The sequence below is a fragment of the Pseudomonas soli genome, assembly GCF_900110655.1.
GTDB classification, from domain to species: Bacteria; Pseudomonadota; Gammaproteobacteria; order Pseudomonadales; family Pseudomonadaceae; genus Aquipseudomonas; species Aquipseudomonas soli.
In genome coordinates this window covers 1-55184 of sequence record NZ_FOEQ01000013.1, presented here as the reverse complement: position 1 = coordinate 55184, position 55184 = coordinate 1, and the positions used below count along the sequence as shown (strand labels likewise).

At 65.1% G+C, this 55184-nt stretch carries 55 protein-coding genes (1 of these 55 running past the window's edge); 30 read left to right on the top strand and 25 right to left on the bottom strand.

Annotated elements, in window-relative coordinates; genetic code table 11:
- Both BMY03_RS22230 and BMY03_RS22225 read right to left on the bottom strand, forming a co-directional pair.
- Window positions 1-492: the start of a bifunctional DedA family/phosphatase PAP2 family protein gene (locus BMY03_RS22230; protein WP_094012291.1), read on the bottom strand. Its footprint begins 825 nt before the window's first position; only the first 492 of its 1317 coding nucleotides appear in the window; its start codon is at window positions 490-492; the stop codon falls past the left edge of the window.
- Between the two features lie 3 nt (window positions 493-495).
- On the bottom strand, window positions 496-1188 hold the full coding sequence (locus BMY03_RS22225) for a DNA-3-methyladenine glycosylase (RefSeq protein WP_094012290.1): 693 nt from the start codon (window positions 1186-1188) through the stop codon (window positions 496-498).
- A gap of 297 nt (window positions 1189-1485) precedes the next feature.
- Here BMY03_RS22225 and BMY03_RS22220 point away from each other — a divergent pair, with 297 nt between their 5' ends.
- From BMY03_RS22220 to BMY03_RS22160, 13 genes are all read left to right on the top strand, one after another.
- Window positions 1486-2757: a glutamate-5-semialdehyde dehydrogenase gene (locus BMY03_RS22220; protein WP_094012289.1), complete on the top strand. Its 1272-nt coding sequence runs from the start codon at window positions 1486-1488 to the stop codon at window positions 2755-2757.
- A complete protein-coding gene (nadD, locus tag BMY03_RS22215) occupies window positions 2726-3418 on the top strand; it encodes a nicotinate-nucleotide adenylyltransferase (protein WP_046857282.1) in 693 nt (230 codons plus the stop codon). The genes BMY03_RS22220 and nadD overlap by 32 nt, the downstream gene beginning before the upstream one ends.
- Before the next feature lie 44 nt (window positions 3419-3462).
- Window positions 3463-3891, top strand: coding sequence for a ribosome silencing factor (rsfS, locus tag BMY03_RS22210; RefSeq protein WP_031315360.1), 429 nt, complete (start codon window positions 3463-3465; stop codon window positions 3889-3891).
- Between the two features lie 9 nt (window positions 3892-3900).
- Window positions 3901-4368: a 23S rRNA (pseudouridine(1915)-N(3))-methyltransferase RlmH gene (gene rlmH / locus BMY03_RS22205; protein WP_023631106.1), complete on the top strand. Its 468-nt coding sequence runs from the start codon at window positions 3901-3903 to the stop codon at window positions 4366-4368.
- Between the two features lie 17 nt (window positions 4369-4385).
- Complete coding sequence (gene mrdA, locus BMY03_RS22200) at window positions 4386-6284, top strand: penicillin-binding protein 2 (RefSeq protein ID WP_094012288.1); 1899 nt, start codon at window positions 4386-4388, stop codon at window positions 6282-6284.
- 38 nt (window positions 6285-6322) lie between these two features.
- Complete coding sequence (gene rodA, locus BMY03_RS22195) at window positions 6323-7426, top strand: rod shape-determining protein RodA (RefSeq protein WP_052062270.1); 1104 nt, start codon at window positions 6323-6325, stop codon at window positions 7424-7426.
- 17 nt (window positions 7427-7443) lie between these two features.
- Complete coding sequence (gene mltB, locus BMY03_RS22190) at window positions 7444-8454, top strand: lytic murein transglycosylase B (RefSeq protein ID WP_094012327.1); 1011 nt, start codon at window positions 7444-7446, stop codon at window positions 8452-8454.
- Window positions 8455-9453, top strand: a complete 999-nt coding sequence (locus BMY03_RS22185; RefSeq protein WP_038707279.1) for a septal ring lytic transglycosylase RlpA family protein — start codon at window positions 8455-8457, stop codon at window positions 9451-9453. It abuts the gene before it with no gap.
- 265 nt (window positions 9454-9718) lie between these two features.
- Window positions 9719-10879, top strand: coding sequence for a D-alanyl-D-alanine carboxypeptidase family protein (locus BMY03_RS22180; protein WP_023630271.1), 1161 nt, complete (start codon window positions 9719-9721; stop codon window positions 10877-10879).
- A gap of 70 nt (window positions 10880-10949) precedes the next feature.
- The gene (locus tag BMY03_RS22175) at window positions 10950-11225 is read left to right on the top strand and encodes a DUF493 domain-containing protein (protein ID WP_023630272.1); all 276 of its coding nucleotides are present in this window, start codon (window positions 10950-10952) and stop codon (window positions 11223-11225) included.
- Window positions 11225-11872 (top strand): lipoyl(octanoyl) transferase LipB, encoded by a 648-nt coding sequence (lipB, locus tag BMY03_RS22170; RefSeq protein WP_023630273.1) that lies wholly within the window; start codon window positions 11225-11227, stop codon window positions 11870-11872. The genes BMY03_RS22175 and lipB overlap by 1 nt, the downstream gene beginning before the upstream one ends.
- Window positions 11873-11874: 2 nt before the next feature.
- Window positions 11875-12891 (top strand): lipoyl synthase, encoded by a 1017-nt coding sequence (gene lipA / locus BMY03_RS22165; RefSeq protein WP_023630274.1) that lies wholly within the window; start codon window positions 11875-11877, stop codon window positions 12889-12891.
- A 98-nt stretch (window positions 12892-12989) separates the two neighbouring features.
- Window positions 12990-13928, top strand: a complete 939-nt coding sequence (locus BMY03_RS22160; RefSeq protein WP_094012287.1) for a S66 peptidase family protein — start codon at window positions 12990-12992, stop codon at window positions 13926-13928.
- 34 nt (window positions 13929-13962) lie between these two features.
- Here the strand turns inward: BMY03_RS22160 and BMY03_RS22155 are convergent, their stop codons facing one another.
- The 5 genes from BMY03_RS22155 to leuS all read right to left on the bottom strand — a co-directional run bounded on the left by BMY03_RS22155 (window position 13963) and on the right by leuS (window position 19969).
- Window positions 13963-15276 carry a lytic murein transglycosylase gene (locus BMY03_RS22155; protein WP_023630276.1) on the bottom strand — a complete coding sequence of 438 codons (1314 nt, stop codon included), beginning with the start codon at window positions 15274-15276 and terminating at the stop codon, window positions 13963-13965.
- A 62-nt stretch (window positions 15277-15338) separates the two neighbouring features.
- Complete coding sequence (gene arfA, locus BMY03_RS22150; protein ID WP_023630277.1) at window positions 15339-15503, bottom strand: alternative ribosome rescue factor ArfA; 165 nt, start codon at window positions 15501-15503, stop codon at window positions 15339-15341.
- A 116-nt stretch (window positions 15504-15619) separates the two neighbouring features.
- Window positions 15620-16657: a DNA polymerase III subunit delta gene (holA, locus tag BMY03_RS22145; protein ID WP_094012286.1), complete on the bottom strand. Its 1038-nt coding sequence runs from the start codon at window positions 16655-16657 to the stop codon at window positions 15620-15622.
- A 37-nt stretch (window positions 16658-16694) separates the two neighbouring features.
- Window positions 16695-17300 carry an LPS-assembly lipoprotein LptE gene (locus tag BMY03_RS22140; RefSeq protein ID WP_094012285.1) on the bottom strand — a complete coding sequence of 202 codons (606 nt, stop codon included), beginning with the start codon at window positions 17298-17300 and terminating at the stop codon, window positions 16695-16697.
- Window positions 17301-17362: 62 nt separating this feature from the next.
- Window positions 17363-19969: a leucine--tRNA ligase gene (gene leuS, locus BMY03_RS22135; protein ID WP_094012284.1), complete on the bottom strand. Its 2607-nt coding sequence runs from the start codon at window positions 19967-19969 to the stop codon at window positions 17363-17365.
- A 237-nt stretch (window positions 19970-20206) separates the two neighbouring features.
- Here leuS and BMY03_RS22130 point away from each other — a divergent pair, with 237 nt between their 5' ends.
- Window positions 20207-20521 carry a hypothetical protein gene (locus BMY03_RS22130; protein WP_023631398.1) on the top strand — a complete coding sequence of 105 codons (315 nt, stop codon included), beginning with the start codon at window positions 20207-20209 and terminating at the stop codon, window positions 20519-20521.
- A gap of 123 nt (window positions 20522-20644) precedes the next feature.
- Window positions 20645-21406 carry a YdcF family protein gene (locus tag BMY03_RS22125; protein ID WP_094012283.1) on the top strand — a complete coding sequence of 254 codons (762 nt, stop codon included), beginning with the start codon at window positions 20645-20647 and terminating at the stop codon, window positions 21404-21406.
- Window positions 21407-21439: 33 nt separating this feature from the next.
- Here the strand turns inward: BMY03_RS22125 and lnt are convergent, their stop codons facing one another.
- From lnt to BMY03_RS22085, 8 genes are all read right to left on the bottom strand, one after another.
- Entirely contained in the window at window positions 21440-22957 is a 1518-nt protein-coding gene (gene lnt, locus BMY03_RS22120) for an apolipoprotein N-acyltransferase (protein WP_094012282.1), read from the bottom strand.
- Window positions 22958-22965: 8 nt separating this feature from the next.
- Window positions 22966-23805: a CorC family transporter gene (locus BMY03_RS22115; RefSeq protein WP_023630352.1), complete on the bottom strand. Its 840-nt coding sequence runs from the start codon at window positions 23803-23805 to the stop codon at window positions 22966-22968.
- Between the two features lie 26 nt (window positions 23806-23831).
- A complete protein-coding gene (ybeY, locus tag BMY03_RS22110; protein ID WP_023630353.1) occupies window positions 23832-24305 on the bottom strand; it encodes an rRNA maturation RNase YbeY in 474 nt (157 codons plus the stop codon).
- Complete coding sequence (locus tag BMY03_RS22105; RefSeq protein WP_023630354.1) at window positions 24298-25296, bottom strand: PhoH family protein; 999 nt, start codon at window positions 25294-25296, stop codon at window positions 24298-24300. Before BMY03_RS22105 ends, ybeY begins: the two co-directional genes overlap by 8 nt.
- 167 nt (window positions 25297-25463) lie before the next feature.
- Complete coding sequence (locus BMY03_RS22100) at window positions 25464-26009, bottom strand: tetratricopeptide repeat protein (RefSeq protein WP_031314991.1); 546 nt, start codon at window positions 26007-26009, stop codon at window positions 25464-25466.
- 187 nt (window positions 26010-26196) lie between these two features.
- Window positions 26197-27480 (bottom strand): glutamate-1-semialdehyde 2,1-aminomutase, encoded by a 1284-nt coding sequence (gene hemL / locus BMY03_RS22095; RefSeq protein WP_038707284.1) that lies wholly within the window; start codon window positions 27478-27480, stop codon window positions 26197-26199.
- Window positions 27481-27497: 17 nt separating this feature from the next.
- A complete protein-coding gene (gene thiE, locus BMY03_RS22090; protein WP_038707285.1) occupies window positions 27498-28121 on the bottom strand; it encodes a thiamine phosphate synthase in 624 nt (207 codons plus the stop codon).
- A gap of 14 nt (window positions 28122-28135) precedes the next feature.
- A complete protein-coding gene (locus BMY03_RS22085; RefSeq protein ID WP_038707286.1) occupies window positions 28136-28933 on the bottom strand; it encodes a hydroxymethylpyrimidine/phosphomethylpyrimidine kinase in 798 nt (265 codons plus the stop codon).
- Between the two features lie 265 nt (window positions 28934-29198).
- Here BMY03_RS22085 and BMY03_RS22080 point away from each other — a divergent pair, with 265 nt between their 5' ends.
- From BMY03_RS22080 to BMY03_RS22065, 4 genes are all read left to right on the top strand, one after another.
- Window positions 29199-31190: a sensor histidine kinase gene (locus tag BMY03_RS22080; RefSeq protein WP_094012281.1), complete on the top strand. Its 1992-nt coding sequence runs from the start codon at window positions 29199-29201 to the stop codon at window positions 31188-31190.
- 100 nt (window positions 31191-31290) lie between these two features.
- Entirely contained in the window at window positions 31291-32943 is a 1653-nt protein-coding gene (locus tag BMY03_RS22075; protein WP_094012280.1) for an acyl-CoA dehydrogenase family protein, read from the top strand.
- A 77-nt stretch (window positions 32944-33020) separates the two neighbouring features.
- Entirely contained in the window at window positions 33021-34484 is a 1464-nt protein-coding gene (gene amn, locus BMY03_RS22070; RefSeq protein WP_023632409.1) for an AMP nucleosidase, read from the top strand.
- A gap of 6 nt (window positions 34485-34490) precedes the next feature.
- Window positions 34491-35120, top strand: coding sequence for a pseudouridine synthase (locus BMY03_RS22065; protein WP_094012279.1), 630 nt, complete (start codon window positions 34491-34493; stop codon window positions 35118-35120).
- 21 nt (window positions 35121-35141) lie between these two features.
- Here the strand turns inward: BMY03_RS22065 and BMY03_RS22060 are convergent, their stop codons facing one another.
- From BMY03_RS22060 to BMY03_RS22050, 3 genes are all read right to left on the bottom strand, one after another.
- Complete coding sequence (locus BMY03_RS22060; RefSeq protein ID WP_023631482.1) at window positions 35142-35345, bottom strand: DUF2788 domain-containing protein; 204 nt, start codon at window positions 35343-35345, stop codon at window positions 35142-35144.
- Window positions 35346-35398: 53 nt separating this feature from the next.
- Window positions 35399-35875, bottom strand: a complete 477-nt coding sequence (locus BMY03_RS22055; protein ID WP_011535815.1) for an Lrp/AsnC family transcriptional regulator — start codon at window positions 35873-35875, stop codon at window positions 35399-35401.
- A gap of 312 nt (window positions 35876-36187) precedes the next feature.
- Window positions 36188-37393 carry an MFS transporter gene (locus tag BMY03_RS22050; RefSeq protein WP_094012278.1) on the bottom strand — a complete coding sequence of 402 codons (1206 nt, stop codon included), beginning with the start codon at window positions 37391-37393 and terminating at the stop codon, window positions 36188-36190.
- A 133-nt stretch (window positions 37394-37526) separates the two neighbouring features.
- Here BMY03_RS22050 and BMY03_RS22045 point away from each other — a divergent pair, with 133 nt between their 5' ends.
- Together BMY03_RS22045 and BMY03_RS22040 are read left to right on the top strand one after the other, a co-directional pair.
- Entirely contained in the window at window positions 37527-38111 is a 585-nt protein-coding gene (locus BMY03_RS22045; RefSeq protein ID WP_094012277.1) for a TetR/AcrR family transcriptional regulator, read from the top strand.
- Between the two features lie 85 nt (window positions 38112-38196).
- A complete protein-coding gene (locus BMY03_RS22040) occupies window positions 38197-39030 on the top strand; it encodes a DUF6515 family protein (RefSeq protein ID WP_046857260.1) in 834 nt (277 codons plus the stop codon).
- Between the two features lie 21 nt (window positions 39031-39051).
- Here BMY03_RS22040 and BMY03_RS22035 read toward each other — a convergent pair whose 3' ends face one another.
- Together BMY03_RS22035 and BMY03_RS22030 are read right to left on the bottom strand one after the other, a co-directional pair.
- Entirely contained in the window at window positions 39052-39921 is an 870-nt protein-coding gene (locus tag BMY03_RS22035; protein ID WP_023631923.1) for a cation diffusion facilitator family transporter, read from the bottom strand.
- A gap of 25 nt (window positions 39922-39946) precedes the next feature.
- Window positions 39947-40366, bottom strand: coding sequence for a polyribonucleotide nucleotidyltransferase (locus tag BMY03_RS22030; protein ID WP_094012276.1), 420 nt, complete (start codon window positions 40364-40366; stop codon window positions 39947-39949).
- 119 nt (window positions 40367-40485) lie between these two features.
- Between BMY03_RS22030 and hrpB the strand changes: the two genes are divergently transcribed.
- Window positions 40486-43014, top strand: coding sequence for an ATP-dependent helicase HrpB (gene hrpB / locus BMY03_RS22025; protein ID WP_094012275.1), 2529 nt, complete (start codon window positions 40486-40488; stop codon window positions 43012-43014).
- A 10-nt stretch (window positions 43015-43024) separates the two neighbouring features.
- Here hrpB and BMY03_RS22020 read toward each other — a convergent pair whose 3' ends face one another.
- Window positions 43025-43687 carry a YciC family protein gene (locus BMY03_RS22020; protein ID WP_023631418.1) on the bottom strand — a complete coding sequence of 221 codons (663 nt, stop codon included), beginning with the start codon at window positions 43685-43687 and terminating at the stop codon, window positions 43025-43027.
- Window positions 43688-43844: 157 nt separating this feature from the next.
- Here BMY03_RS22020 and BMY03_RS22015 point away from each other — a divergent pair, with 157 nt between their 5' ends.
- Both BMY03_RS22015 and BMY03_RS22010 read left to right on the top strand, forming a co-directional pair.
- On the top strand, window positions 43845-44579 hold the full coding sequence (locus tag BMY03_RS22015; RefSeq protein WP_094012274.1) for a DUF2076 domain-containing protein: 735 nt from the start codon (window positions 43845-43847) through the stop codon (window positions 44577-44579).
- A gap of 108 nt (window positions 44580-44687) precedes the next feature.
- Window positions 44688-45167 carry an NYN domain-containing protein gene (locus tag BMY03_RS22010; RefSeq protein WP_023631362.1) on the top strand — a complete coding sequence of 160 codons (480 nt, stop codon included), beginning with the start codon at window positions 44688-44690 and terminating at the stop codon, window positions 45165-45167.
- Window positions 45168-45175: 8 nt separating this feature from the next.
- On the opposite strand, the gene BMY03_RS22005 is transcribed toward BMY03_RS22010, so the two are convergent.
- Window positions 45176-45634: an Lrp/AsnC family transcriptional regulator gene (locus BMY03_RS22005; protein ID WP_023631363.1), complete on the bottom strand. Its 459-nt coding sequence runs from the start codon at window positions 45632-45634 to the stop codon at window positions 45176-45178.
- A gap of 152 nt (window positions 45635-45786) precedes the next feature.
- Here BMY03_RS22005 and yedA point away from each other — a divergent pair, with 152 nt between their 5' ends.
- Window positions 45787-46707, top strand: coding sequence for a drug/metabolite exporter YedA (gene yedA / locus BMY03_RS22000; RefSeq protein ID WP_038707293.1), 921 nt, complete (start codon window positions 45787-45789; stop codon window positions 46705-46707).
- 55 nt (window positions 46708-46762) lie between these two features.
- Window positions 46763-48094 (top strand): RNA helicase RhlE1, encoded by a 1332-nt coding sequence (gene rhlE1, locus BMY03_RS21995; protein ID WP_038707294.1) that lies wholly within the window; start codon window positions 46763-46765, stop codon window positions 48092-48094.
- 34 nt (window positions 48095-48128) lie between these two features.
- On the opposite strand, the gene BMY03_RS21990 is transcribed toward rhlE1, so the two are convergent.
- The 3 genes from BMY03_RS21990 to pmrG form a co-directional block, all read right to left on the bottom strand.
- Window positions 48129-49370, bottom strand: a complete 1242-nt coding sequence (locus BMY03_RS21990) for a TIGR03862 family flavoprotein (protein WP_038707295.1) — start codon at window positions 49368-49370, stop codon at window positions 48129-48131.
- Between the two features lie 149 nt (window positions 49371-49519).
- Complete coding sequence (locus tag BMY03_RS21985; protein WP_094012325.1) at window positions 49520-50434, bottom strand: histone deacetylase family protein; 915 nt, start codon at window positions 50432-50434, stop codon at window positions 49520-49522.
- A 111-nt stretch (window positions 50435-50545) separates the two neighbouring features.
- Window positions 50546-51232 carry a lipopolysaccharide core heptose(II)-phosphate phosphatase PmrG gene (pmrG, locus tag BMY03_RS21980; protein ID WP_094012273.1) on the bottom strand — a complete coding sequence of 229 codons (687 nt, stop codon included), beginning with the start codon at window positions 51230-51232 and terminating at the stop codon, window positions 50546-50548.
- Window positions 51233-51399: 167 nt separating this feature from the next.
- On the opposite strand from pmrG, the gene BMY03_RS21975 reads away from it, so the two are divergent.
- From BMY03_RS21975 to BMY03_RS21960, 4 genes are all read left to right on the top strand, one after another.
- Window positions 51400-51969, top strand: a complete 570-nt coding sequence (locus BMY03_RS21975) for a GNAT family N-acetyltransferase (RefSeq protein ID WP_023632344.1) — start codon at window positions 51400-51402, stop codon at window positions 51967-51969.
- Between the two features lie 90 nt (window positions 51970-52059).
- Entirely contained in the window at window positions 52060-52929 is an 870-nt protein-coding gene (tesB, locus tag BMY03_RS21970; RefSeq protein WP_023632343.1) for an acyl-CoA thioesterase II, read from the top strand.
- Window positions 52926-53516 (top strand): HAD family hydrolase, encoded by a 591-nt coding sequence (locus tag BMY03_RS21965; RefSeq protein WP_094012272.1) that lies wholly within the window; start codon window positions 52926-52928, stop codon window positions 53514-53516. Before tesB ends, BMY03_RS21965 begins: the two co-directional genes overlap by 4 nt.
- Window positions 53517-53638: 122 nt before the next feature.
- Window positions 53639-54649: a zinc-dependent alcohol dehydrogenase family protein gene (locus tag BMY03_RS21960; RefSeq protein ID WP_094012271.1), complete on the top strand. Its 1011-nt coding sequence runs from the start codon at window positions 53639-53641 to the stop codon at window positions 54647-54649.
- Window positions 54650-55184: the final 535 nt, after the last annotated feature.

The window sequence follows — 55184 nt, the reverse complement described above, 5'->3', positions numbered from 1 at the left end:
GGCCCAGCCGGGCAGCAGGTAGGCCACCGACCAGCCGGCGCCGGCCACCAGGCTAACGGCGATGAAGCGCGGCAGGGGCATGTCGAACATGCCGGCGACCATCGGCAGCATGGGCCGCAGCGGGCCGATGAAGCGGCCAACCAGCAGGCTTGCTATACCATAGCGCTGGAAGTACGCCTCGGCGCTGCCGATCCACTCCGGGTGGCTGCGCAGCAACGGCAGGCGGCGGATGTTCTGGTGGAAGTACTTGCCGATGGCGTAGGAGATCGCGTCGCCGAGCATGCCGCCGAGGAAACCCAGCAATAGGGTTTCGCCCAGGCTGAAGGTGCCGCTGCCAGCCAGCACGGCGACCGCGAACAACAGTACGGTGCCGGGCACGATGATACCGGCGATGGCCAGGCATTCGACGCAGGCCACGAGGAAGATTGCCAGGCCCAGCCACTGAGGGTTGGCGCCAAGCCAGGTGGTCAGGCTGTCCAGCCATTGGCCCATGGTTCAGTTTCCTTGTTCAAGCATGAAGAAGTCTTGCCCTTCGACCTGGCCGCGTCGCAGCGGGTTTCGGGTGCAGTGGCGGGCGTAATCGGCATCGACGAAGCGGTAGGGCAAATGTTCGTCGCGGCCATGGGGTATGCCCAGGCGGGTGGTCTGGATCACCCGGGGGACCGCGATGCCGCAATCCTCGACGTACAGGCGCTCGGGGTCGAAACGCCGGGCATCCCAGTGCGGCACCTTCAGGCCCATGGCGCGGCACAGCAGGGTCTGGCCGTTGCACAGGCGTTCGGGCGGGCGCAGGTTGCCGCTGGCGTCGGGGTTGTTCAGTTGCATCCGGGCCAGGCTGTTGGCATCAGAGATGGTGTCGATCCAGGGGTAGGCGGACTTGATCAGCACCGCGTTGCCCGGGCCCTGGGCGCTGAAGTTCAGTGAGTCGCCGCCGCGGGCGTAGTACATGTAGATATGCCCGCCACCGAGGAATAGCGCCTTGCGCTTCTCGGTGAAACCCAGGGACGCATGGCTGCCCTTGTCGGTGAGGTAGTAGGCCTCGGTTTCGATGATGCGCGCCGCCAGCCATAGGTCGCCCTGGCGGTGACGGATGACCTTGCCCAGCAGGTCGCGGGCGAGGGTCTGCGCATCGCGATCGAAGAAACTGTCGGGCAGGGCGCGGGCCGGGCAGGGGGCTGGGGCGGACATACGGGCGGTTCGTGGCTGTGAAGGCGGGGATGATAGCAATGAATGGCTTAATCGAGGCTGAATCAAGTTGACGCTGTCGCGGGGCAAGCCCGCTCCCACGGAAATGGCTGCATGCCCCGTAGGGCGTGGGAGCGGGTTTGCACCGCGATGACGCTGAGGTGTGTTTCGATACGGGTGGTTACATCTTTCCTACGTATTGGCGGCAGCCATTTTCTACCATCCGCCACCCGCCGCTGGGCGTACCCGAGCGCTCCAGTTATAATCAGCCGATTTCCCCTTTGCCAAGACACCGAACCCATGACCGAGTCCGTTCTTGACTACATGACCCGCCTGGGTCGCGCCGCCCGTGAGGCCTCGCGGGTGATCGGCCGTGCCAGCGCCGCGCAGAAGAACCGCGCCCTGCAGGCCGCCGCCGACGCTCTCGACGCGGCCCGCGACGCGCTCACCGCAGCCAACGAACAGGACCTGGCCAATGGCCGCAAGAACGGCCTGGAACCCGCGCTGCTCGAGCGCCTGGCGCTGACCCCGGCACGCATCGACGGCATGATCACTGGCTTGCGCCAGGTGGCCAGCCTGCCGGACCCGGTCGGCGCCATCCGCGACATGAGCCACCGCCCGTCGGGGATCCAGGTCGGCAAGATGCGCGTGCCGCTGGGGGTGATCGGCATCATCTACGAGTCGCGCCCCAACGTGACCATCGACGCCGCAAGCCTGTGCCTGAAGTCGGGGAACGCCACCATCCTGCGCGGCGGCTCCGAAGCCATCCATTCCAACCGTGCCATCGCCACCTGCATCCAGCGCGGCCTGGCCGAGGCCGGCCTGCCGCCGGCAGTGGTGCAGGTGGTCGAGACCACCGACCGTGAAGCCGTGGGCGCGCTGATCAGCATGCCGGAATTCGTCGATGTCATCGTGCCCCGTGGCGGCCGCGGCCTGATCGAACGCATCAGCCGCGATGCCCGTGTACCGGTGATCAAGCACCTGGACGGTATCTGCCACATCTTCGTCGATGCCCACGCCGACCTGGACAAGGCCTGGCGCGTTGCCTTCAATGCCAAGACCTACCGTTACGGTATCTGCGGCGCCATGGAGACGCTGCTGGTGGACCAGTCGGTGGCCGAGCGCTTCCTGCCGGAAATGGCCCGCCGTTTCCAGGACAAGGGCGTCGAACTGCGCGGTTGCGAGCGCACCCGGGCGTTCATCGACGCCAAGCCGGCCAGCGAAGACGACTGGCACACCGAATACCTCGACGCGATCCTGTCGATTCGCGTGGTCGACGGCCTGGAACAGGCCATCGAGCACATCAACCACTATGGCTCGCACCACACCGATTCGATCATCACCGAGCACCAGGGCCAGGCCCGGCGCTTCATGGCCGAGGTCGACTCGGCGTCGGTCATGCTCAACACCCCGACCTGCTTCGCCGACGGCTTTGAATACGGTCTGGGCGCGGAAATCGGTATCTCCACCGACAAGCTGCATGCCCGCGGCCCGGTCGGCCTGGAAGGCCTGACCTGCGAGAAGTACGTGGTGATCGGCGATGGCCAGCTGCGCGGCCAGGAGCCGTGCTGAGTTGAGCAACCCTGTCGCAGTCCGGCGCGTCGGCATTCTCGGCGGCACCTTCGACCCGGTGCATATCGGTCACCTGCGCAGTGCGCTGGAAGTGGCCGAATTCATGTGCCTGGACGAACTGCGCCTGCTGCCCAACGCCCGGCCGCCGCACCGCGACACTCCGCTGGTGGCTGCGCAGGATCGCCTGGCCATGGTGCGCGGCGCCGTGCAGGGCGTCGAGCGCCTGAGCGTGGATGCCCGCGAGCTGGCCCGCGACAAACCGTCGTACACCATCGACACGCTGGAGTCGATCCGCGGCGAACTGAACGCGCACGACCAGTTGTTCCTGGTGCTGGGCTGGGACGCATTCTGCGGCCTGCCCAGCTGGCATCGCTGGGAAGAGCTGCTGCAACACTGTCACATCCTGGTGCTGCAACGCCCGGATGCCGATGTCGAACCCCCTGACGAGCTGCGCAACCTGCTGGCGGCGCGCTCGGAGAGCGATCCCACCGCCATGTCCGGCCCGGCGGGGCACATTTCGTTCGTCTGGCAGACCCCGCTCGCGGTGTCCGCCACGCAGATCCGACAGCTGCTGGCCAGCGGCAAGTCGGTGCGGTTTCTGGTGCCGGACGCAGTACTGGCCTATATCGAGGCGCACGACCTGTATCGTGCGTCCAACTGACGGCGCCCATGGGCGCCTCAATCAATGAGTTGAACGAGTTTTATATGACCAAGCAGAAAATCAACGGCATCAGCGGCGAAGAACTGGTCGAACTGACCAAGGCCGCGCTGGAAGACGTCAAGGCCCAGGACATCCAGGTCATCGACGTGCGTGAAAAGCACAGCCTGACCGACTACATGATCATCGCCACCGGTACTTCCAACCGCCAGATCAACGCGATGCTGGAAAAGGTCCGTGAAGCGGTCAAGGCCAAGGGCGCACAGCCATTGGGCGAAGAAGGCAAGGGCGACAGCGACTGGGTGCTGCTGGACCTGAACGACGTCATCGTGCACATGATGACCGCCGCCGCCCGCCAGTTCTACGACCTGGAACGCCTGTGGCTGGGCGCCGAGCAGAGCCGCGCCAACGACGGCAAGCACCACAGCCCGGAGCACGCTCACGAGTACTCCGACAAGCTCAAGGACCGGGAATAAGGAAGCGTCGTGCGTCTGCGCCTGATCGCGGTCGGCTCGCGCATGCCCAAGTGGGTCGAGGAAGGCTGGCATGAATATGCCAAGCGCCTGCCCCCGGAGCTTGCGCTGGAGCTGGTGGAAATCCCGCTGAACACCCGCGGCAAGAACGCCGATGTCGCCCGCCTGATCCGTCAGGAGGGCGAGGCGATGCTGAGCAAGGTGCAGCCCGGGGAACGCATCGTCACCCTCGAGGTCCATGGCAAGCCCTGGAGTACCGAGCAACTGGCGGGCGAGCTGGACCGTTGGCGCCTGGATGCGCGTACGGTCAACCTGATGGTGGGCGGCCCGGAAGGGCTGGCGCCGGAAGTCTGCGCACGCAGCGAGCAGCGCTGGTCGTTGTCGCCGCTGACATTGCCGCACCCGTTGGTAAGGATACTCATCGGCGAGCAGATCTACCGCGCCTGGACCGTGTTGTCTGGGCATCCCTACCACAAATGAACCTGTAAGCCTGTCCGATGCCGCAGCAGATCCGCCTCAAGGACCACGAGAAAGACGCCCGCCTGGTGCGCAACCGCGTCGTCGTGGGCGCCGTGGCGGTGGTGCTGCTCGTCTGCGTATTGATCGCCCGGCTGTATTACCTGCAGGTCATCCAGTACGACTATCACTCGACGCTGTCGGAGAACAACCGGGTGCATGTGCAGCCGATCCCGCCGACACGCGGGCTGATCTTCGACCGCAACGGCGTGGTGGTGGCCGACAACCGCCCCAGCTTCAGCCTGGTGATGACCCGCGAACGCGCTGGCAACCCGGGCAAATGGCAGGATGTGCTGGACGTGATCGTCGAGGTGCTCGAGCTCACCCCTGACGACCGTGCCCTGTTCGAAAAGCGCATGAAGCAGGGGCGCAGGCCGTTCGAGCCGGTGCCGATCCTGTTCGAGCTCAACGAACAGCAGATCGCCCGCATCGCGGTCAATCAGTTCCGTTTGCCTGGTGTGGAGGTGGCGGCGCAGCTGGTTCGCCACTATCCTCAGGGCGCGCATTTCGCCCATTCGGTGGGCTATGTCGGGCGGATCAACGAGAAGGAACTGAAGACTCTCGACCCGGTGAACTACAGCGGCACCCACCATATCGGCAAGACCGGCATCGAGCGCTTCTACGAAGACGAACTGCATGGCCAGGTGGGCTACGAGGAAGTCGAGACCAACGCTCGCGGGCGGGTTCTGCGGGTGCTCAAACGCACCGATCCGAAGCCGGGCAAGGATATTGTCCTGAGCCTCGACATCAAGCTGCAGGAAGCCGCCGAGCAGGCGTTGGGCGGGCGCCGTGGCGCCATCGTCGCCCTCGACCCGCGCACCGGCGAGGTACTGGCGATGGTCAGCCAGCCGAGTTTCGACCCCAACCTGTTCGTTACCGGCATCGGTTTCAAGGCCTACGCCGAACTGCGCGACTCGATCGACCGGCCGCTGTTCAACCGCGTGCTGCGCGGCCTCTACCCGCCGGGCTCGACCATCAAGCCGGCGGTGGCGATCGCCGGGCTCGACAGTGGCGTGGTGACGGCGGGCAGCCGGGTGTTCGACCCGGGTTACTATCAACTGCCCAACTACGATCACAAATACCGCAACTGGAACCGTACCGGCGATGGTTGGGTTGATCTGGATGTGGCGATCATGCGGTCAAACGACACGTATTTCTACGATCTTGCGCACAAGATGGGTATCGATCGGCTGTCCAGCTACATGAACAAGTTCGGTATCGGGCAGAAGGTCGCCCTGGACATGTTCGAGGAGTCGCCCGGCTTGATGCCTTCCCGTGAGTGGAAGCGCGCGACTCGCCGCCAGGCCTGGTTCCCCGGCGAAACGCTGATTCTCGGCATCGGCCAAGGCTATATGCAGACCACGCCGCTGCAGTTGGCCCAGGCCACCGCGTTGATTGCCAACAAAGGGGTATGGAACCGTCCGCACCTGGCCAAGACCATTGAAGGCCAGCCGCCGGTGGACGAAAACCCAATGGAAAACATCGTACTGCGCGACAAGTCCGACTGGGCCCGGGTCACCCATGGCATGGAGCAGGTGATGCACGGCGCCCGCGGCACCGCCCGCAAGGCCGCAATCGGCTCGCAGTACCGCATCGCTGGCAAGAGCGGTACCGCCCAGGTAGTGGCGATCAAGCAAGGCGAGAAGTACGACCGCAACAAACTCCAGGAACGCCACCGCGACCACGCCCTGTTTGTCGCCTTCGCCCCGGCTGACGCCCCCAGGATCGTGGTCTCGGTGATGGTCGAGAACGGCGAGTCCGGATCCGGCGTCGCTGCCCCCGTGGTACGTCAGGTCATGGATGCCTGGCTGCTTGACGAGAATGGCCGGCTCAAGCCCGAGTTCGCCCCCGCCACAGTCGCCCAGGAATCGGCCCCGTGAAGAACAACTTCGACCGCATGCTCTCCAGCGAGGACGTGATGCGCAGGCGCGCCAGCTTCCTGCAGCGCATCCATATCGATGGTCCCTTGCTGCTTATCCTGCTGACGCTCGCCGCCGGCAGCCTGTTCGTGCTGTATTCGGCCAGCGGCAAGAACTGGGACCTGCTGATGAAGCAGGCCAGCTCATTCGGCATCGGCCTGGTGTCGATGTTCATCATCGCCCAACTCGAGCCGCGCTTCATGGCGCGTTGGGTGCCGCTGGCGTACCTGGCCGGGGTATTCCTGTTGATCGTGGTTGACGTCATGGGCCACAACGCCATGGGCGCCACGCGGTGGATCAACATTCCCGGGGTGATCCGCTTCCAGCCCTCGGAATTCATGAAGATCATCATGCCGGCGACCATCGCCTGGTACCTGTCCAAGCGCACCTTGCCGCCGCACCTCAAGCATGTGGCGATCAGCCTGATCCTGATCGGCGTGCCATTCATCCTCATCGTGCGTCAGCCCGACCTGGGCACGGCGCTGCTGATCCTCGCCTCCGGCGCCTTCGTCCTGTTCATGGGCGGGCTGCGCTGGCGCTGGATCGTCAGCGTGATCGCGGCGGCGGTGCCGGTGGCGGTGGCAATGTGGTTCTTCGTCATGCATGACTACCAGAAACAGCGCGTGCTGACCTTCCTCGATCCGGAAAGCGACCCGCTGGGCACCGGCTGGAACATCATCCAGTCGAAGGCGGCCATCGGTTCGGGCGGCGTGTTCGGCAAGGGCTGGCTGCTGGGCACCCAGTCGCACCTGGACTTCCTGCCCGAGAGCCACACCGACTTTATCATCGCCGTGCTCGGCGAGGAGTTCGGCCTGGTTGGCATCTGCCTGCTGCTGCTGATCTACATCCTGTTGATCGGCCGCGGGCTGATGATCACCGCCCAGGCCCAAACCCTGTTCGGCAAGCTGCTCGCGGGCAGCCTGACCATGACCTTCTTTGTTTATGTGTTCGTCAATATCGGTATGGTCAGCGGCCTTCTGCCCGTGGTGGGCGTGCCGCTGCCCTTTATCAGCTATGGCGGAACTTCGTTGGTGACGCTGCTGTCAGCGTTTGGCGTTCTGATGTCGATCCATACGCACCGCAAATGGATCGCACAGGTTTGAAAAAGGTGAAGAATTTCATGCAAGCAGTGCGTGGCTGGGCTGCCCGCCTGGCGCCGTGGTTCGGCGCGTTGGGTCTGCTCGGCGCAGTCCAGCAGGCCAATGCCGGTGACTATGATGGTTCGCCACAAGTGGCCGAGTTCGTTGGCGAGATGACTCGCGACTACGGCTTTGCCGGCGAGCAACTGATGGATGTGTTCCGTGAGGTGCAGCGCAAGCAGGCGATCCTCGACGCGATCTCGCGGCCGGCCGAACGGGTCAAGCCGTGGAAGGAATACCGCCCGATGTTCATCACCGATGCGCGCATCGCCCGTGGCGTGGACTTCTGGCGCCAGCACGAGGCCGTGCTGGCCCGCGCCGAGCAGGAATACGGCGTGCCGGCGCAGGTGATTGTCTCGATCATCGGGGTGGAAACCTTCTTCGGCCGCAATACCGGCAACTATCGCGTCATCGACGCGCTGTCCACGCTGGGCTTCGATTACCCGCCACGCGCCGAATTCTTCCGCAAGGAGCTGCGCGAATTCCTTCTGCTGGCCCGCGAAGAGCAACTTGACCCGCTCACGCTCAAGGGCTCCTACGCCGGCGCCATGGGCCTGCCGCAGTTCATGCCGAGCAGCTTCCGAGCCTATGCCGTGGACTTCGACGGCGACGGGCACATCAATATCTGGAACAACCCGGACGATGCCATCGGCAGTGTCGCCAGCTACTTCAAGCGCCACGGCTGGGTGGCCGGGGAGCCTGTGGTCAGCCGTGCCACCGTGCGTGGCGAGCGCGCCGACGAAGGCCTGACCAGCGGCATCGAGCCGGTGAAGACGGTCGCGCAGTTGCGGGCGCTGGGCTGGTCGAGTCATGATGCGCTGCGCGATGATCTGCCGGTCACCGCCTTCCGCCTGGAAGGTGAATACGGCCCTGAGTATTGGATGGGCCTGAAGAATTTCTACGCGATCACTCGCTACAACCGCAGCGTGATGTATGCCATGGCGGTGCATCAGCTTTCGGAACAGCTGGTTCTGGCACGGGGCGTCAAGTAAATGCGCGAAATCTTCACTGTAAATACCGCAAAACTGCTGACCTGCGTCGCCGTCGGCCTGGTGCTGGCCAGTTGCTCGTCGAGCCGGCCCTCCACCCCGCAGAGCGGCAACACCGTGCGTGCGCAACCGGGCCTGGACATCAACCGTGCCCACAAGGATGGCGCGCCCTGGTGGGACGTGGACGTCAACAAGATCCCCGACGCCACGCCGACCGTGCACACCGGCAACTACAAGGCCAACCCGTATACGGTGCTGGGCAAGACCTACTACCCGATGCAGGACTCGCGCAACTACCGCGCCGAGGGTACCGCGTCGTGGTATGGCACCAAGTTCCATGGCCAGAACACTGCCAACGGCGAGCTCTATGACCTCTACGGCATGAGCGCGGCGCACAAGACCCTGCCGCTGCCGGCCTACGTGCGGGTGACCAACCTGGCCAACGGGCGTAGTGTGATTCTGCGAGTCAACGACCGTGGTCCGTTCTACTCCGACCGGATCATCGATCTGTCCTACGCGGCGGCGAAGAAGCTTGGCTATGCCGAGATCGGCACCGCCCACGTGCGCGTCGAGGGCATCGACCCGCAACAATGGTGGGCCCAGCGTGGCCAGCAGCCGCCGATGGTGCTCAAGGAGCCGCAGGTCGCTCAGGCCCAGCCGATTCCCGCCAGCACCGGGCGTGTCGAGCAGTGGACCCCGCCGCCGCAGCAACACGCGGCGCCCGTGGTGCCGGTGCAGGTGGGCGGAAACAATGTGCCGAATGCCAGCGGCGGCAGCATCTTGCAAGTGGGCGCGTTCGCCAACCCGGACGCCGCTGAATTGCTCCGCTCGAAGCTGAGCACCATGGTCAGCGCACCAGTATTCATCAGCTCCGTGGTGCGTAACCAGCAGACCCTGCATCGAGTGCGCCTGGGGCCGATCAACAGCCAGGGCGAGATCCAGCAGGCACAGGACAGCATTCGCCTGGCCAATCTAGGCCAGGCGAAAGTCGTGACTGACTGAGCGGCATCGCGCAGCGAACCCGCGCCCATGCCAGGTGGTCCGAACGGCGTGGGAGCGGGTATGCCCCGCAATGAATCAGCACACCGACCTGTCGGTTTGTTCATGAATTGCCGGTCGTAGGTATGTACAATGCCGCTTTTGCCCGCAGCGGCATTACGCCGCACTTTCTGGGCCAGGCCACAGGCCATAAAACTAGACTGACGGGGCGCTGGGCAAATGAACTTGCCCACGGAACATCAGACCATTAGCGATTTACGAGAGACGGATGAACATCACCAACCTTGCCAAACGACTTTGCCTGCCTGTTCTGCTGATGATCACGCCTGCTGCCTTCGCAGCGGAGCAGATGATGCCGGCACCACCGCAACTGGCCGCCAAGTCCTACGTACTCATGGACGCGTCCAGCGGCAACGTGCTGGTCGAGAACAACGGTGACGAGCGCCTGCCGCCAGCCAGCCTGACCAAGCTGATGACCGCCTACATCGCCACCCTGGACATTCGTCGTGGCCAGATTGGCGAGAACGACCCGGTGACCGTCAGTGAGAACGCCTGGCGCACCGGCGGTTCGCGCATGTTCATCAAGGTTGGCAGCCAGGTGACCGTCAGCGACCTGCTGCACGGCATCATCATCCAGTCCGGCAATGACGCATCGGTCGCCCTGTCCGAGCACATCGCCGGCAGCGAAGATGCCTTCGCCGACATGATGAACAAGACCGCCACCGACCTGGGCATGGCCAACAGCCACTTCATGAACCCCACCGGCCTGCCGAACCCGGAGCACTACTCCTCGGCCCACGACATGGCCCTGCTGGCGCGCGCGATCATCAACGAAGATCCGGCGCACTACGCCATCTATTCGCAGAAAGAGTTCTTCTGGAACAACATCAAGCAGCCTAACCGCAACCTGCTGCTGTGGCGCGACAAGACCGTCGACGGCCTGAAGACCGGCCACACCGACGAAGCCGGCTACTGCATGGTCGCCTCGGCTGTGCGTGACGGCCAGCGCCTGATCGCCGTGGTATTTGGCACCAACAGCGAGCAGTCCCGCGCCGCCGAGACCCAGAAGCTGCTGACCTACGGTTTCCGCTTCTTTGAAACCCAGACCTTCTACCAGAAGGGTACCGAGCTGACTCAAGCCCAGGTTTGGAAAGGCGCGACCAACCAGGTCAAGGCCGGCCTGGCCAACGACCTGACCATGACCATGCCTAAAGGCCAATTGAAACGCCTCCAGGCGTCGATGACCATGAACCCGCAACTGACCGCTCCGATTGCCAAAGGTGACGTCATCGGCAAAGTGGAAGTCAAACTGGATGAGAAAGTGGTTCACAGTGCCGACCTCATCGCCCTGGACGGCGTCGAGGAAGCAGGTTTCTTCGGCCGCATGTGGGACAGCATCCGCCTGTTCTTCTACGGTTTGTTCAACTGATACGTGACTTGCACGCCCCCGTGAACCAGGCGGGGGCGCTGCTGCCACGGCTTACGAGGCCGTTTCCGCCATGAGCGAAGAAGACGTCAAGTCGCACAAGATCGAATTCCCCTGCGAGGATTACCCGATCAAGGTGATCGGTGACACCGTTGTCGGTTTCAAGGACACGGTAATCGAAATTCTCAGCAAGTACGCCAAGGTCGACCTCTCGACGCTGGCCGAACGCCAGAGCAAGGAAGGCAAGTACACCACGGTGCAACTGCATATCGTTGCCACCGGTGAGGACCAGTTGCACGACATCAACAGCGCCTTGCGCGCTACCGGCATCGTGAAAATGGTGCTGTGATGCCCGCTTGCCTCGGTTTTCGCGATCTTGGCCTGCAGCCCTATGAACCGGTGCTGGAGGCCATGCGTCGCTTTACCGAGCAGCGCGGCCCGGACAGCCTGGACGAAGTCTGGCTGGTCGAGCATCCTCCGGTGTTCACCCAGGGCCAGGCCGGCAAGGCCGAACACCTACTGGTGCCCGGCGAGATACCGGTGGTGCAGACCGACCGCGGCGGACAGGTCACCTACCATGGCCCCGGCCAGCTGGTGGCCTACCTGCTGCTGGATGTGCGCCGCCTGAGTATCGGCGTACGCGAGCTGGTCAGTCGCATCGAGCAGACCCTCATAGACCTGCTCGCCAGCTATGGCGTGCAAGCGGTGGCCAAACCCGACGCTCCGGGCGTCTATGTCGATGGCGCGAAGATCGCGTCCCTTGGCCTTCGAATCCGCAATGGCCGTTCGTTCCACGGCCTTGCCCTGAACGTGGACATGGACCTTGCGCCATTCCGCCGAATCAACCCCTGTGGGTATGCGGGGCTGGCCATGACCCAGCTGCGCGACCTGGCAGGTCCGATCGAACTCACTGAGGTCAGGACAAGGCTGCGCGGACAGCTGGTCAAGCACCTCGACTATGCTGAGCAGACGACCCTGACGGGCGGAATCGACTGATTATGACAACTGTGCAAGAAACCGTGCCGAACCTGATCTCGACGCAAGACGTCACCCCGCGCCCTGCTCCCAAGAAAGTGGAAGCCGGCGTGAAGCTGCGTGGCGCCGACAAGGTGGCACGTATCCCGGTGAAGATCATCCCCACCGAAGAGCTGCCGAAAAAGCCCGACTGGATCCGCGTGCGCATTCCGGTTTCCCCGGAAGTCGACCGCATCAAGCAACTGCTGCGCAAGCACAAGCTGCACAGCGTATGCGAAGAAGCTTCCTGCCCGAACCTGGGTGAGTGCTTCTCTGGCGGTACCGCCACCTTCATGATCATGGGCGACATCTGCACCCGCCGCTGCCCGTTCTGCGACGTCGGTCACGGCCGGCCGAAGCCGCTGGATGTCGACGAGCCGAAGAACCTTGCCGTGGCCATCGCCGACCTGCGCCTGAAGTACGTGGTGATCACCTCGGTGGACCGCGACGACCTGCGTGATGGCGGTGCCCAGCACTTCGCCGACTGCATCCGCGAGATCCGCGCGCTGTCGCCGGGCGTGCAGCTTGAGACCCTGGTGCCGGACTATCGCGGCCGTATGGACGTGGCGCTGGAAATTACCGCACAGACCCCGCCGGACGTATTCAACCACAACCTCGAGACAGTGCCGCGCCTGTACAAGGCGGCACGCCCGGGCTCGGACTACGACTGGTCGCTGGACCTGCTGCAGAAGTTCAAGCAAATGGTCCCGCACGTACCGACCAAGTCCGGCCTGATGCTGGGGCTGGGCGAGACCGACGAGGAGGTCATCGAGGTGATGCACCGCATGCGCGAGCACGATATCGACATGCTCACCCTCGGCCAGTACCTGCAGCCGTCGCGCAACCACTTGCCAGTACAGCGCTTCGTGCACCCGGACACCTTCGCCTGGTTCGCCGAGGAAGGTTACAAGATGGGCTTCAAGAACGTCGCCTCCGGTCCTCTGGTACGCTCGTCGTACCACGCCGACCAGCAGGCTCACGAAGCCAAGATCAAGCTCTGAGTCGGGCTTGAGCGGGATATGCCGATGCGCGCCGGAAGGCGGCATCGGCATTTTTTTGAGCTGCATGTTTCAAGCGACGAGCTGCAAGGAGTGGCGCGATGAATTGCCTGGAGACCGCTGACCCCCTGTTGCCCAAGGCACTGCCTGGCAACGCCCGTTTCGCCATCATCGCCCCGGCTGGCCCGGCGCGGCTCGATACCGACAAGGCTCGCCAATGGTTCGAGAAGCGTGGGCACCAGTGCCGGATCTACCCCGGGGTGCTGCAGGCGGACGGCTACCTGGCGGGCAGCGATGAGCAGCGCCTGCGAGACCTGCATGACGCGTTCCGTGACCCGGACATCGACGCGATCCTGTGCATGCGCGGGGGCTACGGCAGCATGCGCCTGCTGGACCGTATCGACTTCGACCTGATCCGCCGTCACCCCAAGCCACTGGTGGGCTACAGCGATATCACCGCCTTGCATACGGCGATCAACCGGCATGCGGGGTTGGTGACCTTCCATGGGGCGATGCTCAATGCCGACTTGCTGGGAGCGAAGCTGGAGCCGACCGTACGCTCATTGTTCGACCAGCTTGGCGGGCAGGTAGTGGCGGGGGACGAGATTGCCCATCCGGCGGCTTTTGCGCTGACCGGAATCATTCCCGGAGTGGCCAGTGGCAGGTTGGTTGGCGGCAACCTGTCGGTGCTTGGGGCAACATTGGCGACCTTGGGCGAAGTCGACACTCAGGGCAGCATCCTGTTCATCGAGGACGTCAACGAGCCGCTCTATCGTGTCGACCGCCTGCTGACCCAATTGCGCCTGGCCGGCAAGCTCGCGGGCGTGCGTGGTGTACTGGTGGGGGATTTTGCCGGGATCACGGTCGCGGCCATGACGCCCTTGCTGCTGGATATCTTCGGCCCGCTCGGGGTGCCGGTGCTGGCGGGGTGGCGTAGCGGGCATTGTGACCCGAATGTGTGCCTGCCGTTGGGGGCGAGGGTCAGGCTTGAAGCGGGAGAAAAGCGGCTGGTGCTCGAACAGGCCTTGTTCAAAGCCTGAAACAGTTGGGGCCGCTTTGCGGCCCCGATACGTTCTAGCGACGCAGGCTGTCGAGCAGCTTGTGCGTCGGATAACCATCCGCCGGCCAGCCCTGCGCCTGCTGCGCATTGCGAATGGCCTTGCGGGTATTGGCACCGATGATCCCGTCGGGATTGCCTGCCTCATGGCCACTGGCGTTGAGCAAGGTCTGCAGCTCGATACGTTCGCTGCGGCTTAGCGGCAGGTCTTCTTTCGGCCAGCTGCCGGCAATGAACCCCCAACCGTAGAAGCGATCCCCCAGCAGGCTCACCGCCAGCGCGTAGGAGGACGAGTTGTTGTACTTGAGGATCGCGCGGAAGTTGTCCAGCACCAGGAACGCCGGCCCACGGGCACCAGCGGGAAGCAGCAGGGCAGCGGACAGCTGGTTGCTGCCAGCGGGCAATGCGGTGCCGGCGGGCAGTTTCACGCCCAGCTGCAACCATTCGCTGACGCTCTTGCGCTGGCTGCCATCGGCCAGCCACCAGTCGAAACCGGCAGGTACCTGTACCTCGAAGCCCCAAGGTTGGCCACGCTTCCAGCCGGAGGCCTGCAGGTAGTGCGCGGTGGATGCCAGGGCGTCAGCGGTGCTGTTCCAGATGTCACGGCGACCATCACCGTCGAAATCCACCGCGTGAGTGAGGTAGGTGGTCGGGATGAACTGGGTCTGGCCCATGGCGCCGGCCCAGGAACCGCGCATCGCGTCAGGCTGGATGTCGCCGTTTTGCAGGATCTGCAGGGCGGCGATCAGCTGGTCCTGGGCGAACTGTGGGCGGCGGCCTTCATAGGCCAGGGTGGCCAGCGAACGGATCACCGACTTGCTGCCCTGAAACTGGCCGAAGTTGCTCTCCATGCCCCACACCGAAACCAGCACCTGGCGGTCGACGCCGTAGCGTTGCTCGATGCGGGTCAACAGCTCGGCATTCTGTTCGAGCAGTTTCTTGCCGTTGCGTACGCGCAGCGGCGACAGGGCACCGTCCAGGTATTCCCAGACCGGGCGGCTGAACTCCGGTTGGCTGCGGTCGGCCTTGATCACGTCCATGTCCGGAGTGACGCCGAGGAAGGCGCGGTCGAACAGGCTGACGCTGATCCCGGCTTGCAGGGCTTGCTCGCGGAAACCGGCCTGCCATTGGGCGAAGGTCTGCAGGGGCTGGATTTCGCTGCTGCTATCGGGCGTGGCGCCGGGTAGCGTAACGACGGGTGCAGGCTGGGCGGGTGCCAGCGGCAGGGCATCGGCGGCGGTGGGTTTCTCGGCGCAGGCGACGAGCAGGATGAAGCTTGTGGCCGCGATCAGCTGGCGGGGTTGCCAGCGGAGAGTGAGACGAGAGGGCATGCACAGATCCAGAATTGCAGGTCAGGTGCCGACCATACCATGCCTGCGCATTTCATGCCTTTTCAGGCGGCCATAAAGCAGGAAGCCTCCCAATCTCTCGATTGGAAGGCTTCGCGGCGGTAGCTGCCTTTGCCTTTTCCTGCCTGTTCCTGGCGGCAGCGGAACAGTGGTTGGGCGATGATCGACTTGGCCTTGTTGGGGCCGTGCTTCTTCGGCTTCTTGCTCATGGTGGATCCCCGATCTGTGTGGATTGCGGGCGCACTCTAGGCCTGTAGCGCTATGTGAGCCAATTGATTGTGTTTATGGCGTCAGGGCTCATCGCGGGCGTGACCCACGATGAGCCTTACTCGGCGGGCAGCGCCAGGCGCTGCCCGGCCATGAGCAGCGACAAGCGCGCCAGACTGGTCCATGGCGAGCCCTCGGCCTGGCCCTTGATCTGTGCATCGATACGCTGGGCATCCTGCAGGAGCATGGCCCAGCGCTGCGCAGAGAGGCGCTGCAAGGCTTTGCTCACCAGCGGACGGCGCTTGTCCCACACCGGCGGTCGGGCCTGGCTGAACGCCTTGTCCAGTGGCACGCCCTGGCTGAACTGCTGCGCGAGGCCGGCCAGCAGGCGCAGTTCGCGGGCAAGGGCCCAGAGAATGACCGGCGGCTCGACACCTTCGCCGCGTAGCCCCTCGAGCATGCGCAGGGCATGGGCCGCTTCGCCATTGAGAATGGCATCGACCAACCCGAACACATCGAAGCGGGCGCTGTCGGCAACAGCGGCCTGGACGGTCTCGACGGTGATCTGGTTGCCCTCGGCGAGCAACTTGAGCTTCTCGATCTCCTGGGCGGCGGCCAGCAGGTTGCCCTCGACCCGAGCGGCGATCAGGTCGATGGCGTCACGCTGGGCCGACAGCCCGGCCTGGGACAGGCGCTGGTTGATCCACTGCGGCAATTGCTGGGCGTCCACTGGCCAGATCTGGATGAACTGGCAGTGCGCGCCTTCGATCAAGGCCTTGCCCCACTTGGTTTTCTGCGCGCTGCCATCGAGCTTGGGCAGGCTGATCAGCAGTAGCGTGTCCTCGGCCGGGTTGGCGCAGTATTCCATCAGCGCGGCAGCGCCTTTGTCGCCGGGCTTGCCCGAGGGCAGGCGCAGCTCCAGCAGCCGGCGCTGGGCGAACAACGACAGGCTTGCCCCGGCCAGCAGCAGATTGCCCCAGTCGAAGTTGGCATCGGCGCTGAACACCTGGCGTTCGTCGTAGCCCTGCTGGCGCGCGGCGCTGCGGATGGCGTCGGCGGCCTCCTGGCACAGCAGCGGGTCGTCACCGCTGACGATGTAGACGGGCGCCAGCTGGCCTTGCAGGTGCTTGTTGAGTTGAGCGGGGGAGAGCTTCATGGCGAAGGGCGGGGCACCTCAGGTGCCCCGTTCAGGCTCAGGGAGCCGGGACTTCCAGCGGCGACTGCTGGGGCGTCTCGTCCTGGATACGCTGTGCCTCCTGGAGGGCGCGGGCTTCAGCCTTGGCGCGTTCGTCGGCCTTGTGCTGAAGGTCTTGCAGGCGCACCGGAGTCAGTTGCTGAAGGCGGACCATCATGCCTTGGACCAGGTCACGGCGCATTTCCTGACGGACCTGGACGGCTTCCTGGCCCGAGCCGTTGATGTTGTTGCCATCGTAGACGTAGTACTTCTGTACCTGCAGCTTGTCTTCCAGCAGTACCGTGTCGTTCTGGCCCTCGACTGTGTAATTCAGCACAGTGGTCAGCTCGTACTCGGCTGAGCGGCTGCCACCTGTATAGGTCGCGGCGCGCTGGCTCTCCTGCTCATTGGTGAGCACGAGCTTGTAGGGGGCGCCGTTGTACACTTTGACACCACTGTTCTGCAGCGTACGGCGCAGTTGGGTAATGGTCTCGCCATAGGCGTTGCGGGCGCTGAGGTCCAGCTCCTTGATGGTCAGTTCGGTAGTGCCGGTTCCGCGCAGCTGGAAACCGCAGGCGCTGAGCAGCACAGCCAGGCCCATTACCAGCAGATTGCGTTTGATCATGTGTGTTGCTCCCTCGTGGACCGATTACGCCCGCCGGCAGGATATGCAGGCGGGCGTTGCCATCAGTTGGCGACGATGTTGACCAGTTTGCCCGGAACGACGATGACCTTGCGGATGGTCAGGCCGTCGGTGAAGCGCAGGACATTCTCGTTGTTGCGAGCGGCGGCTTCGACTTCCTCGCGACTGGCAGCGGCCGGCATCTCTACCTGGCCACGCAGCTTGCCGTTGACCTGAACCACCAGCGTCACGGTGTCCTGCACCAGTGCGTTCTCGTCGACCGTCGGCCAGGCCGCGTCGATCGCCGCCTGGTCGTGGCCCAGTGCTTTCCACAGCTCATGGGAGATGTGCGGGGTGATCGGTGCCAGCAGCAGGGTCACGGCCTCGAGGCCCTCCTGCAGCAGGGCGCGGTCCTGGGCGGTGGCCTGTGGCGCCTTCTCCAGCACGTTCATCACGGTCATCACCTGGGCGATGGCGGTGTTGAACTTGTGGTACTGGCCCACGTCGGTGCTGGCCTGCTTGATCGCAGCATGGATGGCGCGACGGATGACCTTCTGCTCGTCGCTCAGGGCGGCGATGTCCAGCGTGCCCGGCAGGCCCTGGGCCACGTGGGCCTGGGCCAGGCGCCAAACGCGGCGCAGGAAACGGCTGGCGCCTTCGACGCCGGAGTCGGACCACTCCAGGCTCATGTCGGGTGGCGAGGCAAACATCATGAACAGGCGGCAGGTATCGGCGCCGTACTGCTCGATCATCGACTGTGGGTCGACGCCGTTGTTCTTCGACTTGGACATCTTTTCGGTGCCGCCGATTTCCACCGGCAGGCCGTCGGTCTTCAAGCGAGCGCCGATAATCTTGGCCTTGGCATCACGCTCGATCTCGACGTCGGCCGGGTTGAACCAGTCCTTGCCGCCGTTGCTGGCTACGCGGTAATAGGTTTCGGCGACGACCATGCCCTGGGTCAGCAGGTTCTTGAACGGCTCGTTGGAGGTGACCAGGCCTTCGTCGCGCATCAGCTTGTGGAAGAAGCGCGCATACAGCAGGTGCAGGATGGCGTGCTCGATGCCGCCGATGTATTGGTCAACCGGCAGCCAGTGGTTGGCGGCTTTCGGATCGACCAGGCCCTTGTCGTAGTTCGGCGAAGCGTAGCGGGCGAAGTACCAGGACGACTCGACGAAGGTGTCCATGGTGTCGGTTTCGCGCTTGGCCGCGGTGCCGCATTTCGGGCAGGTGCACTCGTAGAACTCGGGCATGCGTGCCAGGGGCGAACCGGCACCGTCCGGAACCACGTTTTCCGGCAGGGTGACCGGCAGCTGGTCTTCCGGCACCGGCACGTCGCCGCAGGATGGGCAGTGGATGATCGGGATCGGGCAGCCCCAGTAGCGCTGACGGCTGATGCCCCAGTCGCGCAGGCGGAACTGGGTGCGCGACTTGCCGAGGTCCTTGCGGATCAGCGCGGCCTCGATGGCGTCGAAGGCACCCTGGAAATCCAGGCCGTCGAATTCGCCGGAGTTGATCAGCTGGCCATGCTCGCCGTAGGCGGCCAGCCACTCGCTGCCGACTTCGTCGCCGACGCTGGTGCGTACCACCGCCTTGACCGGCAGGTTGTACTTGTGGGCGAATTCGAAGTCGCGCTCGTCGTGCGCCGGCACGGCCATGACCGCGCCATCGCCGTAGTGCATCAGCACGTAGTTGGCGACCCATACCGGCAGCTTCTCGCCGGTCAGCGGGTGCTCGACGAACAGGGAAGTGGCCATGCCCTTCTTCTCCTGCGTGGCCATGTCGGCCTCGGCGACGCTGCCGCTCTTGCACTCGTCGATGAACGCCTGCAGCGCCGGATTGCCCTGGGCGGCCTGGGTGGCCAGCGGGTGTTCGGCGGCGACGGCCACGTAGGTCGCGCCCATCAGGGTGTCCGGACGGGTGGTGAAGACTTTCAGGGTGCCCTCATGACCGATGCTCGCCTGGTCATAGGGGAACTGCACCTCCATGCCGCGGGACTTGCCGATCCAGTTGCGCTGCATGGTCTTGACCTGCTCGGGCCAGCCCGGCAGCTCGTCGAGGCTTTCCAGCAGCTCGTCGGCATAGTCGGTGATGCGGAAGTAGTACATCGGGATTTCGCGCTTTTCGATCAGCGCGCCCGAGCGCCAGCCGCGGCCGTCGATGACTTGCTCATTGGCCAGTACGGTCTGGTCCGCCGGGTCCCAGTTCACGGTGCCGTTCTTGCGGTAGATGATGCCTTTTTCGAACAGGCGGGTGAACAGCCACTGCTCCCAACGGTAGTAGTCCGGTTTGCAGGTGGTGACTTCACGCGACCAGTCGATGGCCAGACCCAGGCTCTTGAGCTGGGTCTTCATGTAGTCGATGTTCTCGTAGGTCCACTTGGCCGGGGCGACGTTGTTTTTCATCGCGGCGTTTTCCGCCGGCATGCCGAAGGCGTCCCAGCCCATCGGTTGCAGGACGTTCTTGCCCAGCATGCGCTGGTAGCGGGCGATCACGTCACCGATGGTGTAGTTGCGCACGTGGCCCATGTGTAGCTTGCCGCTCGGGTACGGGAACATCGATAGGCAATAGTAGGTGTCTTTGCCTGGCTGTTCGGTGACAGCGAACGATTGTTGCTCGTCCCAGGCATTCTGGGCGGCGGCTTCTACATCACGGGGCGTGTATTGTTCGTGCATGGCTACTTTGTATTGAGAGATAAGAGACATGTTCCAGGCAGCTCGGGCTTGCTGCGTCCGGCACTCCGGGATCTGCAAGAGTGAACGCCGTAGCATACATGAGCGCCGCGCATCGTGGGAAACCCTGATTGCATCGCCCGCCGCGCGGGCCGTTGGTCGCGGCGCCCGGCCGCTTTTACGAGTGACGCTAAGCTCATTTGTGGGGGGAGATATTCTTACCTTCAATGAGGTGAACGGATGGGAGAGTCGCAACTAACCGCAAGCAAACCGGAGCTATACGAACGCCTGATCGACCGGCTGGGCCTGGCATTGGAAGTGGCCAGGACCTCGGTGCGATTGCGCGACGAGATGCCTGCCGAACTGGAGTTGCGTGGCCTGAGCCATGCCGAGTTCGAAGTCATCAAGGCCTACCTGGAATCCCTCCCGGACGGCCGCTTTGCCAGTGCCGGTGCCTACCCGCAACCGGAGCCGTCCTCGGCCAGGATCGTCTGGCTCAAGGACCGCAGGCGCCCCGGCGCCCCAGCCAGCTCCAGGACATTGCCGTCCCGATAGCCGTTCAGGGTTGCAGGCGCGGCGACGCGCCGGTTTTCGCAATGCACGCATCGATCGGCGCCGGTTGCCCTTGAGGCCCGGCGCCGATCCTCTTAGGCTGCACGCCTTCCATGGAGGTGTGTGATGCCGCTGCGCTTTTTCATCAAACAATGGTTGATGCCGCCCGGCGTCCTGTTCCTGTTGCTGCTTGCCGCTTGGTGGTGGCGCCGTCGCCGTCCACGCCTGGCCGCGGCCTGTTTCACCCTGGGGTTGGGTGGCTTGTGGCTGATGAGCTTGCCACTGACGGTCGAGCAAGTTGCCCGAACCCTTGAAACAGAGCCTGCGTTGGCGCTCGAGGGGTGGGCAGGCCTGGCCTCCAGGGCCGACGCCATCGTGGTCCTGGGTGCCGGGCGGGAGCGCGGCGATCCGGCCTGGGGTGGTCTTGATCAGCCAACCTACGTCGCCCTCGAGCGCATGCGCTACGCCGCGCAACTGGCCAAGGCCTCAGGGCTGCCGGTGCTGACCAGCGGTGGCTTGCACTATGGCACGCCGCCCAGTGAGGCCCAGCTGATGGCTGACCGCCTGGAGGCGGATTTTGCGGTAAAGGTTTCCTGGAAGGAGGAAGCCAGCCGCACCACCTGGGAAAACGCCGAGTTCAGCGCCAAGGTGTTGCAGCCGCTGGGTATCAAGCGGGTAGTGGTGGTGACACAGGCCTGGCACATGCAGCGCTCGCGCTGGAGTTTCGAGCGGGCCGGGTTCGAAGTGGTACCGGCACCGGTGGGGTTCCTGGGGAGGGATCATGCGCGGCCGTTCGCGGGATTGCTGCCGGAAACCCGGGCAATGTGGCAGAGCGGGCAGTTGCTCAACGAGGCGGCGGGCTTGGTGGGGTATCGCCTGTTCTACTAAGGACTGGGGCTGCGTAGCAGCCCCAGGGGTGCCTCAGACGGTTCGCGCGATGCGTCCGGCCAGCAAGGCCCAGCCCAGTAGCAGCACGCAGACGATCGCCAGCGGCCACGAGCGCCATTGCAGGTACGGCGTCAGTTGCTGCATCGGTACCACCTCGCCATACAGGACCGCCCGCTGGAACTGCGGGACCTGCGCGGTGATCCTGCCGAACGGGTCGATCAGCGCGGTCACACCGTTGTTGGTGGCGCGGATCATCCAGCGGCCGGCCTCCAGCGCGCGCATCTGGGCCATCTGCAGGTGCTGCAGCGGGCCGATCGAGGTGCCGAACCAAGTGTCGTTGCTGATGGTCAGCAGCAGGTCGCTGCGTGCGGCCAGGCTCGCAGCGAACTCGGGATAGACCACTTCGTAGCAGATGTACGGGGCGACCTGGTACCCCTTGGCCTGCAGCAGTGGCTGGTCCGCGGGGCCACGGGCGAAATCCGACATCGGCAAGTTGAAGAACTCGATCAGGCCGCGCAGCATGTCCTGCAAGGGCACATACTCACCGAAGGGCACCAGCTTCTGCTTGAGGTAGGTGCCGTCGCCTTCGCCGGCCACAGTGATGCCGTTGAAGTAGCGGCGTTGGTGGTGAACCATCTGCCGCACCGGCAACCCGGTGATCAACGCCGAATGCCGTTCGGCGGCGAAGGTGCCCATCATGTCGATGTAGCCCTGGGCCTGGTCCTTGAGTACCGGCACGGCGGTTTCCGGCCAGATCAGCAGATCGACGGGCTTCGAGCTGAAGCTCATGTCACGGTACAGCGCCAGTTGCGCATTCACGTGTGCCGGGTCCCACTTCAGATCCTGTTCGACGTTGCCTTGCAGGGCAGCGACCTTCAGTGGATCGCCCGCCGGTTGCGTCCAGGCATGATCCTTCAGAGCCAGGCCAATAATCCAAGGCGCCACCAACAGTGCTACACCAACGGCCAAGAACGAGCGGCGCTCGCGAAGGCGATGGAGGTTGCACAGCAGGGCCGCGGTCAACGCCAGAGCGAACGAGATCAGCCACACACCGCCCAGCGGCGCCAGGCCCGCGAGGGGGCCGTCGAGCTGGCTGTAACCTGCGTAGAGCCACGGGAAACCGGTGAGGAACCAGCCTCGGAAAGCTTCTTGCAGCAACCACAGGGCGGCAAAGCACAAGGCGTCGGCCAGTGGCGCCTCGTCACGCCGCAACCAGCGTGCCCAAAGCCAGGCGGGCAGGGCGAAGAAGAAGGCCAGGCAGGCGAAAAACGCCAGCAGCAGCAGGATTGCCAGCAGCGGCGAGGCGCCGCCATAGGTGTTCATGCTGACGTAGATCCACCAGGTGCCGGCACCGTAGAGGCCGAAGCCGAAGCACCAGCCCCGGCCCAGCGCCTGGCGCGGGCTCAGTTCGCGCAGCCCTGCATAGAACAGCGCGAGGGACAGCAGGGCCAGCGGCCAGATGTCGAAGGGGGCCAGGGCCAGCAGGGTGGAAGCGCCGGCCGCCATGGCCAGCAGGTTACCGGGCCAGCCGGGGCGGGTGATCCAGCGCATGTTCGTCCTTAACGGTTGATCGGTGTCAGGCGCAGCAAGTGTATCCGGCGGCTGTCGGCATTGAGAATGCGGAAGCGGTAGCCGCCGATCTCGGTGGTTTCGTTACGTTTGGGCAAATGGCCGAACGCACTCATCACCAGGCCGCCGACCGTATCGAACTCGTCATCGGAGAACTCGCTGTCGAAGAACTCGTTGAAGTTCTCGATCGGGGTCAGGGCCTTGACCAGGAAGTCGCCGCTGGGCAGCGGCTTGATGTAGCTGTCTTCCTCGACGTCATGCTCGTCCTCGATATCGCCGACGATCTGCTCGAGCACGTCTTCGATGGTCACCAGCCCCGCCACGCCGCCGTACTCGTCGATGACGATGGCCATGTGATTGTGGTTGGCGCGGAACTCGCGCAGCAGCACGTTCAGGCGCTTGGACTCGGGCACGAAGGTGGCCGGGCGCAGCAGATCCTTGATGTTGAAGCTGTCGCCATTCTCCTTGAGGATCAGCGGCAGCAGGTCCTTGGCGAGCAGGATGCCGAGCACATCGTCGTGGCTCTCGCCAATCACCGGGTAGCGCGAGTGCGCGGCATCGATAACTGCCGGCAGGAACTCGCGGGGCGACTGGTTGGCCTTGATGCTGATCATCTGCGAACGCGGCACCATGATGTCGCGCACCTGCAGGTCGGCGACCTGGATGGCGCCTTCGACGATGGTCAGCGCTTCGCTGTCGAGCAGCTTGTTCTGATGGGCTTCGCGCAGCAGCTCGAGGAGCTCCTGGCGGTTTTTCGGCTCATGGGCAAAAGCCTGGGTCAGCTTACCCAACCAGGACTTTTGCCCGTTGCTCGATCGGTCTTCGCTCATGGCGGTTACTCGTGATCCTTGCAGTATCAGTGTGTGATTGTTTCGGTTTCGTCGTCGGCGTAAGGGTCCGGATGACCCAGTTCCGCCAGCAATTGCCGTTCCAACGCTTCCATTTCCTCGGCCTCATCGTCTTCGATGTGGTCGTAGCCGAGCAGGTGCAGGCAGCCGTGGATGACCAGGTGCGCCCAGTGCGCCTCCAGGGATTTGCCCTGTTCGGCGGCCTCGCGCTCGACCACTGGCACGCAGATCACCAGGTCACCCAACAGCGGGATATCGAGCAACTCGTCCGGGACGTCGGCGGGGAATGACAGCACGTTGGTGGCGTAGTCCTTGTGCCGGTAGGTGTGGTTCAGCTCGCGGCCTTCGGCGGCGTCGACCAGGCGAATGGTCATTTCCGAGTCGGCGCTGCGCTGGCGCAGGGCAAGTTCGCACCATCGGCGGAAGGCGGCGTCATCCGGGGCAGCGGCGTCCGTGGCCCGTTGCAGGTCGAGTTCAAGCATCTTTGCCGGGTGCCTCGGGCTTGGACTGACGGGCTTCGAAGCGGTCGTAGGCTTCGACGATACGCTGCACCAACGGGTGGCGTACCACGTCCTTTGGCTGGAAATGGGTGAAGCTGATGCCTGGCACGTCCTTGAGCACCTCGATCACATGGGCCAGGCCCGACTTGGTGCCGCGGGGCAGGTCGACCTGGGTGATGTCACCGGTGATCACCGCGGTCGAGCCAAAGCCGATGCGGGTGAGGAACATCTTCATCTGTTCGAGCGTGGTGTTCTGACTCTCGTCGAGGATGATGAAGCTGTTGTTCAGGGTGCGGCCGCGCATGTAGGCCAGCGGAGCGATCTCGATCACCTGGCGCTCGATCAGTTTGGCCACGTGCTCGAAGCCAAGCATCTCGTAAAGTGCGTCGTAGAGCGGGCGTAGGTACGGGTCGATCTTTTGGGCCAGGTCGCCGGGCAGGAAACCGAGCTTTTCGCCGGCCTCGACCGCCGGGCGCACCAGCAAGATGCGGCGCACCTGCTCGCGCTCCAGCGCATCGACCGCGCAGGCTACGGCCAGGTAGGTCTTGCCGGTACCGGCCGGGCCGATGCCGAAGTTGATGTCGTTGGCCAGGATTTCCTTGACGTAGCGCTGCTGGTTGACGCCGCGTGGGCGAATGTTGCCCTTGCGCGTGCGCAGCGAGACGCTGACCTCGTTGACAGCCGGATTCTCGAGGCTCTCAACCGCCGATTCCTGAAGATAAAGGTGGACCGTTTCCGGCGACAGGTCGGTTGCCTTGGTCTCGCGATAGAGGCGGCGCAGCAGCTGTTCGGCGGCAGAAGTGGTCTTGGGTTCTCCAATCAGTTCGAACTGATTGCCGCGGTTGCGGATCTCGATGGCCAGGCGTTGTTCGATCAGGCGCAGGTGCTCGTCGAACTGGCCGCACAGGTTGGCGAAACGGTGGGCCTCGAAGGGTTCGAGGATGAAGCGATGGGGTTGTATGGGTGCGTTCAAGGTCGTTTTTAGCCGCTCGACGGCAATGAATGTGAACTCAAGAATAACCCTAGAGTGGCAGTGGCGAAAGCACTGAAACGATCAAGGGTCGGTGCGAAGCGTCCTCGAGCATGGCGGGGCAAGCTGACGAATTGATGATAGGGGCCAGCTACAGGCAGGGCAATGGTTCAGGGAAGGGGAGAGAAAGGGGTGCGCCCTTCGGCATTCTGCAGTTCCAGCAGGTATTTGCGGAAGATCTGGCCGAGTACCTGGGTAGCGTGCTCGAGTTCGTCGCGGGGCATTTGCTCGGTGACTTCGTCAGCCATGTCCAGCGCGTCCTCGGCACCGTTGACCGCGGCGATCTTGAGCAGTATGTAGGCTTGGACGTTGTTCGCCTTGACCCCTTCACCGTGGAAGAACATCGATCCGAGGCGGTACTGTGCCTGCGCCTGGCCTTGCAGCGAGGCTTTCTCGAACCATTTGAGCGCGTTGTCGAGTTGACGCGGTGTGCCGCTGTAGTAGAACTCGCCCAGCTCGTACTGCGCTTCGGCATCCCCTGACTGCGCGATTTGCTCACAGGCCTTGAGGGCATTTTGCAGGTCTTCGGGCGCGGTATCGAGGGCGCAGCGGCCCGTCGCCGGAATCAGCAACGAATTACCGCCCTCTGCCAGTGCCAGCAGGGGCTGAAGAAGCAACAGGCAGCCCAGGGTCAGGGCGCGGCCGGTGCGGTTCATGGGGATCGACTTACCTCTGCAAAGCTGCGGCCAATGTCTCTGGTGGCACATTATGGGATAAGCAGCGCCTACCTTACAAAGATTTACGCGAATTTCTACAGCACAATGGGACGCGTCGGGTTGTGATGGGTGTCACAGGCTTGCCTGGCTCTGCCTGATCGCAATCAGGCAGAGCCAGGCACATCCTTTACTTCAGCTTGGCAAATGCCCGCTCGGCAGCATCCAGGGTGATCTGCAGCTCCTTGTCACCATGGGCGATTGAGGTGAAGCCCGCCTCGAATGCGCTTGGCGCCAGGTAAACGCCGCCTTCGAGCATCAGATGGAAGAAGCGCTTGAAGCGTTCGGCATCGCTGGCCATCACGTCGTCGAAGGTGACGATATCGTCGGCGCCGCTGAAGTACAGGCCAAACATGGCGCCCGCCTGGGTGGTTACGAACGGGATACCGGCAGCGTCGGCACGCTGTTGCAGGCCATCGAGCATGCGGCTGGTGAAGGCACTCAGCTCGTCATGGAAGCCCGGGCGGCTGATCAGCTTCAGGGTGGTCAGGCCGGCGGCCATGGCCAACGGATTGCCCGACAGGGTACCGGCCTGGTAGACCGGGCCCAGCGGGGCGATGCAGCCCATGATCTCGCGCTTGCCTCCGAAGCAGCCGACCGGCATGCCGCCGCCGACGATCTTGCCGAAGGTCGACAGGTCGGGGGTGATGCCGTAGTGGCCTTGGGCACCGCCAAGGGAGACGCGGAAGCCGGTCATCACCTCGTCGAAGATCAGTACCACGCCGTGTTTGTCGCACAATGCGCGCAGGCCTTCGAGGAAGCCCGGCGCCGGCGGCACGCAGTTCATGTTGCCGGCCACCGGCTCGACGATGATGCAGGCCACGGTCTGGCCGACGTCGGCCAGGGTCTTCTCGACCGCGGCGATGTCGTTGAACGGTAGGGTCAGGGTGTGCTTGGCGAAGTCCGCCGGCACCCCGGCCGAGCTTGGCACACCCTGGGTCAGCAGGCCGGAGCCGGCCTTGACCAGCAGGCTGTCGGAGTGACCGTGGTAGCAGCCTTCGAACTTGATGATGGCGTCACGGCCGGTGTAGCCACGGGCCAGGCGGATGGCGCTCATGGTCGCTTCGGTGCCGGAGCTGACCATGCGCACCATCTCCATCGACGGCACGATCGAGCAGACCAGGTCGGCCATCTCGGTTTCCATGGCGGTCGGCGCGCCGTAGGACAAACCGTGCTCCAACTGCTTGCGTACGGAGTCCAGCACGTCCGGATGGGCATGGCCGAGGATCATCGGGCCCCAGGAACCGACATAGTCGACGTAGCGCTTGTCGTCTTCATCGATGACGTAGGCGCCTTCGGCGTGCTTGAAGAACAGTGGGGTGCCGCCGACGCTCTTGAAGGCGCGCACCGGCGAGTTGACGCCACCGGGGATGTGTTTCTGGGCTTGGGCGAACAGGGCTTCGGAACGGGACATGGGATCTTCTCTCGAAATCAGCAAGCGAACAGGGCATTGAAGGCGCGGGCGCGGCGGGTGACTTCCTGCGCGCTGTCGGCACCGAACAGGCCGTGGATCACCGCCAGCAGGTCGGCGCCATGGGCGACTAGCGGGGCGGCGTTGTCGAGGGTGATGCCGCCGATCACCGCGATCGGCAGCTTGACCTGGGCGCGGGCCTGCTCCAGCAGATCGACGCTGGCGGCGGGCGCACCCGGTTTGGTGACGGAATTGAAGAAGCGACCGAAGGCGACATAGCTGGCGCCCTCGTTGGCGGCCTGCTGCGCGAGGTCGAGGCTGGCGTGGCAGGTCGAGCCGATGATCGCCTGGCGGCCGAGCAGGGCGCGGGCCGGCGTGAGCGGGCCATCGGTCTGGCCGAGGTGCACGCCAACGCCCAGGCGGGCAGCCAGTTCGGCGTCGTCGTTGATGATCAGCTCGGTGCCGTAACGCTCACAGAGCGTCTTCAGCGCTTCGGCCTCGCGCAGTCTGGGGGCGGTGTCGTCGCTCTTGTCGCGGTATTGCAGCAGACGAACGCCACCTTCCAGTGCCGCTTCAACGTGGGAGAGGAAACGGCCGGCCAGCAGCTGGCTGTCGGTGATCGCGTACAGACCGCGGAGCTTCATCGGATGGCCTCGAGTCAGGAACAGAAATCCAGGGGCAGGCGGCGCGGCACGTACTGGCCCTTGCCCAGCTGCTCTGCGTCGCGCAGGGTGCGCCAGGTGTAGTCCAGGGCGCTGCGCACGGCGCTGGTCAATGCTTCGCCCAGGGCCAGGCGGCCGGCAAGGGCACTGGCCAGGGTGCAGCCCGAGCCGTGGTAGCTGCCCGGCAGGCGTTGGCAGGTCCAGGTGTGCTGTTGACCGTCGCGGCTATACAGGCGGTTGTGGATTTCCACCTCGTCGCCGTGACCGCCGGTTATCAACAGGTGTCTACAGAACGGCAGCAATTTCTCGGCGCACTCGTCTGCGGTGCCTTCGGGCAGTTCCGCCAGAATGCGTGCTTCCGGCAGGTTCGGCGTGGCGATGGTGGCCAGCGGCAGCAGGCGTTCGCGCAGCGCGTAGCCGACCTCGTCCTTGCCCAGGCGGCCACCGCCACCGGCGCGCAGCACCGGGTCGCAGACCAGTGGCAGGTGCGGGTGGGCGGCCAGCAGTTCGGCGACGGTGTCGACCATCTCGATCGAGCCGAGCATCCCCAGCTTCACCGCGGCCACCGTGGAGTCGGCCAGCACGGCGTTGGCCTGGGCCAGCACCCACTCGCGGTCGAGCACGCGGAAGTCGGAAACGTTGACGGTATCCTGCACGGTCAGGGCGGTCACGGCGGGTGCGGCGTGACAACCCTGGGCGATCAGGGCTTCGATATCTGCCTGCAGCCCGGCGCCACCACTGGGGTCGTGGCCGGAGAGACAGAGGACAACGGGGCGGGAGCTGTAGGTATTCATGGTCGGCGAGCTTATCACCAAACCTTTTTGTGCGGTTCGGTCGCGGTGAGAGATTTGCTGATCAAGTGGTCAGATTGGTTTTATTGGATATTCTGAAACGTGCGTTCTAGAGCCTCTGCTTTGAAATTGACAGTAGCTGCTGAGCAATGCTGGAGGCTATGCTAGAGTGCTCGGATAACTCGATGAACGGGTTCTGCCGGATCACGTCGTCTCAAAGGGAAGGGAGGCAACCGCGACGCGACCGGACAGGCCATGCTGGGGCTGTATGCGCTATTTGCTGATTGTGCTTCTGGGCTGCTTGCCCCTGCTGGCCGGAGCGGTCGAATTCGACGACGCCACCGGACGCTTGCCGCTGGGCCGCTACATGCAGGTCTATGAAGACCACGAAGGCAGCGCCAGCATCGCCCAGGTCAGTGCCGGTGCATTCGCCAAACGCTTCCATGCCCATCACGACGAGGTGCTCAACGCCGGCTATTCGACCTCCGTTTTCTGGCTCCGGGTCGATCTCGCCTATGCAGCCACACCTTCGCCAGCACCACGCCAGTGGTTGCTGGAGCTTGCCTACCCGCCGCTGGATCATCTGGAACTCTATCTGCCCGACGCCCAGGGCACTTATCGGCTGGCCCAGCGCACGGGTGATGCCCTGCCCTATGCCAGCCGGCAGATCCGCCAGAACAACTACCTGTTCGAGCTGCCACTGCGTCCCGGTCAGGCGACGACCGCCTACTTGCGTCTGCAGAGCGAGGGTTCGATCCAGGCGCCGCTGACCTTGTGGTCGGCTCAGGCTTATCTGGAAGACCAGCCCACGCGTCTTTATGTGCTGGGGATGATCTATGGCGTGCTGCTGGTGATGCTGGTGTACAACCTGTTTCTCTACCTCAGTGTGCGTGATGTCAGCTACCTGTACTACATCCTCTACATCGCTTCGTTCGGCCTTTATCAGGTCTCGGTCAATGGTGCCGGCATCGCCTACTTCTGGCCCGACAGTCCCTGGTGGGCCAACGCCGCCACGCCATTTTTCATCGGCGCCGCCGGGCTGTTCGGCTGCCAGTTCGCCCGGCACTTCCTGCAACTGGGCAACCTCAGCCGTGGCCTCGACCGCCTGCTGAAGGGGTTGATGGCTGGCGGCGCGCTGGTGATGGTGCTGGCGGTGACCCTGCGTTACGGCGTGGCGCTGCGCATGGCCACGCTGCTGGCGCTGTTGTTCACCGTGAGCGTCTTCAGTGCGGGGTTGTATGCCTGGTGGCGCGGCTTGCGCGTGGCGCGCTGGTTCATCATCGCCTGGACGGCCTTCCTCGTCGGCGGGCTGGTCAACACCTTGATGGTGCTGGGGTACCTGCCCAACCTGTTCATCACCATGTACGCCAGTCAGTTGGGCGCTGCGCTGGAAGTGGCGCTGTTGTCGCTGGCCCTGGCCGACCGCATCAACAGTTTGCGTGAGCAGCAGGCCCAGGCCCTGCGCGAAACCGGACGCACCCTGGAGCAGATGAACCTGCAACTGGCCCGCAGCAACCGGCTCAAGGACGAGTTCCTCGCCACCGTGACCCACGAGCTGCGCACGCCGATGAACGGCGTGATCGGTTCGCTGGAGCTGCTGCACACACTGCCCATGAGCGCCGAGCAGGCTCAGTACCATCGCACCGCCACCGGTTCGGCCCAGGACATGATGGCGATGGTCGACGATATCCTCATCCTCACCGAACTGCAGGCCGGGCGCCTGCGCAACCATGGCATGGCGTTCAGCCTACGGCGCCTGCTCCAGGAACTGCGGGCCGGTTATGCGAGCCAGGCGCTGGCCAAGGGCCTGTACCTGAGCCTGGACATCCCCGCCGACCTGCCCGACAGCCTGGTCGGCGATGCGCAGAAGCTCGCCCGCTGCCTGGCGTGCCTGGTGGACAACGGGCTGAAGTTCACCCACCAGGGCGGCGTTACCGTGCAGGCCCGTGGCCGGCGTACCGGACCTGACAGCCTGGCCCTGAGCCTCACGGTCAGCGACAGTGGCATCGGTTTCGACGACCTGGACCAGGCGGTGCTGTACCAGCGCTTCTTCCAGGTGGACGGTTCGATGACCCGGCGCTATGGCGGATTGGGGATCGGCCTGTCCATCTGCCGCCAGTTGAGCGAGTTGATCGGCGCCACGTTGTCCCATGAGTCCACGCAGGGGCTGGGCAGTCGGTTCGAGCTGACGCTGCCCCTGGCGGTGGCACAGGTGCAGGCTCCACCGGCGCGTGCCGCCTCGAGGCTGGACCGCTTCTGAACAGAGGTGCCCCCGATGTAGTCCGTTTTGTCACTTTGACTGACCGGCCCGCGGTGCTTCACTGGGTTATCCAGGCATGAACGGATCCAGGAGGCCCACGATGAACCTGCACCAGTTCGCGGAAACCCACGAAGTCACCAACCAGCCGCCGTCCCTCGACGGTGCCAACCTCTACCGCCTCGACCAGCCCTTGCAGGAGTGGTCGCGGCGCTTCGGTGCCGGCTGGGCCGAGTCGCGGATCGACGCCTACGGCGCCCTGGCCGGTGGCCCGCTGATGGCGGCGGGTTTCCTGGCCAATGCCCACAAGCCCGAGTTCAGCAGCCATGACCGCTATGGTCACCGCATCGACCTGGTGGAATTCCATCCCGCGTATCACCAGTTGATGCGTACTGCCGTCGAGCATGGCCTGCCCTCGTTGCCGTGGGCGGAGCCACGAGACGGTGCCCACGTGGCCCGGGCCTCGATGACCTATCTGCACAGCCAGGCCGAAGCCGGTACCGGCTGCCCGCTGACCATGACCTTCGCCGCCGTGCCGGCCCTGCGCCTGCAGCCCGAGCTGGCTGGCTACTGGCTGCCCAAGGTCCTTGCCCGCGAGTACGACCCGCGCAATGTCGGCGACCGGCACAAGGCCGGCGTCACGATCGGCATGGCCATGACCGAGAAGCAGGGCGGTACCGATGTGCGCGCCAACACCACCCGCGCTTACCCGGTCGGCGCGCCCGGGCCGGGCCAGCCCTATGAACTGGTGGGGCACAAATGGTTCTGCTCGGCGCCGATGTGCGATGCCTTCCTTACCCTGGCGCAGACCGACAAGGGCCTGAGCTGCTTCCTGTTGCCGCGCCACCGCCCTGACGACAACCGCAACCAGTTCTATATCCAGCGCCTGAAGAACAAGCTCGGCAACTGTTCCAACGCATCCAGCGAAGTGGAGTTCCGTGGCGCCCTGGCCTGGATGGTGGGCGAGGAGGGGCGCGGCGTGCCGACCATCATCGAGATGGTGGCCATGACCCGCTTCGATTGCATGGTCGGCTCCAGCGCCTTGATGCGCCAGGCCTTGACCCAGGCCGCGCATCATTGCGCCCATCGCAAGGTCGGTGGGCGCGTGCTGGCCGAACAGCCCTTGATGCAGAACGTGCTCGCCGACCTGGCCCTGGAAAGCGAGGCCGCATTGGCCCTGAGCCTGCGCATGGGCCAGGCGCTTGATCGGCTCGACGACCCGCAGCAGGCACATTTCGCCCGCCTGGTGACAGCCGTGGGCAAGTACTGGATCTGCAAGCGCGCCCCCGGGATGATCAACGAGGCCGCCGAGTGCCTGGGCGGCGCCGGCTACGTCGAGGACAGCATCCTCCCGCGGCTGTACCGCGAGGCGCCGGTCAACTCGACCTGGGAGGGCTCGGGCAATGTGCAGTGTCTGGACGTGCTGCGCGCCTTGTCGAAGGAGCCAGGTGTACTGGAGGCACTTTTCACTGAGCTCGGGGATGGTCATGGCGACCCACGCCTGGCGGCGTTCATCGGCAACCTCAAGGGCGCCTTCGCCGATACCGGCGATATCCAGTACCGCGCCCGGCAACTGACCGAGGACATCGCCGTGGCGTTGCAGGCCAAGCTGTTGCTGGAGGCGGGCAACGCCACGGTGAGCGATGCGTTCATTGGCAGCCGGCTGGGCGCTGGCGGGCGGGTGTATGGTGCGTTGCCGCGCGGGGTGGATGCTGCGGCGTTGGTGGCCAGGGCCACGCCGGCGTGGACTGGGTAACGCCATCGCGGGGGTGTTTTTACCCTGCAACGCAGGCAAGATGGTGGTCATGCATTCCATAAGACAGGAAGCCCAGCGTGAGCCAAGCGTTTGTAGTCGTTGATACCCCCGAACAGGCCGTCGACCGTCTGGCGGCCTTGCATGAACAGGCCACCGGTGCCCTGAGCCAGGCCCTCAAGCGCTACCTGAAAGACCGCACCGAGCCCGGTGACGAAGAACGCGCGCTGTTTCGCTACCCGGCCCTGCGCCTCATCTATTCCAGCCAGGGCGAAGTCGCCGCGACCACCCGCGCTTACGCCAAGGTCCAGGTGGATGGTACCTACAGCGTCACCGTCACCCAGCCCGCGGCGTTCCGTGGCTACCTGCTCGAACAGCTGCGCCCCTTGATGCACGACTACACCGTGACCGTGGAAGTTGGTGTCAGCGAACAGAACATCCCTTACCCCTACGTGGTAGACCAGGGCGATGAGCTGGCGGGCAGCGGCATCACCGCGGCCCAGCTGGCACGCGTTTTCCCCAGCACCGACCTGTCGGCGGCCACCGACAACACCGCCGATGGCCTGTACGACTGGGAAAGCGCCGAGACCCTGCCGCTGGCGCTGTTCGACGCCGCCCGCGTGGACTTCTCCCTGCGCCGCCTGGTGCACTACACCGGCAGCGACTGGCGGCACATGCAGCCATGGATCCTGCTGACCAACTACCACCGCTACGTCGACCAGTTCATCGCCCATGGCCTTGAGCAACTGCGCGAGGATCCACGCTTCGTGCGCATGGTCCTGCCGGGCAACGTGGTCATCGAGAAGGGCATGGACAACGGCGAGGCCCAGGCGCTGGTTGCCAGCGTGGTCTGGCACCGCTACCAGATGCCGGCCTACCACCTGATCGCCGCCGACGGCGATGGCGTGACCCTGGTCAACATCGGCGTCGGCCCGTCCAACGCCAAGAACATCACCGACCACCTGGCGGTGCTGCGTCCGCACTGCTGGCTGATGATTGGTCACTGCGGCGGCCTGCGCCAGTCGCAGACCATCGGCGACTATGTGCTGGCCCACGCCTACATGCGCCGCGACGGCATCCTCGACCGGGTTGTGCCGCCGAACATCCCGATCCCGGCCCTGGCCGAGGTGCAGCTGGCGTTGCAGGAGGCGGCGGCGCAGGTCACTGGTGAGCGTGGCGAGCAGCTCAAGAAGCGCCTGCGCACCGGCACCGTGCTCACCTACGACGACCGTAACTGGGAGCTGCGCTGGGCCCAGGAGCGCCCGCTTATCAACCTGTCCCGTGCCGTGGCGGTAGACATGGAAAGCGGCACCATCGCTGCCCAGGGCTACCGACTGCGCGTTCCCTACGGCACCTTGCTGTGTGTCTCCGACAAGCCGCTGCACAGCGAGATCAAGCTACCGGGGTCGGCCAACGCCTTCTACAACCGCGCGGTCAGCCAGCACCTGAAGATCGGCATCGCCGCCCTCGACCTGCTGCGCACCGAGCTCAACTCGCTGCACTCGCGTAAACTGCGCAGCTTCGATGAGCCGCCGTTCCGCTGAGGATCCATGCCCCTGCCACCCCGTAGCAACCCGCGTCGCCCTGCGGCGCGACCCACCGGCCCGCGTCGCCAGCCCAAGGCGCCGCCGGCCGAGCCGCGCCTGATCCTGTTCAACAAACCGTTCGATGTGCTCACCCAGTTCAGCGACGGAGAAGGGCGCGCCACGCTCAAGGATTTCATCGACATTCCCGGCATCTACCCGGCCGGGCGCCTGGACCGCGACAGCGAAGGCCTGCTGCTGCTGACCAACGACGGGCGCCTGCAGGCGCGGATCGCCGACCCCAAGCACAAGCTGGCCAAGACCTACTGGGTGCAGGTGGAGGGCGAGCCGAGCGAGGAGCAGCTACAGCGCCTGCGCGAGGGCGTCGAACTCAACGACGGGCCCACGCTACCGGCGCAGGCACGCCTGCTCGAGGAACCCGAGCTGTGGCCGCGCAATCCGCCGGTCCGCTTTCGCAAGAGCGTGCCGACTGCCTGGCTGGAGCTGGTGATCCGTGAAGGGCGCAACCGCCAGGTGCGGCGGATGACGGCGGCGGTGGGGCTGCCGACCTTGCGTCTGGTGCGGGTGCGTATCGGTGACTGGACGATCGAAGGGCTGCAGCAGGGATGTTGGCGGGAAGTGGCGGCGAAGCTGTAGTCGCCGCCCAGGGTGGGGTTGTCAGACCCCTTCCAGGAACCCCACCACCACGCTCTTGATGATGAACGCCAGCACGCCAAGGCCCAGCACGAAGAACAGGATCAGCGTGCCGAAGCGGCCAGCCTTGGACTTCTTCGCCAGGTCCCAGACGATGAAGCCCATGAAGGCGATCAGCACGGTGACGAGGATGATCATCATCCATTCTTCGAATACGGCGGGATCCATCGGTTTACTCCAGGCAAGCACAAAGCCCGATCATACGCCGGGCGCGCAGGGATTCAACGCAGGTGGGTCAATGGCAGCTCAGTGCTGGCCAGTACCTGGTTGAGCACGAAGCTGGAGCGCACACTGGTCACCCCTTCGATACGAGTCAGGCTGCCCAGCAGCAGTTTCTGGTAATGATCCATGTCCGGCACCACCACCTTGAGCTGGTAGTCGGCGTCCATTCCGGTAACCAGGCTGCATTCGAGGACCTGGGGCAGGCTGCGGATCGCCGCCTCGAAGGTTTCGAAACGTTCGGGGGTGTGCCGGTCCATGCCAATCAGCACATAGGCCGTAAGGCTCAGGCCGAGTTTCTTGCGATCCAGCAGCGCTACCTGGCGCGAGATATAACCGTCGTCTTCGAGCTGCTTGACCCGACGTGAGCAGGGTGACGGCGACAAGCCGATGCGTTCGGCCAGTTCCTGGTTGGAGATGCGCGCATCGCGCTGCAATTCGGCGAGGATGCTCAGGTCGTAGCGGTCGAGCTTGCTCATGAAAAGGGCCTTTTCTGTTCAGATTGCGGCGAATTATCGATCCTGAGTGAAAAATTGCGCAAGCCCTATTTAACAGAGCAATCTTCGCAATCCTCTGCCCCGGCGTCTGCCCTATCTTTATCAACAGAATCACTGCCCGGACATCAGTCCACGGCGACGCGCCCTAGGCGGGCGGTCGCGGCCAGCGATCCAACAGGATCCGCCAGGCCCCCGGGCTACGCACTGTCCAGAAGACGGCGCGAGGTGAGCCGGTGCCACAAGTGCCGAGCACGGACGACAATTCCCGAAGGGAGGCCGCAAGGCCTCCCTTTTTTATTGTGCTGAAGATTGCACAGGCCTGGCCTGGCGGCGACTCGCCACGGCGAGCGCCGCCAGCAGCACCAGCAAGCCGCCGATCACGGCAATCATGAAGCCGCTGCGCGCTGTCGTGGCGTCCACCCATTGGCCGGCACCTGCCGCGCCGATGGCCACGCCGACATTCAACCCGGCGAGCAGCCAGGTCAGGCCCTCGGTCAGCTGGCGCTCTGGCACGCTGCGCTCGACCAGGGCCATGGCCACGATCATGGTCGGGGCGAAGAACACCCCGGCCATTAACACTGCCGCCGCGAGCTGGGCGATATTGCCGACCAGGAGCAGCGGCAGGGTGCTGAGGGTGGTAGCCAGCGCGCCGACCAGCAACTGACGGGGCAGCGACATCCGCCAGCGCAGGGTGCCGAACAGCAGCCCGGAAACGCAGGAGCCCACGGCATAGGCCGACAATACCAGGCTGGCGGCAGCCGGTTGCCCTTGTTCGCTGGCGAAGGCGACGCTGACGATGTCCACGGTGCCGACGATCATGCCCATTGCCGCCATCAGCAGCGTCAGCTGAGGCACCCCGTCGCATCGCCAGGCCGGCAGGTCACGTCTGGACGAGGTTTCGGCAGGGGCCACCGGTGGTTCGCTGCCGGTCTGCAGGGTCAACGCCAGGGTACCCAGCAGCAGTAACGCGGCAGCCGCCAGCAACCCGGTCTGGGGCCACAGCGCCACGCTGAGCCCGACGGCCAGCGGTGGGCCAGCAATGAAGCTGGCTTCATCGAGTACGGTTTCCAGCGAGTAGGCAGTCTGCAGTTGCGGCTGGCCACGGTACAGATGGGTCCAGCGCGCCCGGACCATAGCCGACATGCTCGGCATGCAGCCGGCCAGCAGGGCGGCGACGAACAGCAGCCAGTCGGCGCTACGCCACCAGGCGCAGGCAGCCATCAGCAGCAGCCCGAGCACGCTCAGCAGGCTGGCCCGCGGCAGCACGCGGCGCTGGCCCAGGCGATCCACCAGGCGTGATACCTGTGGCGACAACAGGGCATAGGTAAGCACGAAGCAGGCCGACACCGCCCCGGCCAAGGCATAGCTGCCGCGCCATTGCGCCACCAGCGTAATGATGCCGATACCGGTCATGGGCAACGGCAGGCGGGCCAGCAGGCCGGCCAAGGTGAACCCGAGGGTGCCGGTCGGGACGAACAAGTGTGCATAAGGGTTGGGCATGTCGCTTCCTCCGTGAGACGGCCCGCTTGCTGGCGGCAAGGCAGGACGTGGATAATACGTACAGTGCGTATGATTAAATATTCATACGAGTTGAATGTAAATATTCATACGGATTGTACGTAAAGGAGAGGCCATGGTTCGTCGCACCCGCGCCGAGATGGAAGAAACCCGCGCCGCCTTGCTGGCAATGGCCCGCCAGGTCTTCAGCGAACAAGGTTACGCACAGGCGTCCATGGATGACCTGACCGCTCGCGCCGGGCTTACCCGTGGCGCGCTCTACCACCATTTCGGCGACAAGCAGGGCCTGCTGGCGGCCGTGGTGGCACAGATCGATGGTGAGATGGATGCACGTCTGCTGGCCATCTCCGCATCCTGCGATGACCCCTGGCAAGGCTTCTGCCAGCGTTGCGAGGCCTACCTGCGCATGGCCCGCGAGCCGGAAATCCAGCGCATTGTCCTGCGTGATGCGCGCGCCGTCCTGGGTGCGGCCTCGCCTGAGGCGCAGCAGCATTGCATCGCATCACTGCAGCGGATGCTCAGCGGGCTGGTCCAGCAAAGTGTGGTTGCCGAGGCCGATCCCTGGGCGTTGGCGGCCCTGGTACATGGCAGCCTGTCGGAGGCGGCGGTCTGGATCGCCCAGGTGGAGGACGGCGATTCCCGCCTCGGCCAGGCTCTGGTTGCCCTGGAATTAATTCTGCGTGGCCTGCTGGCGCGCTAGGCTGTCGGCTATTTCATCTGCCGGTCGCGGTCTGCGCAGTAGACTGCGAACGGTAAAGGCGAGCGTTTTCATCGAGAGGAACAACATGAGTTCGCGCATCTGGCGGTTGGCAGGCGTTGGTTTGCTGGGCCTGGGCATCAGCCTGGGCGCCATGGCCGAGGGCCCCGGAGACGGGCATGACGGTCATGGCGGCCAGCAGGAGCAGGGCGGTGGTGAACGGCGCGGATCACCGCTCAATTCACGGGACGAAGTGCGCCAGACGCAACCGCCGCGCCAGGGCTACTACCAGGACATTCCCCGGCGTTACGGTGACAACCGTCACTGGGAGGCGGGAGGTCCGGGTCAGCGCCCCGGCGGCGATTGGTCGGGACGGCCCGATGGTCATGGCAATGGCTGGGGGCCAGGACCGCAGTATCACCCAGGGCACACCGTCGATCGCTTCCCGGACCGCTACTGGAAGGTGCCTTATCGTGGGCAGGACTACTTCTACTCGGGCGGGTATTGGTACCGGCCCCATGGCGGCGGCTACGTGGTGGTCACGCCGCCTTACGGTGTGCGGGTCGGCTATCTGCCGCCCTATGCCCGCGAGGTGTGGTTGAGCGGTGCGTTGTTCTTCCTGGTGGCCGACACCTACTACCAGTACCTCGCCGACAGCCGCGAGTACGTGGTGGTCAACCCGCCCAGCGTTGCGCCTGCACCGCAGCAGCAGGGCAGTGGCTATGATGTGATCGCCTACCCGATGTACGGCCAGGGGCCGGAGCAGCAGGAGCAGGACCGCTACCAGTGCCACCGCTGGGCGGTGAGCCAGTCGGGGTTCGATCCGGCGACGGCGACCTATGCGCCGCCGGCCAATGTGGCGGACAACTATAGGCGGGCATTGGGGGCCTGCCTGAGCGGCCGCGGCTACAGCGTCAATTGACAAGTCAGTTGCGATAGCCGGCTACACCGGGTCGGCATGAACCATCACATCGGCCCGCGGATAGTGTTGGCGAATGACCTGAGATGCCTGCACGCACAATTCATGGGCGGCGTGCAGCGGCATTTCGCCGGGCAACTCAAGATGCAGCTGCACAAACCACTGGTTGCCTGACACCCGTGTGCGCAGGTCGTGTACGCCCTTCACGCCTGGTATCGCCAGCACTATTTCATGCATGCGCTCGCCGACATCGGCCGGCAGTTCCTTGTCCATCAGGATTGCCGTGCTTTCGCGAGCGATATGCAGCGCGCTCCACAGGATATACAAGGCGATCCCGAGGCCGAACAGGGCATCGAGCTGCGGCCAGCCGAAGCGGGCCAGCAGCAGCGCCAGGAGGATGCTGGCGTTGAGCAGCAGGTCCGAGCGGTAATGCAGCGAGTCGGCTCGCACGGCCGTGGAGCCAGTCGCCCGGATGACTTTGCGCTGGAATGCCAGCAACGCGAAAGTGAGCACCAGCGACAGCAGCATCACGGCGATACCGGCAGCGGTATCGCCCAAAGGCTCTGGCGACGACAACCGATCAACCGCCTGGACCCCGATCAGAACCGCGCTGACCCCGATGAACAGCGCCTGGGCCATGCCGGCCAGGGCTTCGGCCTTGCCATGTCCGAAGCGGTGGTCGTCGTCGGCGGGGCGCAGAGCGTAGTGAACGGCCAGCAGGTTAAGGAACGAGGCGGCGGCATCCAGCGCCGAATCGGTCAGCCCGGCCAGCAGGCTGACCGAGCCGCTCAGCCACCAGGCCACGGCCTTGCTCAGCACCAGGATGCAGGCAACGCTCAGCGACGCACGGGTGGCCAGGCGCAGCAGGCGTTGGTGTTCGGCGTTGGCGGTCATGCGCTATGAATCGTCCGTGGTCAGATCAGGCGGCGGGCACCAGGCCGTAGCTGGCCAGTTGTTCGACACTGCCACGGTGCTGGATCAGCCGTGGGTCGTTCAGCGGCAGGCGCTGGCCCAGTTCGCTCTCCAGGATAGCCTGCAACTTGGTCCTGTCGACGTGGCCATCTGCATTGATCGCCGGCTTGAGCTTGGCCGGGTCGACCTGAGCGCTCTTGCCGCCAGGGTAGTAGATGGCACCGGTGGCAAAATCGATGCCGAAGGCGATCAGGCCGGGGAGCACGTAGAAGAGAATACCTATGGCATCCATGGCCGCCACCACAGGGTCGATCTTGCCTTCGATCTGGCCGCGACGGTCAGGGTAGAACAGGGTGCCGCAGGCCGTCAGCTGGGTCAGCAAGGTGGCGATGAGGGTGCCACCGATGACGCGGGAGGGGATGCGCATGTGAATCTCCGAAAGGTAACGACGATCAAGGGCGCGGCAATCGCCGGCGCCTGAGGTTAAGACCATGATAGGGCAGCCTCGGTTCGCCGTTATACTCGGACGATTGTTCGAGGACCACCATGATTTCATTACCGATCGATGCCGTACTGTCCGACCTGCGCCAGGCCCTGGCCGAACGTGACGAAGCGGTGCTCGAGGCGCCACCCGGCGCCGGCAAGACCACCCGCGTACCACTGGCGCTGCTCGACGAACCCTGGCTGGCCGGGCAGACCATCCTCATGCTCGAGCCCCGGCGCCTGGCCGCCCGCGCCGCTGCCGAACGCCTGGCCAGCGAGCTGGGCGAGAAGGTCGGCGAAACCGTGGGTTATCGCATCCGCCTCGACAGCAAGATCGGCCCGAACACGCGCATCGAAGTGGTCACCGAAGGCATCCTCACCCGCCGCCTGCAAAGCGATCCTGCGCTTGAAGGCGTGGGCCTGGTGATCTTCGACGAGTTCCACGAGCGCAGCCTGGATGCCGACCTGGCCCTGGCCCTGAGCCTCAACGGCCGGGCGCTGCTGCGTGACGAGCCGCCGCTGAAGATTCTGCTCATGTCGGCGACCTTGGAGGGTGAGCGCCTGTCGCGCCTGCTCGACGATGCACCGATCATCAGCAGTCAGGGGCGCATGCACCCGGTGGATATTCGCTGGAGCCGGCCGTTCCAGCCTGGCGAGTTCGTCGAGCCGCGCGTGGTCGACTGCGTGCTCCAGGCCCTGGCCGACGAATCCGGCAGCCTGTTGGTGTTCCTCCCCGGGCAGGCCGAGATCCGCCGCGTGCACCAGGCTCTGCAGGAGGCCGTGGGCGAGCGTCCGCAGATCCTGCTCTGCCCGCTGCACGGCGAGCTTGAGCTGAGTGCCCAGCGCGCCGCCATCGAGCCGGCGCCCAAGGGCCAGCGCAAGGTGGTGCTAGCCACCAACATCGCCGAGACCAGCCTGACCATTGAAGGTGTGCGCGTGGTGATCGACGCAGGGCTTGCGCGGGTGCAACGCTTCGACCCCGGTAGCGGCATGACCCGCCTGGACACCCAGCGCATCTCCCGGGCCAGCGCCACCCAGCGCGCCGGTCGGGCCGGGCGCCTCGAGCCTGGCGTGTGCTATCGGCTGTGGTCCGAGGCGCAACACGACCAGTTGGCGGCCCATGGCAGCGCCGAGATCCTCCAGGCCGACCTGGCCGGGCTCGCCCTGCAGCTGGCGCGCTGGGGCGTACCACCGGAGCAGCTCAGCTGGCTCGACCAGCCACCTACGGCCGCCTATGGCCAAGCCCTGGACCTGCTGACCCGACTCGGCGCCTTCAAGCCAGGTTGCCGCGACGTTCTGAGCGCCCATGGCCAAGCCATGGCCGAGCTGCCTGCGCATCCACGCATCGCCCATTTGCTGCTGCGCGGTCAGGATCTCGGGTTGGCCGACCTGGCGTGCGATGTCGCAGCGTTGCTGGGCGAGCGCGACATCCTGCGTGGCGGTGGTGCTGACCTGCATAGCCGGCTGGCTTTGCTCAGCGGTGAAAGCCGCGCCGCGCGAGGTGGGCAGGGCGGTGTGCAGCGTGCGCGGCAGCTGGCCCGGCAATACCGCGGCCAGCTGCGTGGCAAACCGCGCAACCCGGTCGCCGACCCCGACCATCCACGCTGGCTGGGCGCGGTGCTGGCGCTGGCCTACCCCGACCGGGTGGCGCAACAGCGCCGCGAAGGCGGCGGCGAATACCGCCTGGCCAATGGCCGGGCGGCACTGTTCGCCGAAGCCGATGTGCTGATGAAGAGCCCGTGGCTGGTGATTGCCGATCTGGGCAGCCGGCAGGGGCAGCGCGAGGAACGTATCTACCTGGGTGCAGAGTTCGACCCGGTATTGTTCGACGCAGTGCTGGCCGAGCAGGTCGAGCAAATCGACCTGCTCGACTGGGACGAACGCGAGCAGGTGTTGCGCGCCGAGCGCCAGCGCAAGGTCGGCGAGCTGGTCCTCAGCCGTGAACCGTTGCCTGGGCTGGACGACGAGGCGCGGGCCAAGGCGTTGCTCGGCCTGGTTCGGCGCAAAGGCTTGAACCTGCTGGCCTGGACCCCGGAACTGCGCCAGTGGCAGGCCCGCGTCGCGCTGCTGCGTCAGCTGGATCTGGAAAAGGACGGCCACAGCGAGTGGCCCGATCTGGGCGATGACGCCTTGCTGGCCAGCCTGGAATACTGGCTGCAACCCTACCTGGGCAAGGTGTCGCGGCTGAGCCATTTCTCTAACCTGGACCTGGCCTCGATCCTGCGCAACCTGCTGCCCTGGCCGCTGCCCCAGCGCCTGGACGAGCTCGCACCGTCGCACCTGGCCGTGCCTTCGGGCTCAAGCATACGCCTGGACTACAGTGAGCAACCACCGATCCTGGCCGTGCGCCTGCAGGAGCTGTTCGGCCTGGCCGATACTCCACGCATCGCCAATGGGCGGCAGCAGGTCAAGCTGCACCTGCTGTCGCCAGCACGTCGGCCTGTGCAAGTGACCCAGGACCTGGCCAACTTCTGGCGCACCACCTACGCCGAGGTGAAGAAGGACCTGAAAGGGCGTTATCCCAAGCATTACTGGCCGGACGACCCGCTGGTGGCGCAAGCCACGGCCAGGGCCAAGCCGAGGAAACCCTGAACGCGCGCGATCAGTTGGCTGCGCCCGCCTCACTCTCCAGCAGCATGAACAACCTGTACAGCACCACGGTGCTGAACAGCTGCAGGAAGCCGCTGAGGCTGTCCAAAGCCAGTTGCACACCGGCCTGCGGTTCGGGGAACAGCTGCAGCAGCAGGCCGTCAATCAGCCACAGCGGCGCCAGCACCGAGAGCATGCACACCATGATGCGCAGGAAGTGCCCGGTGGTCATGCGCGCGCTGGTGCGCATCGCCTCGATCACCGGCAGGCCGCGCAGCACCAGCAGGTACTCGGCGAACACCAGGTTCACCATGATCCACACGCCGGGGAAGATGAACAGCGCCAGGCCGGCCATGATCAGCAGCGAGCTGATCACGATCAGCAGGGCCAGCATCGGCCACAGCTGCAGGGCGCGGGCGAACAGGTCGCGCTTGGCGGTGTCCTGGCCATTGCTGCGGGTGTCGAGGTAGAGGATCAGCGCGGCGCTGTACAGCGGATAGAACAGCAGGCTGACCAGCATGCCGTAGGCAGGCGAGGCCTGTTCGCCGAGATGGTTGTAGAGCAACTGGGTGCCGAGGGCCTCAAGTACCACCAACGGCAGGCACAGCTGGAGGATGCTCGTCAGGTGACGGCGGAAGAAGTACAGGGAGTCGCGCAGAACGCTCAACGGATTCATCGGTCAACATCGCATGGCGGAAAAAGCAGGGCGTAACTTTAGCCCAGACCGCCCGCTTGCTGAAAAAAGTTTCATGGCCGGGGCAATTGAATCACCGCGCCCGGCCCCCCATCTTTGACGCTGTCCGATGCCCTGTTCAGCGCACGAGGTTGCCCCGATGAACACTGAAGAACAAACCCTGATCGATGGCCTGTTCGGCCGTCTCAAGCACGCCGAAGACCCGGCCCAGCCGCGCGATGCCCAGGCCCAGGCACGCATCGAGGAGCACCTGCGCCAGCAGCCGGCGGCGCCGTACTACATGGCCCAGGCGATCCTGGTGCAGGAAGCGGCGATCAAGCGCCTGGACGAACAGAACAAGCAGCTCGAGGCCGAGCTCAAGCAAGTGCGGGCGCAACTGGAGGCAAGTCGCCCCAGTGGCAGCGGCGGCGGTTTTCTTTCCAGCATCTTCGGCGCCGGAGCGCGCAGCCCGGAGCCGCAGCGGCCGGTGGCACCGGCTTCGAGTTCCTCAGGAGGCTGGCGTGAGCCATCGCCACAGGCTTATTCCCCGCCGCAACCACAACAGGGTTTCGGTGCGGCGCCTGCTCCGGCGCGCAGCGGTGCCAGCAGCTTCCTCGGCGGGGCAATGCAGACTGCTGCGGGGGTGGCTGGTGGCGTGCTGCTGGCTCAAGGTATCAGCAGCCTGTTCAACCACAACTCGCAGCCTGAAGAAATCGTCGAGGTGATCAAGGAAGAGCCGGCGCCGGCCAGCGATGCTGGAGGCTGGAACGATCAGGACAGTCAGCGCCAGGTGGCCGACAACGGTGGCTGGGGCAATGACCAGGGCGGGTTCGCCGATACCGACTACAGCGGCGGCGACGATGGCGGCTTCTTCTCGGACGACGACTACGTCTGAGGGCTCTGGCATACTGCAGCGTCTGATTGCGGGGCAAGTCCGCTCCTGCCGAAGCGTGGGGGCGGGCATGCCCCGCGATTGTCTGCCACCGCCAGAGAGAGGCTCCCGGTGAAGAAAATCGCGCTGTTCGCCGATGTACAGAACCTCTACTACACGGTTCGCCAAGGCCATGGCTGCCATTTCAACTACGCCGCGCTGTGGGCCGACGTCAGCCGCGAGGGCCAGATCGTCGAAGCGGTGGCCTATGCCATCGACCGCGGCGACAGCAAGCAGCAGCAGTTCCAGCAGATCCTGCGCAACCTCGGTTTTGAGGTGCGCCTCAAGCCGTTCATCCAGCGTGCCGACGGTTCGGCCAAGGGCGACTGGGACGTTGGCATCACCCTCGATGTGATCGAGGCGGCAGCTCGGGTCGACCAGGTAGTGCTGGCCTCCGGCGACGGTGATTTCGACCTGTTGCTGGAGCGGGCAATGCAACGCCATGGCGTGGAAACCGTCGTGTACGGCGTGCCGGGGTTGACGGCGTTGTCGGTAATCCGCGCCGCAAGCCGCTACGTGCCGATCGAGGGCAGGCTGCTGCTGCGTCACTGAACCCAGGCTCAGGTTTTTTTGCCGTTGCCCCCCAGATGCCCCAGCGGCACCCTTCGTGCCACCGCGCTGGACAGGATGATCGAGGTCTTGGTGAAGCCCAGCTGCGACACGCGGTTGATCAGCGCCTCCAACTCGCCCATGGACGTGACGGCCGCTTGCATGATCACGCACGGGTCACCGGTCACTCGGTGGCACTCGGTGAGTTCAGGGATCTTCTCCAAGGCCTCGTAGGCCTGCTGGTTGCCATGGCTGGCCAGGCGCAGTTCCATCACGCACTGGATCGGCAGGCCGATTTTTTCCAGGTCGACCTTGGCCGTGTAGCCGCTGATAACACCGCTGGCCTCCAGCTTGGCCACCCGCTCGGCCACCGCCGGGGCGGAGAGATTGACCTGGCGCGCCAGCTGCGCGTAGGTGGCCCGGCCGTTTTCCAGCAGCGCGGCGAGAAGCATGCGATCGTACTTGTCCATGGCGATTCCAGGTGACCTTGCAATCGACGGTGAAGCGTCTGCATAACCGTGTATTGCAAAGTGTTTTGGTGTTTTAAACGTGTTTTGTAACTTAAGTTTGCGCGAGGGCCTTTCTAAACTAATCCACCCGTAAACGGATTTCGAGCCCTGCCATGTCCACCGCCCGCCGCTTCCCGCTGTTGCTCATCGGAGCCTTCCTTGCCTTGTACCTGGTGTGGGGCTCGACCTACCTGTTCATTCGTATCGGCGTGGAGTCCTGGCCGCCGATGCTGATGGCCGGGGTGCGTTTCGTGATTGCCGGCAGCCTGCTGTATGGCTTCCTGCGCTGGCGTGGCGCGCCGGCGCCGACCTGGCCGCAGTGGCGCGCCGCCGGCGCCATCGGCTTTCTCCTGCTCAGTTGCGGCAACGGTGGCGTGACCCTGGCCGAGCATGCCGGAGTCGCCTCGGGCGTGGCGGCGCTGGCGGTAGCCACGGTGCCGCTGTTCACCCTGGTGTTCGGGCTGTTCTTCGGCCATCGCAACTCGCGCCTGGAATGGGCGGGGATTGTTTTGGGGCTGGTCGGCATCGGCATGCTCAACCTGGGCTCGAACCTGCAGGCCAGCCCCATGGGCGCGGCGCTGATCCTGTTCGCCGCGGCGGCCTGGGCCTTCGGCTCGGTGTGGAGCAAGAGCCTGCCGCTGCCCCAGGGCGCCATGGCCAGTGCCGCGGAAATGCTGGTGGGCGGCGCCGCCTTGCTGATCGGCAGTGCCGTGAGCGGCGAGCGCCTGACCGAGATGCCCACGGCGGCCGGTTGGGGGGCGCTGGCCTACCTGGTGTTCTTCGGCTCGATCCTGGCGTTCAGTTCCTACATGTACCTGCTCAAGCACGTGCGTCCGGCGGCTGCGACCAGCTACGCCTACGTCAACCCGGCGGTGGCGGTGCTGTTGGGGATCGTTTTCGCCGGCGAGCAGATCGGCGCCGAGGAGTGCGTGGCCATGGCGGTGATCATTGGCGCGGTGGTGCTGATCGGCCTGCCGCAATGGCGCAAGGCGCCGCAGCAGCCGGTGCCGCTGAAAGGCGAAATGTGCAAGTAGGGCAGGGCGTTGCGGTAAACTTGCCGCCTTCGCTGAACCCCCTGACGGTATTGCCATGAATTTCGCCCAACTCGGCCTGATCGAACCGCTGCTGCGCACCTTGCAGACGCTGGACTACACCACGCCCACCCCGATCCAGGCCAAGGCCATCCCCGCCGTGCTCGCTGGCCGTGACCTGATGGCCGCCGCCCAGACCGGCACCGGCAAGACCGCCGGCTTCGCCCTGCCGGTGCTGCAGCGCCTGGCCCTGGAAGGGGAGAAGGTCGCCAGCAACTCGATCCGCGCGCTGGTGCTGGTGCCGACTCGCGAGCTGGCGGAGCAGGTGCACAACAACGTGCGCGAGTATGCCGAAAACCTGCCGTTGAGCACCTACGCGGTGTATGGCGGGGTCAGCATCAACCCGCAGATGATGCGCCTGCGTCGTGGCGTTGACCTGCTGGTGGCGACCCCAGGCCGCTTGCTCGACCTCTTCCGCCAAAACGCGGTGAAGTTCAATCAGGTGCAGACCCTGGTGCTCGACGAAGCCGATCGCATGCTCGACCTGGGCTTTGCCGAGGAGCTGCAATCGGTGTACGCGGCGTTGCCGCGCAAGCGCCAGACACTGTTGTTCTCCGCCACCTTCTCCGAGCAGATCCGCCTGCTCGCGGGCCTGGCGCTGAACGATCCGCTGAGCATCGAAGTGAGCCCGCGCAACGCCGCCGCGACTACGGTCAAGCAGTGGCTGGTGCCTGTGGATAAAAAGCGCAAGGCCGATCTTTTCATCCATCTGATGCGCAAGCAGCGCTGGAAGCAGGTGCTGGTGTTCGCCAAGACTCGCAACGGTGTCGATCAACTGGTCGAGCGCCTGTTGGCCGAGGGCGTGAATGCCGACGGCATCCACGGCGACCGTCCGCAGGCCACCCGCCAGCGTGCCCTGGACAGCTTCAAGGCCCGTGAGATCCAGGTACTGGTGGCCACCGATGTGGCCGCTCGCGGCCTGGACATCGACGACCTGCCGCTGGTGGTCAACCTCGACCTGCCAATCGTCGCCGAAGACTACGTGCACCGCATCGGCCGTACCGGCCGCGCGGGGAACAAGGGCGAGGCGATTTCGCTGGTGTGCGCCGACGAGGTGCAATTGCTGGCCACGATCGAGACCCTGATCCGCCAGGTGTTGCCACGGCACGAGGAGCCGGATTTCATCCCCGATCACCGGGTGCCGGTGACCGATGCCAGTGGCCAGGTGCTGAAGAAACCGAAGAAGCCCAAGAAGCCGAAGGAGAACAGCGCCAAGCGCGGCCTGGGGCGCTGGATGGACAGCGAGGGCGCGGGGGCTGCGGCACCGGCGGTCAAGGCGGTGCGCAAGGTGCCGGCGTTCGGTGGCAAGCCGCGCAAGCCCAAGCCTTGAGATCCTCGGGGCTGCGTAGCAGCCCCGGCATTCATCAGGTCAGGCGCGTCAGCCAATCAGCCGCCGCATTTCCCGCCCGCAACCCACTAGCGAAGCACGCCGTCAGCAGGTACCCACCCGTCGGCGCTTCCCAATCCAGCATCTCCCCCGCGCAGAACACCCCGGGCAGGTTGCGCACCATCAGTCCGTCGTCCAACCCTTCGAACCGTACCCCGCCGGCGCTGCTGATCGCCTCGTCCAGCGGCCGGGTCCGCACCAGCACGATCGGCAGCGCCTTGATCGCCGCCGCCAGGCACCCGGGGTCGGCAAAGGTCGCCTGGTCGGTCAGTTCGCGCAGCAACGCCGCTTTCACCCCGTCGATGCCGAGCTGACCGTGCAGATGCTTGGCCATCGAGCGCGATCCACGCGGCTTGGCCAGGGCTTGGGCAATCTTCTCCACAGGCCGGTCCGGCAGCAGGTCCAGCAGCAGGGTTGCTCGACCGTCGCGGTTGATCGCCTCGCGCAGCGCCGCCGACCAGGCATACACCAGGCTGCCCTCCACTCCCTGGGCGGTGAGGATGAACTCGCCCTTGCGCGGTGCGGCGCCGGGGACGCTCAAGGCAATGTTCTTCAGCGGGGCACCGGCGAACTTGTCCTTGAGCAGCGTGCTCCAGCCTTCGACTTCGAAGCCGCAATTGCTCGGTTGCAGCGCTGAGATATCCACACCCCGCTCGACCAGCAGCGGCACCCAGGCGCCGTCCGAACCCAGGCGCGCCCAACTACCGCCACCCAGCGCCAGCACCACGGCGTCTGCCTGCACGTGTCGTTCGCCCTGTGGATAACTGATCCGCAAGGCACCAGCGTCGGTCCAGCCCAGCCAACGGTGGCGGGTGTGGATAACCACCCCGGCCTCGCGCAGGCGCTTGAGCCAGGCACGCAGCAGCGGCGCGGCCTTCATGTCGCGGGGAAATACGCGACCCGAGGTGCCGACGAAGGTTTCGATGCCCAGGCTGTGAATCCACTGGCGCAGGGCATCGGCGTCGAAGTCGTGCAGCAGCGTGTCGATCTCGCCGTGGCGTTTACCGTAGCGGCCGACGAAGGCCGGGTAGGGCTCGGAATGGGTGATGTTCATGCCACCGACACCGGCCAGCAGGAACTTGCGGCCCACCGAAGGCATGGCGTCGAACACTTCAACCGCCATCCCGCGCCTGGCCAGGGCTTCGGCGGCCATCAGGCCAGCAGGGCCGCCACCGATCACGGCGACAAGGGGGCGGGAGGCGGGGCGAGGATCGTTCATGGCGGGCGGCAGGCTGTGGAAAAGAGCGCGCATTCTACCCCAGCGGGACGGCTCGCGGCACTGCTCAAAAAACAACCAACTCTTTGCAGCTCAGGCAGTTAAAGGGCTGGAGCGGCTTTCTCGCAGGTTATCCACAGGTGGTTCCACAGTCATTGTGCACAACCGAGCACCCGCGCCGCGCTGTGGTGGAGGATGCCGTGGCGCCGGGCCAGGGCCTGGCGGTCCTTGCTGTAGCCGCCACCGATCACCCCTACCACCGGGATGTCGCGGCCCAGGCATTGGCGCAGCACATGCTCGTCGCGGGCAGCGAGGCCTGCGTCGGTCAGTTGCAGGTAGCCCAGGGCGTCGTCCTTGTGCACATCGACGCCGGCGTCATACAGCACCAGGTCTGGCTGGTACAACGGCAGCAGGTAGTTCAGCGCATCCTCGACCACCTTGAGGTATGCGCTGTCGTGCATGCCGCGGGGCAGGGGGATATCCCAGTCGCTCTGGGCCTTGCGCGCCGGGAAGTTCTGCTCGCAGTGCAGGGACACGGTGATCGCCTCCGGCGTGTCGTGGAGAATGCGCGCCGTACCGTCGCCCTGGTGCACGTCGCAGTCGAAGATCAGCACCCGGTGTACGCGTCCGGCTTCCAGCAGGTAACGGCTGATCACTGCCAGGTCGTTGAAGATGCAGAAGCCGGCCGGGTGATCGTAGTGGGCATGATGGGTGCCGCCGGCCAGGTGGCAGGCGATGCCATGCTGCAGCGCTTGCTCGGCGGCCAGCAGTGAACCACCTACTGCACGCACGGTGCGTCGGGCCAGGGCTTCGCTCCAGGGCAGGCCCAGGCGGCGCTGGTCCTCGCGGGACAGTTCGCCGTTCATGTAGCGCTCGATGTAGGCGCGGTCATGGGCCAGGGCGAGGATCTCGTTGGGGCAGATTTCAGGGCGCAGCAGGGCCGCGTCGGTGGTCAGGCCGCTGTCTACCAGGTGATCGCGCAGCAGGCGGAACTTGTCCATCGGGAAGCGATGGTCCGGCGGGAATTCGGGGCTGTAGTCGTCGTGGTAGATCAGCGGCAGGGGCATGGTGTCGGCGCGTTGGGGGCGAACACCGATCTTGCCAGTATTGGTGGCGCCGGCGCCAACGCAATCGCGGGGCAAGCCCGCTCCCACGCAGCTGCGGTCATCTTGTGGCGCTCATTGGCCTGCCGATGCCAGCACCCTTTGCCAGTCTGGCTCGTTCATCCGCCCCAGAATCCGCGCCTTGCCATTGCCATCCACCGACACGAACAGCGCACTGGCGTAGCCGCTTTCACGCTCACCGCCCGGCACATGCTGCTGGCGGGCGAAGTGATCGATGCAACCATTGTGGGTCACCAGTATCAGGTTGTGCCCGGGCCGCTTGCGGGCCATGGCCTCGGCGGGGAAAGGACGGTCGCAGCGCTCCAGCCAGTCTTCGCTGGAGACGGCCTGGCCAAGGATGAAATGCGCGGTCTGGCGGGTTCGCAGCTTTGGGCTACTGAGCAGATCGGCACCGCTCAGCCCCAGTTGCCGCAGGCCCTGGCCGACCCGCTGCGCCGCCTGGCTGCCGGCCACGGTGATGCCGGTCGCATCGTCCAGGCAGGGGCCTGGGGCACTGTCACAGCGTTCGGCGTGGCGGATCATCACGATCACCGCGCCGTCCTTCCAGTCCTGCAGCAGGCCGCTTTCGCTCAGTTGTTGCTCGTTGCCAAGATTCACGATGTGCGTCCTCGTCGCTAGCCAGGTGCTGGCCCCGGCCAGTGCCAGGAGCAGGCCGAAGGCGGCGCCGAGCGCGGTGCGAGAACGGCGGCGTTCGGGGCGGGCCAGCAGGGCCGGGTTGTGCAGGGTGTTGCTGGGGTGCATGCGTCACTCCGATGGCAGTGCGGCGTCGACAAAGGCCGCGGTAGTGTCCGGCATTGTGCAAAGAGGCCTGTCGGGGGGCGGTGAAGCCGATGTGAAAAAAGCATCGGCTGGCCGATGTGCGCGGCCTACGCTGTACACTGGCAGACTGTGATTTCGGAGCCGCGCCGATGACCCCCATCCTCGAACTGGAAAGCCCGCGCCTGGTGCTGCGCCAATGGCAGGACGACGACCTGCGCGAGTTCGCCGCCTTGTGCGCCGACCCACAGGTGATGCGTTATTTCCCCGCACCGATGACCCGGGTCGAGGCAGCCGCGCTGATCGGCCGGGTGCGCGGTCATTTCAACGAATACGGTTTCGGCCTCTGGGCCCTGGAGCGCAAGGACAGCGGCGCCTTCATCGGCATGACCGGCCTGCTCAACGTCAATTTTGACGCGCCCTTCGGCCCGGCGGTGGAAATTGGCTGGCGCCTTGCCCGCCGGCATTGGGGGCTGGGCTTCGCCAGCGAGGCCGCCTGGGCCTGCCTGCGCTGTGCCTTCGCCCAGCTGCATCTGGACGAGGTGGTGTCGTTCACCACCGAGGGCAATTTGCCGTCGCAGAAGGTGATGCAGGCCATCGGCATGGTCCAGGACCTCGAGGCCAGCTTCGAGCACCCGCGCCTGCCACCGGGCGATCCGCTGCGCCCTCATGTGCTCTACCGCATCGACCGCGCCCGCTGGCAACAGAACCTGCGCGGCTGAATAGGTGGCCATTCGTACGGCGGGACTACAGACAAACCCTGTATCATTTGCCGCCATAACAGCGCCGTATTGCCTTGCCAGGAGAACCCCATGAGCCACGTACTCGACGATCTGGTCGACTTGCTGAGCCTCGAGTCCATCGAGGAGAACCTGTTCCGCGGACGCAGCCAGGACCTGGGCTTCCGCCAGCTGTACGGCGGCCAGGTGCTCGGCCAGTCGTTGTCGGCGGCCAGCCAGACGGTCGAGGACGCGCGCCATGTGCATTCGCTGCATGGCTACTTCCTGCGCCCGGGTGACGCCAGCATGCCGGTGGTGTACTCGGTGGACCGCGTGCGTGACGGCGGCAGTTTCAGCACCCGGCGGGTCACGGCGATCCAGAAGGGCCAGCCGATCTTCACCTGCAGCGCTTCGTTCCAGTACGACGAGGAAGGCTTCGAGCACCAGGCGCCGATGCCCGACGTGGTCGGCCCGGAGAACCTGCCCAGCGAGGTCGAGCTGGCCAGTGCCATGGCTGAAAGGCTGCCCGAGCGCATCCGCGAGAAGGTGCTGTGCGCCAAGCCCATCGAGATCCGCCCGGTCACCGAGCGCGACCCGTTCAATCCCAAGCCCGGCGATCCGGTCAAGTACGCCTGGTTCCGTGCCGACGGCAACCTTCCGGACATTCCGGCGCTGCACAAGTACCTGCTGGCGTACGCCTCGGACTTCGGCCTGCTGACCACGGCCTTGCTGCCCCATGGCAAGTCGGTGTGGCAGAAGGACATGCAGATCGCCAGCCTCGACCACTCGCTGTGGTTCCACCGTGACCTGCGCGCCGACGACTGGCTGCTGTACGCCACCGACAGCCCCTGGGCCGGCAACGCCCGTGGCTTCTGCCGGGGCAGCATCTTCAACCGCGCCGGGCAACTGGTGGCCTCGTCGACCCAGGAAGGCCTGATCCGCCATCGCAAGGACTGGGCATGAGCCTGGGCGACATCCGCCACTGGGTGTTCGACATGGACGGCACCCTCACGGTCGCCGTGCATGACTTCGCGGCCATCCGCGAAGCGCTCGATATCCCGTCCGAGCACGACATCCTCACCCACCTGGCAGCCTTGCCGGCAGCGGAGGCGGTGGCCAAGCATGCCTGGCTGCTGGAGCATGAGCGCGACCTGGCGATAGCCTCCAAGGCCGCCGACGGCGCCGTGGAGCTGGTGCGCGAACTGGCCCGACGCGATTGCCGGCTGGCCATTCTCACGCGCAATGCCCGCGAGCTTGCCCACGTGACCCTCGAGGCCATCGGCCTGGCTGACTGCTTCCCGGTCGAACTTATCCTCGGTCGCGACGAGGCGGCACCCAAGCCCAGCCCGGATGGGTTGTTGCAGATCGCCCGGGCCTGGGGTGTAAGCCCCGGTGCAATGGTGATGGTCGGTGACTACCGCTTCGACCTCGACTGCGGGCGGGCCGCAGGCACCCGCACCGTGCTGGTCAACTTGCCGGACAATCCCTGGCCGCAGCTGGCCGACTGGCACGCGGCAGATTGCCGGGCGTTGAGGGCGTTGCTCGGCTGACGGCCCTGTCGCGGGGCAAGCCCGCTCCCCGTGCCTACCATCGTGGGAGCGGGCTTGCCCCCGCGATCCTCCAGACCTGTCTAAGCTGCACTGCACCTTTTCCCACGATGGAGACCCACCCCATGAGCACCAAGGCTCTCTACGTCCTGCCCGGCGGCGGCTACGACAAGGTCCAGGTCGGCACCTGCGAAACCGCCGCGCCCGCAGCCGGCGAGATCACCGTGCGCCTGCACGCCAGCTCCCTCAACTACCACGACTTCGCCGTGGTCAGTGGCATGTGGGGGCCGAGCGAGCGGCGCATCCCGATGGCCGACGGCGCCGGTGAAGTGCTCGCGGTGGGGGCTGGGGTCAGTGAGTTCCAGGTTGGCGATGCCGTGGTCAGCACGTTCTTCCCCGACTGGCTCGGCGGCCAGGCCCAGGTCGAGGGCTTCGCCAGCGTGCCGGGGGATGGCATCGACGGCTACGCCCGCGAACAGGTAACCGCCCGGGCTACCTCCTTCACCCTTGCGCCCAACGGCTACAGCCATGCCGAGTCGGCGACGCTGACCACCGCCGGCCTCACCGCCTGGCGCGCGTTGATGAGCGACGACCACCTCAAGCCCGGTGACAGCGTGCTGGTGCAGGGCACCGGTGGCGTGTCGATCTTCGCCCTGCAGTTCGCCAAGCTGGCCGGCGCCACGGTGATTGCCACCTCGTCCAGCGATGCCAAGCTCGAGCGCCTCAAGGCACTGGGCGCGGATCACCTGATCAACTATAAGGCCACGCCTGCCTGGGGCGAAAAGGTCCGTGAACTCACCGGCGGCCGTGGCGTGGACCATGTGATCGAAGTCGGCGGCCCGGCCACCCTGGAGCAGTCGATGATCGCGGCGCGTATCGGTGGCCACGTATCGTTGATCGGCATTCTCACCGGCGTGGCCGGGCAGTTGCCGTTGGTGCAGGCGCTGGTGCGGCAGATTCGCCTGCAGGGCGTGCTGGTGGGCAGCCGCGCCCAGCAGCAGGCGATGGTCCGCGCCATCGACGCCAACGGCCTACGGCCGGTGGTGGACAAGCATTTCGAACTGGAGCAGATGGTCGATGCGTTCCGGTACCAGGAGAGCAACCGGCATTTCGGCAAGATCTGCCTGACCTGGTAAGGCAGGCACTGCTTTTTGGTGTTCACGCCAGTCAAGCCGGTTTCCACTGGCGCAGCATGGTTCGAAGGCTGCGCCCGCTCTGTGGGAGCGGGCTTGCCCCGCGATGAGGCCCGCTCAGGTGTGGGACAGCGACGGAAACATCAACACCTGTGCATCAAGGCTAGTTCGCGACGCACCCCAGACGAACAGCGCATCATCGTTATCCACAGCCCGTGTCGCAAAGCCTTCGCTGTGCCGCGGCGCAAACCCCAGCACTACTTCCCGCGTCATTAGTGTGACCCGCTCGACGTTGAGTTCGCCGCCTAGGTGCGGGTCGTCGTGGTAGTGTTCCACAAGTTCAAGAGTCGAGTCGTTGAGCAAGACCGCCCTGGAATTCACTTAAACCTGTAAAGTAAGTGTTAACAGTAGCCGCTGTTAAAAAATGTCGTGAAAAACTGTAGGGGGTATGACTCACCCACATGGGTTACAAATCAGTTCACGCACATAGGTAACAGTCTTTAACTGGCAGGGTCGGTTTTCGAGGATCTGACCATGC

Excerpts from the sequence above, each read along its gene's own strand:
- leuS (WP_094012284.1), bottom strand. The coding sequence starts at position 19,969 with ATGCACGAACAATACACGCCCCGTGATGTAGAAGCCGCCGCCCAGAAT.
- yedA (WP_038707293.1), top strand. The coding sequence starts at position 45,787 with ATGTCCACCGCCCGCCGCTTCCCGCTGTTGCTCATCGGAGCCTTCCTT.
- tesB (WP_023632343.1), top strand. The coding sequence starts at position 52,060 with ATGAGCCACGTACTCGACGATCTGGTCGACTTGCTGAGCCTCGAGTCC.
- BMY03_RS22225 (WP_094012290.1), bottom strand. The coding sequence starts at position 1,188 with ATGTCCGCCCCAGCCCCCTGCCCGGCCCGCGCCCTGCCCGACAGTTTC.
- BMY03_RS22065 (WP_094012279.1), top strand. The coding sequence starts at position 34,491 with ATGCCCCTGCCACCCCGTAGCAACCCGCGTCGCCCTGCGGCGCGACCC.
- thiE (WP_038707285.1), bottom strand. The coding sequence starts at position 28,121 with ATGAAGCTCCGCGGTCTGTACGCGATCACCGACAGCCAGCTGCTGGCC.
- BMY03_RS22030 (WP_094012276.1), bottom strand. The coding sequence starts at position 40,366 with ATGCGCATCCCCTCCCGCGTCATCGGTGGCACCCTCATCGCCACCTTG.
- holA (WP_094012286.1), bottom strand. The coding sequence starts at position 16,657 with ATGAAGCTCTCCCCCGCTCAACTCAACAAGCACCTGCAAGGCCAGCTG.
- BMY03_RS22045 (WP_094012277.1), top strand. The coding sequence starts at position 37,527 with ATGGTTCGTCGCACCCGCGCCGAGATGGAAGAAACCCGCGCCGCCTTG.
- BMY03_RS22130 (WP_023631398.1), top strand. The coding sequence starts at position 20,207 with ATGGGAGAGTCGCAACTAACCGCAAGCAAACCGGAGCTATACGAACGC.
- BMY03_RS22085 (WP_038707286.1), bottom strand. The coding sequence starts at position 28,933 with ATGAATACCTACAGCTCCCGCCCCGTTGTCCTCTGTCTCTCCGGCCAC.
- BMY03_RS22060 (WP_023631482.1), bottom strand. The coding sequence starts at position 35,345 with ATGGATCCCGCCGTATTCGAAGAATGGATGATGATCATCCTCGTCACC.
- BMY03_RS22075 (WP_094012280.1), top strand. The coding sequence starts at position 31,291 with ATGAACCTGCACCAGTTCGCGGAAACCCACGAAGTCACCAACCAGCCG.
- BMY03_RS21990 (WP_038707295.1), bottom strand. The coding sequence starts at position 49,370 with ATGAACGATCCTCGCCCCGCCTCCCGCCCCCTTGTCGCCGTGATCGGT.
- BMY03_RS21985 (WP_094012325.1), bottom strand. The coding sequence starts at position 50,434 with ATGCCCCTGCCGCTGATCTACCACGACGACTACAGCCCCGAATTCCCG.
- rhlE1 (WP_038707294.1), top strand. The coding sequence starts at position 46,763 with ATGAATTTCGCCCAACTCGGCCTGATCGAACCGCTGCTGCGCACCTTG.
- BMY03_RS22040 (WP_046857260.1), top strand. The coding sequence starts at position 38,197 with ATGAGTTCGCGCATCTGGCGGTTGGCAGGCGTTGGTTTGCTGGGCCTG.
- BMY03_RS22020 (WP_023631418.1), bottom strand. The coding sequence starts at position 43,687 with ATGAATCCGTTGAGCGTTCTGCGCGACTCCCTGTACTTCTTCCGCCGT.
- ybeY (WP_023630353.1), bottom strand. The coding sequence starts at position 24,305 with ATGCTTGAACTCGACCTGCAACGGGCCACGGACGCCGCTGCCCCGGAT.
- BMY03_RS22125 (WP_094012283.1), top strand. The coding sequence starts at position 20,645 with ATGCCGCTGCGCTTTTTCATCAAACAATGGTTGATGCCGCCCGGCGTC.
- rsfS (WP_031315360.1), top strand. The coding sequence starts at position 3,463 with ATGACCAAGCAGAAAATCAACGGCATCAGCGGCGAAGAACTGGTCGAA.
- nadD (WP_046857282.1), top strand. The coding sequence starts at position 2,726 with ATGGCCAGCTGCGCGGCCAGGAGCCGTGCTGAGTTGAGCAACCCTGTC.
- BMY03_RS22220 (WP_094012289.1), top strand. The coding sequence starts at position 1,486 with ATGACCGAGTCCGTTCTTGACTACATGACCCGCCTGGGTCGCGCCGCC.
- BMY03_RS22015 (WP_094012274.1), top strand. The coding sequence starts at position 43,845 with ATGAACACTGAAGAACAAACCCTGATCGATGGCCTGTTCGGCCGTCTC.
- pmrG (WP_094012273.1), bottom strand. The coding sequence starts at position 51,232 with ATGCACCCCAGCAACACCCTGCACAACCCGGCCCTGCTGGCCCGCCCC.
- BMY03_RS22035 (WP_023631923.1), bottom strand. The coding sequence starts at position 39,921 with ATGACCGCCAACGCCGAACACCAACGCCTGCTGCGCCTGGCCACCCGT.
- BMY03_RS22115 (WP_023630352.1), bottom strand. The coding sequence starts at position 23,805 with ATGAGCGAAGACCGATCGAGCAACGGGCAAAAGTCCTGGTTGGGTAAG.
- BMY03_RS22180 (WP_023630271.1), top strand. The coding sequence starts at position 9,719 with ATGAACATCACCAACCTTGCCAAACGACTTTGCCTGCCTGTTCTGCTG.
- rodA (WP_052062270.1), top strand. The coding sequence starts at position 6,323 with ATGCGCAGGCGCGCCAGCTTCCTGCAGCGCATCCATATCGATGGTCCC.
- BMY03_RS22175 (WP_023630272.1), top strand. The coding sequence starts at position 10,950 with ATGAGCGAAGAAGACGTCAAGTCGCACAAGATCGAATTCCCCTGCGAG.
- BMY03_RS22140 (WP_094012285.1), bottom strand. The coding sequence starts at position 17,300 with ATGATCAAACGCAATCTGCTGGTAATGGGCCTGGCTGTGCTGCTCAGC.
- BMY03_RS22185 (WP_038707279.1), top strand. The coding sequence starts at position 8,455 with ATGCGCGAAATCTTCACTGTAAATACCGCAAAACTGCTGACCTGCGTC.
- hrpB (WP_094012275.1), top strand. The coding sequence starts at position 40,486 with ATGATTTCATTACCGATCGATGCCGTACTGTCCGACCTGCGCCAGGCC.
- lipB (WP_023630273.1), top strand. The coding sequence starts at position 11,225 with ATGCCCGCTTGCCTCGGTTTTCGCGATCTTGGCCTGCAGCCCTATGAA.
- BMY03_RS21965 (WP_094012272.1), top strand. The coding sequence starts at position 52,926 with ATGAGCCTGGGCGACATCCGCCACTGGGTGTTCGACATGGACGGCACC.
- lnt (WP_094012282.1), bottom strand. The coding sequence starts at position 22,957 with ATGCGCTGGATCACCCGCCCCGGCTGGCCCGGTAACCTGCTGGCCATG.
- BMY03_RS22155 (WP_023630276.1), bottom strand. The coding sequence starts at position 15,276 with ATGCCCTCTCGTCTCACTCTCCGCTGGCAACCCCGCCAGCTGATCGCG.
- BMY03_RS22080 (WP_094012281.1), top strand. The coding sequence starts at position 29,199 with ATGCGCTATTTGCTGATTGTGCTTCTGGGCTGCTTGCCCCTGCTGGCC.
- BMY03_RS22160 (WP_094012287.1), top strand. The coding sequence starts at position 12,990 with ATGAATTGCCTGGAGACCGCTGACCCCCTGTTGCCCAAGGCACTGCCT.
- mltB (WP_094012327.1), top strand. The coding sequence starts at position 7,444 with ATGCAAGCAGTGCGTGGCTGGGCTGCCCGCCTGGCGCCGTGGTTCGGC.
- mrdA (WP_094012288.1), top strand. The coding sequence starts at position 4,386 with ATGCCGCAGCAGATCCGCCTCAAGGACCACGAGAAAGACGCCCGCCTG.
- lipA (WP_023630274.1), top strand. The coding sequence starts at position 11,875 with ATGACAACTGTGCAAGAAACCGTGCCGAACCTGATCTCGACGCAAGAC.
- hemL (WP_038707284.1), bottom strand. The coding sequence starts at position 27,480 with ATGTCCCGTTCCGAAGCCCTGTTCGCCCAAGCCCAGAAACACATCCCC.
- BMY03_RS21975 (WP_023632344.1), top strand. The coding sequence starts at position 51,400 with ATGACCCCCATCCTCGAACTGGAAAGCCCGCGCCTGGTGCTGCGCCAA.
- BMY03_RS21960 (WP_094012271.1), top strand. The coding sequence starts at position 53,639 with ATGAGCACCAAGGCTCTCTACGTCCTGCCCGGCGGCGGCTACGACAAG.
- BMY03_RS22005 (WP_023631363.1), bottom strand. The coding sequence starts at position 45,634 with ATGGACAAGTACGATCGCATGCTTCTCGCCGCGCTGCTGGAAAACGGC.
- BMY03_RS22050 (WP_094012278.1), bottom strand. The coding sequence starts at position 37,393 with ATGCCCAACCCTTATGCACACTTGTTCGTCCCGACCGGCACCCTCGGG.
- BMY03_RS22100 (WP_031314991.1), bottom strand. The coding sequence starts at position 26,009 with ATGAACCGCACCGGCCGCGCCCTGACCCTGGGCTGCCTGTTGCTTCTT.
- BMY03_RS22055 (WP_011535815.1), bottom strand. The coding sequence starts at position 35,875 with ATGAGCAAGCTCGACCGCTACGACCTGAGCATCCTCGCCGAATTGCAG.
- arfA (WP_023630277.1), bottom strand. The coding sequence starts at position 15,503 with ATGAGCAAGAAGCCGAAGAAGCACGGCCCCAACAAGGCCAAGTCGATC.